Consider the following 57671-nt stretch of genomic DNA (forward strand, 5'->3'; position numbering starts at 1 on the left):
CCCCGACAGAGTCGGTTCGACAAACTGTATTTGTTAACGTTTTGCTGTTCAGTTTTCAAGGTTCATATCGTTACTGTGTTTTCAGCAGCAACTCTTATATCATATCAAGTTGTCTTCTTTATGTCAACAACTTTTTTGAATTTCTTTTTCAAGCAAACCATTTGTCTCTCAGGCGTTTTGTTTAACTCCCTCAGCGACGTTTACTATGTTAGCATGGTTCGTATTCTACTGTCAACAAAAATATTGGAACGATTTTTAAAATCGCTCCAATACCGCGTCCCCATCACTCTACTCTGTAATCTCTATGGAAGATGAACTCGTTTTTCGAGTCGCTTTGCACCACTTTAATGATTCCTTTTTCAATTAAAAATTCGATAAACACTTCAAGATCGATTGAATATAATCTTGCCTCTTCATGCTCATGTAGCTCTTGGATGGTCCATTGCTCTTTTTCAGCTAGCACATCCATCAAGTGGCGGGCTCCGTCAATCGTCCGATTATGGATGAAAAATTCACTGGCTAGAAATAATAGTTCCAATCTTTTTTCCAGTGGCTCTTCACTCATAATCAGTTCTTTGTACAATTTATAAATAGCCGGATCAATTTTCTTCACTTGGGACCATACTGTCACTTCCGGGACTAATCCGTTTTCAATGACTGCTAGTCTCGCTAAATGATGGAGGGATTTAACGACGTGGTGATATGCGTCCATGCCGTTTCCTTGTTCAAAAAAAGTTTTTCCTTCCATATAGTCTCTAACTAGCTGTGAAAACTCGAGCCCCATTTTAATATTTCGACCATGGAACGGATATTCTTGAAATTCCGTTTTCAACCGTTCCACGAATTCATTCCGATCGAAATAAACCTTACCGTAGAATAGCCAATCTACCACTTTCCGCTTCGACCCCTGCAATAACCATTTCCGCAATTGTTTTTCGCTAATGATGTGCATGGCGGCTTTTTCATTTCCGTCCGTGTAATGTTTTGTAAAGATAGGGGGATCTTCGTCGGCAGTAATAATAAGGAGGATTGCATCAAAAGTATCGGTTGTTGGATCCCCTTTTCCTCTCTTCTCTACAATGATAACTCCTAGCGTCTCTGGAAAACTTGCCCGTTCCTGATAAATCGGTCTTAAAACTTGTTCCACTACCACACCTCCATGCCGTTTCTTTTCGACAAAGCTATCAAATTATCCTTTATTCAAAGTGAGTAAATAGTGACGGTTTGAAATATATGCTATAGTAATTGTAGCTTAAGGAGGTACGCTAGATGAAACCCTATAAAAATAAGATAAACCGAATACGTTCGTTTGCCCTTTCTTTAATCTTCATCGGGGTTGTCATTATGTATATCGGCATTTTCTTCAGGAATAACGAGATTGTCATGCTCAGCTTCATGGTGCTTGGTGTTCTTGCCATCATTGCCAGTACGGTTGTGTATGCTTGGATCGGTTCACTTTCCACACGGGCTGTGCAGATTCAATGTCCAAGCTGCGGAAGACATACAAAGATGCTTGGGCGTGTCGATATGTGCGGGCATTGTCGTGAGCCACTTACACTTGACCCTTCCCTAGAAGGCAAGGAGTTCGACGAAGCTTATAATCGCCCAAAAGCAAAATCAACAAAGACACAAAAAGAAGCTAAATAATAAAAGCGCCTGGACCCTTTTCATAGGAAAGGATTCCAGACGCTTTTTTCAATTCGTACTGGCAACGCGTGAAGCACATTCAGGACATGTTCCGTATACTTCCAAACGGTGTGAGTTCACTTTAAATCCGGTCACATGAGAAGCTAAATGTTCCACTTCCTCGAGACCAGGATGATGAAAATCAACAATCGTTCCACATTGATCACAAATAATATGATAGTGATCATGTGTCACAAAATCAAAACGGCTTGAGGAATCTCCGTACGTGAGCTCCTTGACAAGCCCGGCATTTCGAAAAACACGTAAGTTATTATATACTGTCGCAACGCTCATATTTGGAAAGTCATCTGCTAGTGCTTTATAGATCTCATCAGCCGTTGGATGTGTGTCAGAAGATATCAGAAATTCTAATATCGCATGCCTTTGTGGTGTAATTCTTACGCCACTTGTTTTCAATGCGTCCAGCGCGTCTTTTAATTGGACTTCAGACATCGCTCATGCACCCCAATTCGAAAAGATTCTTTCTTTATAATCATTACAATTAGTTTACTGAATAGGGGTGCTATTGTCAACAGATGTGCTGTCTTCCCCACGAAAGACGTGTTTATATGTAAGTATTATTCTCAATAACCTTTCTGCACGTCGACCAGATTATCAAGTGTATGGTCAGCTTTCAACCATTTCTCCAGGTTTCCTTCAAATATGATAAGAGACCTCTCAACATATTTGCCGGAAAGGCTGGATACATGGGGAGATACCGTACAGTTCGGCAAGGCCCATAATTCATTTTCCACCGGGAGCGGTTCGTTTTCAAAGACATCCAGTACCGCATGACCGATCATTTCATTTTTCAACGCCTCGATCAGAACCGATTCAGCAACTAGATCGCCCCGACCAAAGTTCATGAAAACACTCGTTTCTTTCATCGCTTGGAAATGTTCTTCCGTCAGCAACCCTCTTGTCTCTTGCGTACTCGGCAAGACCGATATGACGTAGTCCACTTCGGGCAAGCGATCGAGCAGCCCATCAAATCGGATCATTTCATCCATAGATGGATTCGCATTCCCGGAACGGTTGCACCCGATCGTCCGAACACCGAAAGCTTGGAGTAATCTACCGATTTCAGAACCGATCGCGCCAGGCCCTAGAATCAGTGCCTTTGACCCCTTCAACTCCGACGAACGAACACGTCGGTTCCATTCTTTCGCTTCCTGATTTTTGTACATGAACGGCAAGGATCGCTTTAACGCCAAGATATGTGCCAGCACCGATTCAGCCATCGGTGTCTTATGGATGCCACGAACATTCGTGACCATAATGTTCTTGTCCGCAATTTCCGCTAGCGGCATTTTATCGATACCTGCGGAGGCAACCATAAGCCACTTTAACGACTTCGCCTTTTCCAGCAGAGCGACATTGATGTTGCTGCCATAACTGACGATGGCAGCTGCTGTTTCAATCTCTTTGTCGTCCGCTGATTTATCGAAATGAAAGGTTACATCCGGAAATTTTGTCACCAGTCTTTCCTCTTGATACGGTTTTAATTTAATCGTGAACAGTACTTCCATTCTCTTTTCCCCCAGACCCCTTATGATTGCGTCAGTTGTTCCAGTGTAGCAAGCGCTTCTTCGATATGGCCTTTCACTTTCACCTTGCGCCATTCCTTCACAACCGTCCCCGTCGGATCAATGAGGAATGTGGACCTTTCAATACCCATATATTCTTTCCCGAACATCTTTTTCAGTTTCCATACGTCATATTTTTCTGCAACGGTGTGATCTGCATCAACCAGCAAGGAAAAAGGTAAACCGTGTTTACCAATAAACTTTTCGTGTGAGACTTCACTATCTGGGCTTACCCCTAGTACAACGGCATTCAGTTTACTAAAATCTTCATATGCATCACGGAAATCGCATGCCTGCGTTGTACATCCCGGTGTCGAATCTTTCGGATAAAAATAAAGAACGACATATTTTTCACCTGCAAAGTCTTTTAGTGAGACCGTTTCCCCTTTTTCGTTTGGCAATGAAAATTCTGGTGCTTGCAATCCTTCCAGCTTTGTCATGTTCCATTCCTCCAATATCTTTTTGTCCAGACTCCGGCTGACCAGAGCTTTTCCTTTCTTCATCGTACCGAACAAGCTGGACACTTTCAATTTCTTTGGCGTAATGGGCGTGTTTTGTTTAGAATAGAAGATGTAAAGAAGGGAACGGAGGAATTATTTATGAACAGAACAAATTCAGAACAGATCTATGCGCAGGCTTGCGAGCATATAGTAGGTGGGGTTAATAGCCCTTCACGCGGTTATCGTGCAGTTGGCGGCGGTGCACCTACCGTCATGGAAAGGGCAGAAGGCGCCTACTTTTGGGATGTCGATGGCAATAAATACATCGATTATCTAGCCGCATATGGTCCGATCATTACCGGACATGCGCATCCACATATTACTGAAGCCATCGTGCAAGCTGCACAAACAGGTGTCCTCTACGGCACACCGACAAAACATGAAGTGAAATTCGCGAAAATGTTGAAAGAAGCCATGCCAGGCATGGATAAAGTCCGCTTTGTCAATTCTGGAACGGAAGCGGTCATGACAACAATCCGTGTCGCGCGCGCGTTCACTGGCCGTACGAAAATCATGAAATTTGCCGGCTGTTATCACGGTCATTCGGATCTTGTACTCGTTGCAGCCGGATCGGGTCCTGCTACGCTTGGCACCCCGGATTCTGCTGGCGTCCCTAAAACGATTGCAGAGGAAGTCATCACGATTCCATTCAACGACCCGAAAGCTTATGAAGAAGCGATTGCTAAATGGGGAGACGAAATTGCCTGTGTCCTTGTCGAGCCGATTGTCGGCAATTTCGGTATCGTCGAGCCGAACGAAGGCTTCCTACCGCTTGTCCATGAGCTGGCAGCTGAAAAAGGGGCATTGATCGTATACGATGAAGTCATTACAGCGTTCCGCTTCCACTATGGCGGCGCACAGAACTTACTCGGCTTGACTCCCGACCTCACTGCATTTGGGAAAATTATCGGCGGCGGCTTACCAATCGGGGCTTACGGCGGCAAGAAGGAAATCATGGAACAAGTCGCTCCACTCGGCCCGGCTTATCAAGCGGGGACAATGGCAGGAAATCCGGCATCTATGCTGGCGGGAATCGCTTGTTTGGAAGTGCTCCAACAACCGGGTATCTATGAAGAAATGGATCGCCTAGGCGAGTTATTGGAAGATGGTATTTTAAAATCTGCAAAAGAACATGGCATTACGTTGACAACCAATCGATTAGGCGGTGCTCTTACGCTCTTTTTCACCGATATAAAAGTGGAAAATTATGCGCAAGCGGAAGCGACAGACGGAGAAGTATTTGCGAAGTTTTTTAAACTGATGCTCAAAAACGGTATCAATCTTGCGCCTTCCAAATATGAAGCATGGTTTTTAACGACTGCCCATACTGAAAAAGATATTGAAGATACTTTGGTCGCCGTCGATAAATCCTTCAAGGAACTCGCTACGCTCCTCAAGGATTAACTCTATTTTCTAGTGACGTAAAAACAGCAATATAAGAAAGGAATTAGCGCATGAAACTTGGTGCCCGCATCTTTAAAACGGGCATTGCAATTGTATTCGCATTGTTCCTGGCAGACATTTTGCAATTGCCCCATCCTGTATTTGCAGGAATCGCAGCGATCTTCGCCATCCAACCTTCCATCTATCGATCTTATTTGACGATCGTGGAACAGATTCAAGGGAATGTCATCGGTGCGGTGATCGGGATTTCGTTTGTCCTTCTATTCGGTCATCAGTTAGTGGTCATTGGGTTGGCAGCCGTCATCATCATTTTAATCATGCTAAAATTAGGCCTTGAAAAATCCATCTCTTTAGCACTCGTCATGATGATTGCCATTATGGAGATTAAAGGGGACGATTTCCTCTCCTATGCATTGCTCCGTTTCCTGACACTCATCATCGGTGTACTGGCGGCATTTTCAGTGAATTTACTGTTCGTGCCTCCCAAATATGAAACGAAGCTGTTTCAGTCGATCCATTCCGCCCAAGATGAAATCATCCGGTGGACTCGGCTCGCCGGCAGACAGGCATCCGAACATGTGGCCACGAAAAAATCGCTGAACAAATTGAAAGAACGGCTTTCACAGGTCGATCAATTGTATAGCCTCTTTAAAGAAGAACGGAGCTATTTCAAAAAGAGCTCCCGTGCCAAAACGAGAAAACTTGTCATTTATCGGCAAATGATCGCTACGTCAAGAAGCAGCTACGACGTGTTGAAACGGCTTCACCAATTCGAAAATGAGCTGATCAATCTGCCTGAGCATTTTCGGATGATGGTGCAGGAACGCCTGGATTCCCTGCTCAATTATCACGAACAGCTCCACCTGAAGTTTACCGGCCAACTGAAATCCGACAAAGAGACAATGAATGCCAACGAGGATTATATCCAGCGTCATGAAGTGATGGAAATTTTCGCGAAGGAAATTGCTTTGACAAAGGAAGAAGAGGAGTTTTCCGCCTACCACCTTCTACACATCCTATCAGCCATCTTGAATTACGAAGAACAGCTTGAACATCTCGACAAGCTCATCGTATCGTTTCAAAAACATCACAACAATGAAGTGAACGCAGAGCTAAAAGAAGAAATCTATTAAAAGAAGCCTGAAAGTCATCATGACTTTCAGGCTTTTCTTTATCGTCTTCAGCTTTTCATCCGGGGATCGAGTGCGTCGCGCAAGCCATCTCCCATTAAGTTAAATCCAAGGACTGTTAGCATAATCGCCAGTCCTGGGAAAATCATCGTCCATGGAGCGGACTGCAAATAGTTTTTCGAATCGGCGAGCATTTTCCCCCATTCAGGCGCCGGTGCTTGCGCTCCCAAACCTAGGAAACCAAGTGCCGCCGCTTCCAAGATCGCCGTCGCAATTGCTAACGTTCCTTGTACGATGACGGGAGCCATGGAATTGGGCAAAATATGTGAGAATAGTATACGGGCATCCCGCATTCCGATCCCTTTCGCAGCCATGATATACTCATCTTCTTTAATGCTCAGCACTTTCGATCGAATCAACCTTCCGAAGTTCGGCACATTGATGATCGCAATCGCAATCAGTGCATTCATCAAATTCGGACCAAGTACGGAAACAATCGCGATCGCCAATAAAATCGATGGGAACGCAAGCATAATATCAAAAATCCGAGAAATGACCGTATCGATCCAGCGGCCATAATAACCTGCAATGATGCCTAACATACTTCCCACTACAACAGATCCAATGACGGAGAAAAAGCCAACCTTAAGGGAAATCTGCGCACCATGAATGATTCTTGAGAAGATGTCTCTTCCAAGGTCATCTGTTCCAAGCCAATACTCACTGGAAGGAGGAAGCAGACGGTCCGCCAACACTTGCTCATTGATCCCTTCCGGTGCAAAACGTGGACCGAAAATCGCCAATAGGATAAAGAATAGTACAATCCCCGCACCAACAACGGCTACTTTGTTCTTACTGAACCCTCTCCAAGCTTCTAGCCAAGGGCCCGCTTCTTTTTCAACCTTCTTATTTTCATTTCCTTTTGACACTAATTCAGACATTTGGACTTCCTCCTTCCTTAATCGTATTTAATCCGCGGATCGATGAGACCATATAACAGGTCGACAAGCAAGTTGATCATGACAAAGATGAATGCCACAATGAGGATACCGGATTGGATAACCGGATAATCCCTCGCTCCGATCGCTTCGTAAATATAGCGGCCAATCCCCGGCCATGCAAAAATCGACTCCGTCAAAATGGCTCCGCCAAGCAGCATTCCCATTTGCAAACCAATGATCGTCAATACTGGGATGATGGCGTTTTTCAGCGCATGCTTATACACAACCCAGAACATTTTTTGACCCTTCGCCCGTGCAGTGCGAACATAATCGGAACGCATTACTTCCAGCATGCTAGAACGTGTCATCCGAGCGATGATCGCCATCGGAATCGTCGCCAATGCTAATCCCGGTAAAACGAGATGACGCAACACTTGCCAAAGCTGATCAAAACGCCCTTGCAAAATTGTATCGAGTACGTACAAATTCGTAATGGCATTGACCGGATCCCGCACTTGTTCCCTTCCCGTTGTCGGCAACCAACCAAGTTCCAATGCGAATGCCCACTGCCCCATCAGACCGAGCCAGAAAATCGGCATCGATACGCCAACTAGCGCCAAAATCATTGCCGTATAATCAAACCAGGAATTTTGGAACCATGCCGAAATGATACCTGCATTGATACCGATGACAACAGCGATAATAATAGCAAAAAGGGCCAATTCGAACGTCGCCGCCAAATAAGGCCATATTTCATCCGCAACCGGGGTCCGTGTACGCATGGATTCACCCAGATCGCCCTTAAAGAGGCCACCTAAATACTTAAAATATTGGATATACCACGGGTTATCGAGCCCTAACTTCACTGTCAACGCTTCGACCGCTTCTTTCGTCGCTTGTTGCCCCAAAATGATTTGCGCCGGGTTTCCCGGTATCGCGCGAATAATCATAAATACGATAAACGTCATTCCAAGAAGGACAGGAATGAGCTGCAGCAACCTTTTCCCAATATAGCTGAGCATAATTTTTCACCTCTCCAACTTTCAAATCCATTTCTATGTACATAGCATTTCAAAGGGGAAAAAGGAGAAATCCGGTAGACCTCTCCCTTTCCGTTTATGTCCCTCTTTTATTCCGCAGATTCTTCCTCTACTGCTGTAAATTCCACGTTAGAAAGCAAGTCCGATCCCGTTGGATGCGGAAGGAAACCTTTCAGTTCCTTCACTCCTCCAAGAAGAGGTGTGGAGTGGGCAATTGGTACCCACGGTGCTTCTTCGTGAATAATTTCCTGTGCTTTTTTGTATAGTTCATTTCGTTTCTCTTCGTCAACTTCGGTTTGCGCTTCAATCAAGAGTGCATGAAGCTCATCATTTTTGTAGTACGTGTAGTTATTGCTTCCGATATTATCTTCATCTAGAAGCACATAAATGAAGTTATCCGCATCTCCGTTATCTCCAGTCCAGCCGAGCATGAATGCATCCGCATCCCCTTTGCTTGCTAGATCCAAATATGTTCCCCATTCATGCGAAACGATTTTAGCTGTAATGCCAACATCTGCTAGGTTTTTCTGGATAACTTCAGCAACTTTTGCGCCGTCCGGCATATATGGACGTGGTACTGGCATTGCCCATAGATCCATTTCAAAACCGTCAGCAAGACCCGCTGCTGCTAGCAACTCTTTCGCTTTTTCAGGATCATATGGGTAACCTTCGATCTCGTCATTGTATCCTGAAATGGACGGCGGCATAGGGTTTTTCGCGATATTTGCACGCCCTTCGAAGAACGAATCGATGATGGCTTGCTTATCGATCGCATAGTTGATCGCCTGACGCACTTCCTTTTTATCGAATGGCGGACGTGTGACCGTCATGCCAAGGTATCCAATATTCATGGAAGGACGTTCAAATAACTGTAGATTCTCATTTCCTTCAATTGTTGTGCCGTCAGACGGATTGATGCCATCTGCAAGATCGATGTCACCCGCCAACAATGCATTCAGACGCGCAGAGTTATCCGGAATTGAACGGAAAATGACTTTTTTCAGTTTCGGCAGTCCTTCTTGCCAGTACTCGTCGAATTTTTCAATTGTGATTGTTTCATTCGGCTTCCACTCTACAAATTGGAACGGCCCTGTACCGACAGGATTTCGTTCGAATTCGTCGTCCCCTTTTTCAAATGCAGTAGGGCTTGCAATCGCGAACATGTCCATCGCGAGGTTTTTCAAGAACGGTGCTTGCGGGCGCGTCAATTTGATAATGACCGTATGATCGCCATCAGCAGTCACCGATTCGATGACATGCCCTTCGTCACCTTTGAAACCGCCAAACATGGAGTTATAATACGGGAATTTTTCTGCATTTCCATTGGCCCAACGCTCAAAGTTTTTGACAACCGCGTCAGCATTAAAGTCCGTGCCGTCATGGAATTTGACGCCTTCTTGTAATTTGAAAGTATACGTTAACCCATCTTCACTTGGCTCCCATTCTTTCGCTAGTCCAGGAACAACCGTCGTATCCTGTTCGCTGAAATTCAAAAGCGTCTCAAACAGATTCTTCGTCACTTTGAACGTTTCGCCTTCTGTCGATCTAGATGGATCAAGTGAAGTCGAATCCCCACCACGTCCAAATACTAATGTATCTTGTACAGTTCCTTCGTTACCTTCCTTCTTACCGTCGCTCGAGCCCGACGAACAAGCCGCAAGCACTGTTGACAGAACAAGAAGCAGTAGCAAAGCGAATGACCAAGCCTTTCTTTTTCTCATACTGACCCCTCCAACTGTTTTATATCATTGCTGACCTACCTCATTATACAAATGGCAGGCAACAGAATGACCCGATTGATGTTCTACAAGTTTTGGTACGATTTTCGTACATACATCCATTTTAAATGGACAGCGAGTATGAAATGTACATCCTGAAGGAGGATTTGCCGGATTCGGAATATCCCCTTCCAGAATAATCTGTTCTTTTTCGAAATCCGGATCTGGTACAGGAACTGCGGATAACAGCGCCTGTGTATATGGATGAAGCGCTTCCAAATATAATTGTTCACTTTCCGCAATTTCTACCATTTTCCCTAGATACATCACGCCGACACGATCACTGATATGTCGGACCACTCCCAAATCATGGGCGATAAATATATAAGTAAGCTTGAAATCCTTTTGCAAATCTTGCATGAGATTCAACACTTGCGACTGAATGGAAACATCCAATGCCGAAACAGGCTCGTCCGCAATGATCAGCTTCGGATTTGTCATAAGCGCTCGGGCAATCCCGATCCGTTGTCGTTGCCCACCACTGAACTGATGCGGATAACGTTTTGCGTGATAGGCACTCAGCCCCACGATTTCAAGAAATTCATGCACTTTCTTTTTCCGTTCTTTCGGATTTTTCACCCCGTGGACAATAAGTGGTTCTTCCAATATTTTCTCAATTGTATGACGTGGATTTAATGAGGCATATGGATCTTGGAAGACCATTTGGATATCGCGTCGCGTCTTGCGCATTTCATCGGCGGACAAATCCGTCAAGTCTTTGCCATCGAACTCGACTTTCCCTTCAGTCGGTTCCAAAAGCCTCATGAGCATACGTCCCGTTGTCGATTTCCCACAACCGGATTCTCCCACAATGCCGAGTGTTTCGCCTTCATTCACCGTAAAAGATACATCATCCACCGCCTTGACATGTCCAACGGTTTTACCAAGCATTCCTTTTTTGACCGGGAAATACTTTTTTAAACCTTCAACTTTCAATAAGGGCTTTGTTGTCATGCTTGTCCACCCTTTCTTCATCGTATAAGAAGCATCGTGTCTGATGGACATCAGATGTTTCATAGAGCGCAGGATTTTCTTTCAAGCAACGATCGAACGCAAATTCACATCTAGCCGCAAATCTGCAACCGTGCCGGATCGAACCCGGTTTTGGTACATTCCCGGGAATGGAATAGAGCCGCTCTTTTTTGTAGCGCATATCCGGTACGGATTGGATCAACCCTTTTGTATAAGGATGTTGTGGATCCTCGAAAATCTGTTTTGCCGGAGCCTCTTCGATAATTTGGCCGGCATACATGACAATCACACGTTCACACGTTTCTGCTACGACACCGAGGTCATGCGTGATGAGGAGAACAGATGTATTCAACCTCGTATTCAGCTCTTTCATCAGCTTCAAAATTTGCGCTTGAATCGTCACATCGAGCGCGGTCGTCGGTTCATCGGCAATGAGCACTTTCGGATCACAAACGAGAGCCATCGCAATCATGACACGCTGCCGCATTCCGCCTGACAATTGATGAGGATATTCTTTCAATAATTCATCCGCGCGGGGCATACCGACCAGTTTCAACATTTCGACAGCACGGGCTTCCGCCTTCTTTTTCGACCAATTTTTCTTATGTATACGAATCGCTTCGGTCATTTGATTACCGATTGTAAATAAAGGATTCAGCGATGTCATCGGCTCTTGGAAAATCATTGCAATGTCATTTCCCCGAATTTGTCGCATTTGCCTTTCCGTCATACGGAGCAAATCTTTATCTTGAAAAAGTATTTCGCCTCCAACAATTTTGCCGGGAGGTTTCGGGACAAGCCCCATAATCGAAAGGGATGTCACACTTTTCCCGCAGCCCGATTCCCCTACAATCCCTAGAATTTCTCCCTCTTTTACATGAAAATCAATGTGATCAACTGCTGGAATTTCTCCTGAATCCGTAAAAAAGGTCGTCTGCAAATCTTTCACTTGGAGGACTGTTTTCCTCTCACCCATCAGATCACCCTTTTCTTGTCGTACTTTACTTTGAATTCTAAAGGTATTCACTATTATACGATTTTTCATAATTAAATCAATACTATTTTCATATATTTAAATTAAAATAAAAATTAAAACAAATGGCACCTTACAGAATAATCCGCAAGGTGCCGCATGCCTTTCTATTATGTTCCGAGCATTTGGACTTGAAACAGTCCGTAATAGATGCCCTGCTGTTTCATCAGCTGTTCATGTGTCCCCATTTCCTTCAATTCTCCGGCGTCGATGACAACAATTTTATCCGCATGAGTAATGGTGGAAAGTCGATGTGCAACGATAAAGGTTGTTCGATTGGACGCCAACCGGACAAGCGATTCCTGAATGAGCGCTTCGCTTTCGAGATCAAGCGCAGACGTCGCTTCATCCAAAACGAGAAGCGGCGGATTCTTCAGAAAGACACGGGCGATGGCAATCCGCTGTTTCTGTCCGCCCGATAACTTCACACCTCGCTCTCCGACTTTCGTATCGTAACCTTGGGGTAATGACTCGATGAAGTCGTGTGCGTTCGCAGCTTTGGCCGCAGCGACCACTTCTTCATCTGTTGCATCGGGTTTCCCCATCAGGATATTACTTTTGACAGAATCGCTGAACAGAATATTATCCTGCAAAACCATTCCGATCTGACTCCGTAAAGATTTCACTTGCACATCCCGCAAATCATAACCGTCAATCCGGACGCTGCCTTCTGTGACATCATGAAACCTCGGAATAAGGCTGACGATCGTCGATTTCCCCCCACCGCTCATCCCGACAAAAGCGACAGTCTCTCCAGGCTTCACAGTCAAATCGATTCCATCCAGGACCAATTCTCCTTCTTTCTCATAAGCAAAGCTGACGTTTTCGAACTCGACTTCGCCACGAATGACCGGAAGTGCAATTGCATGTTGCTTATCCGTAATCTCATACTGTTCCTCCATCAAATCAAAGACACGATCCATCGAGGCAAATGATTGTGTAAGCGAAGTCGATGCATTGACAAGACGGCGAAGCGGATTGTACAAACGTTCAATATACGCAATGAACGCAACCATCGTTCCGACTGATAAATGCTCATGGATGACTTGGTAGCCAGCATAGGCTAACACAAGAAGCGGCGCGACGTCCGTAATCGTATTGACGACAGCAAACGCTTTCGCATTCCAACGAGTATGATCAAGAGCCTTGTCTAAAAAATTTCCATTTGTCTTTTCAAAAAGGCGTTGCTCCTTCTCTTCCAGCGCAAAACTTTTAATAACGCTGACGCCCGCCACCCGTTCGTGTAAATAACTTTGGACGTCCGCTAACGCTTGTGAACGCTTCCTTGTCAACTCACGCAACTTCCCGAAAAAATGTTTGACACTATACGCATAAAACGGAAAAGCGAGCAGCGTAACAAGCGTCAATGGAACGTCCATCGTCATCATGATGATGACCGCAATGATAATTGTAGCCAAATCCAGCCAAACGTTCATCAAGCCGATCATCACGAAGTTTTTTGTTTGTTCCACATCATTGATGACACGCGAAATGATTTCCCCTGCACGTGTATTCGAGTAATAGCGAAGACTCAACTTTTGCAAATGCGCATACAATGCATCACGTATATCATACAAAACCTTATTGCTGACGTACTGTGCATAGTACTGCCTGTAATATTCTACTGGCGGTCTTATGATGAAAAAAATCAGGACCGTGCCGCCTAGCCAATAAAATAATTGCCGGGTCATTTCTTCTTTCGTCAGCACATCCGAGCTGATGATATCGTCAATGACAATTTTCATAAGAAGCGGAATGAATAACGGAATCGCAAATTTCACGATGCCGATTAAAATCGTCAGGATAATTTGCCAAGTATACGGTTTGACAAATTGTAAATACCGCTTCATGCTATCTCCCATCTGCTAGTCCTCCCAGATATCAAAAAACCTGCCGCAATCATTTGGCGGTCAGGTTTTCCCACTAATTTTTCACCTTATTTATAGAATTCATACCTAGACGTCCATACATCGATGAAGTCTGGAGCAAAAGGACCTCTTCGTTGCTTGATCCATCCGAGCAGCGTATCCAAATTCCTGTGCAAAATCTGATCGATCACTTCGGGATATCCCATTTGTTTTTTATGTTCGGCATATTCATCCTCATCTAAAATCATATAACTCATATCGGGAAACACTTTCACATCGAGGTCATAATCGATATATTTCAGTGACTGATTGTCATAGACAAATGGGGAGCTCATATTAATGTAATAATAAACGCCGTCTTCCCTCAACATGCATATAATGTTGAACCAATGTTCTGCATGAAAATAACAAATGGAAGGTTCGCGCGTAAGCCAAGTACGCCCATCCGCTTCTGTCACAAGTGTCCGCTCATTCGCTCCGATCACAATATTGCGGGTTCCTTTCAACACCACCGTTTCCTGCCAGACACGGTGGATGCTCCCATCATGCTTGTAGCTATGTATCTGAATCCTTTCGCCTTCTGTAGCAATCGCCATACGTACACCTACCTTTTATTTGCCGGAAAATTTGGAAGCCAATATTATTTCCCTATTATACCAAGAACCCACTCGGATTTGAAACGTTTCAAGTTCACTCATCTGTTTTCGTCCTAAATGCAAATGGTTCCATTTGAATAGGAAGACAATTAGCAAAAGCGAAGGACGCCTGCTTAGACGCGACAGGCATAAGGCGAGTCGACGGCGTGGCGTACTTTGCCGCAGAGTAGAATTGACTATCAAGGAACGCAGTCTAAGATCGCCGCGTCCTGAAAGTGCCTTAATTTCTACAAAGAACGCAGAAATACGGAAAATCGAACCCTTTGCTGTTCGATTGGCAACCACTGCGCAACTCACATCCTGTGAGCCTCCGAGCGTCTGGCGTCAGGAGTCTAGACGTAAAAAAACCGGCAGAAGTTCATTCCTCTGCCGGCCGGTGATGTCCATCCACTTATTTGGTCCCGTTTTCGTAACGATTCGCGCGCGGACCGGAAGCATTGTTTTTGTTTGCTTCAGATTGTTGGTTTTGTTGTCTTACTTCGTTCACGTCCGTTTCAGATCCGAACTCTTCAGTCATACCTTGCTGAGAAAGTTGGTTCTGTTGACGAACTTGCTTCGCGTTTGTTTTACTTGGGTCGCTGTTTTTATTAGCCATGGATTTTCACCTCCGTGCTAATTATCATGTCCACTGTTACAAAATTTATGCCACTGGAAAATTTTTAGTGAAATATTTACAATTACTGTAAAAAATCATGCATTTCCTTTGATTTCATTCCAAATTTTAATAACAGGCACGGGTTTCGGCAATGCTTCCACTTCTTCCTCCGTAAAGAATTGCGCATCATCGGGAATCGTAGTCATTGATGACAGCTCTGCCAAATAACTTTGCAGTTCCCATGTAATATGGGAAAAAACATGTTTAAAGTTGATTAACGCCTTGCAATGATGCAGTTCAATTCCATATTGCGCACGCATTTTGTCATGTAGTGGTTCGTCATCTGTCAATTCGATCATTGGGAACTCCCATAAGTTTGCCAAGAGCCCTTTGGCAGGACGTTGACGCAGCAACCATTGACCTTGCTCATTCCGGATCACAACAGAGGCGACAGGGGTAATTTTCATCTTCGTCTTCTTTGTTTTCACCGGCAATTCTTCTTGGCGACCTTCCAAAAACGCCGCGCAAAAATCGCGCACTGGGCAAAGCAGACATCTCGGCTTCGGCGTACAAATCGTAGCGCCCAGTTCCATCAGGCCTTGATTGAAAGAAGACGGATCTTCTTTGTCAATCAAGTCCATAACCACTTTTTCGAATATCTTTTTCGTCCGGGGAATTGCAATATCTTCTTCTATAATTAATAAACGCGATAGAACACGCATGACATTACCATCGACAGCATGCTCCGGAATGCCGTATGCAATGCTGAGCACCGCCCCAGCCGTATAGGGACCGACACCTTTCAACGCAGAAATTTCTTTGCGGTTTGCGGGCACGCTGCCGCCATAATTCTCCACCACTTCACGGACACCCGCTTGTAAATTCCTCGCGCGGGAATAATAGCCAAGCCCTTCCCACTGTTTCAATAGTTCCTCTTCCTCCGCCTCGGCAAGTGCCGACATCGTAGGAAACTTTTCGACAAAACGCTCATAGTAAGGGATGACCGTGTCGACTCTTGTCTGTTGGAGCATCACTTCTGAAATCCAAATATAGTATGGGTTCGAAGTTCGTCTCCATGGCAGATCCCTTTTTTCTCGTCGGTACCAAGATAGGAGGGATTCGCGGAATTCGTCTTGATGTTCTAAAATTTGCATGTTTTCCTCCTTATCACATATGCTTATTATTGATCGAAAACGGGTATAGGAAAGTGATTATAGAGTTTTCCAATGCCTCGATTGAATTTCTGGCTTAAGGAGTGATTGTTTGGATACTGGAACACATATTGTCATGGGGATTGCACTCGGCGGTCTGGCCATGGTGGATCCGGTTGTCGCATCCGAGCCGGCAACAATGAGCACAGTCGTTGCCGGTGTTATTGTCGGATCCCTTATCCCGGACATCGATACCATTCTAAAACTGAGGAATAATGCGGTCTACATCAGACATCATCGAGGTATTACCCATTCGGTTCCCGCGGTATTACTATGGCCGCTACTCATTACGCTTTTCTTTTCGCTCATTGCTACCGAGGCGAATTTCATCCATTTATGGGCATGGACATTTCTTGCCGTTTTCCTACACGTGTTTGTTGATATTTTCAATTCATACGGGACACAGGCGCTTCGTCCTTTTTCCAACAAATGGGTCGCTATCGGGGTTATCAATACGTTCGACCCTGTTATTTTCATATTGCATGCGATTGCGTTGATCATCTGGGGTATCGGTGCTGACCCTGTCTATACAATTATCACTTTGTACATCGTCATATTCTTTTACTATGTACTCCGTTTTATCATTAAAGCGGCCGTGAAAAAAGCGGTCCATTTTACAATACCCGAGGCAACCGAAATTATTATCGCTCCGACGATACGCTTTTTCCAATGGCGGATTGCCGCTTCTTCGGAAAATTGTCATTATGTAGGACGTGCCTATGGTCGTTCCGTCAATATTTACGACCGCTTCGAACGGGAGCCGATGCCGACATCCCCTCAGATCGAAGTAGCGATGAGTGACCATAATATACAAGCATTCACATCTTTTTCCCCGATTTACAGATGGTCCATTTCGTATATCGGTGACTTATGCGAAGTGCGCCTCATCGACCTACGCTACCGAAGTAAGGGCTATTATCCGTTTGTTGCCGTCGCCCACGTGGATAAGGACTTGAATATTCTCAATTCCTACACAGGCTGGATTTTTTCCGAAGACAAGCTACGGAAAAAATTGAAATTCATGCCGAATTCATAACAAAAGCGGAAGCGCCTGTCTATTAAAGGAACGGAGTCTAAGTGCGCCGCGTCCTCAAAGTGCCTTAATTTCTGCAAAGGGCGCAGAAATTAAGGCAAATCGAACCCTTCGCTGTTCCTGAAAGTGCCTTAATTTTTGCAAAGGACGCAGAAATACGGCAAATCGAACCCTTCGCTGTTCCTGAAAGTGCCTTAATTTCTGCAAAGGGCGCAGAAATACGGCAAATCGAACCCTTCGCTGTTCCTGAAAGTGCCTTAATTTCTGCAAAGGGCGCAGAAATACGGCAAATCGAACCCTTCGCTGTTCCTGAATGTGCCTTAATTTCTGCAAAGGGCGCAGAAATACGGCAAATCGAACCCTTCGCTGTTCCTGAAAGTGCCTTAATTTCTGCAAAGGGCGCAGAAATACGGCAAATCGAACCCTTCGCTGTTCCTGAAAGTGCCTTAATTTCTGCAAAGGACGCAGAAATACGGCAAATTGAACCCTTCGCTGTTCCTGAATGTGCCTTAATTTCTGCAAAGGACGCAGAAATACGGCAAATCGAACCCTTCGCTGTTCCTGAATGTGCCTTAATTTCTGCAAAGGACGCAGAAATACGGCAAATCGAACCCTTCGCTGTTCCTGAAAGTGCCTTAATTTCTGCAAAGGACGCAGAAATACGGCAAATCGAACCCTTCGCTGTTCGATTGGCTATGGGCAAGAATCAACGTCCGTAGCCTCAACCATCGTTGGTTTATTTCCCTGTTTTCACCGATTTGAGCATCGCGATCGGCAATGCTTCTTCGGCGCGCTCGCCGCCAAGTCGGTAGCCCCATGCAAAGCGCCCTTTCAAATAATCGACGTGGAAAAAGACACCTTCATCCCCATCGATCCGGTAAATTTCACCCGGCTCAATCGTTTTCGGATCGACTAAAAACGACTGCGCCATGACCGCTTTCCGCTGATAGACCGCATACTCATTGACGATGCCGAGCTGCTCTGCCTTCCGTGCCTTTTCCATCAGTCTGCCGATTTCAGTACGTAGTTCATGTTCAGTCATTTCACTATATTTTTTCTCAATCTCCATCTTCTTCATTCTCCTTCTTTTCAATAAACGCATCAATCCGGTCAAACGGGATACCCTTTTGATACATCGCCTGTTTCACACGATTATTCAAATTCCGACCACTGAATTTCGAGCTATAGCGACGCCAAGCCTTCTCTCCGACTGAGTCGGTTATGCCGGCCCATTCATCTTCTTCTCGATCAAAGTCAATGCCTTCAAGCGCTTGTTTAATAATATCAAATGAATACCCTTTTCGGAGCAACGCATTTTGGATTTTCTGTTTCAGTTGCGCAGGGGCAATAGCGCGGTTCGCATTGGCCGCTTTCTCCGCCAGTTTTGTAGCAATTTGAAGCTGTTCATCTTCCGAATAAGATTCGAGCACTTGGGCTTGCAGCTCCTTCCCGATCCCTTTTTTTTGCAATTCTTGACGAATCGCTCTTGGACCTTTACTAGATGCATTTTTCTGCGTTTGAAGAAGGGCTTCCGAAAATGTCTCATCATTTAAGAAACCGAGATTTCTCAATTTCACAATCGCTTCCCGTACAACCGCTTCTCCATACCCGGCATCCAGCAGCTTTTTCTTCACCTCATGCTCGCTTCGCATTCTGAATCCTAGGTAATGCAGAGCGCGATTGAATGCTTTTCGGATCTCATCCTCATAGACCATGTCATCGATCGACCAGTCGTCCAACGTCATCCCTTTGGTGAGTCCAAATTTCACGAGGATCGCTTCATCTACACTGAAAGCATATTTTTCATCCAAAAAAATATTGTATCGTTCGCTATCTTTTTTCTGTTGTGTTATTTTCGTAATGACAGGCAATTCTCACAAAACCTCCCTGCTTCTTCTATTCAGTATACATGTTCCATCCATCACATTCAGCTATATCGTTCAGGCTATCAGAGGGAAATCTATTGGAGGTGGAAACTATGAAAATCGTTATAGCAGGCGGTTCCGGTTTCGTTGGACAGGCGTTAACCAAATTATTAGCGGAAGAAGGACACGAACTTATCATTTTAAGTAGGGATGCATCCAAAAGAGTTCACAACATTTCCTATGTCCAATGGCTTCAAACGGGGGCAGCTCCTGAAAAAGCAATCCAGTCTGCAGATGTATTTATCAATCTTGCCGGCATTTCCATCAATGCTGGTCGCTGGAATCGTGAGCATCAACAGCAAATTTACGACAGCCGGATGGCAGCGACTGAGGAATTATTACGGATCATCGCTACTTTGGAAACGAAGCCGTCTGTCCTTATCAATGCCAGTGCGATCGGGATTTATCCCGCTTCGGATGATACCGTCTATACGGAGGATTCGATTGATTTCGCTACGGATTTTCTTGCGAAGACAGTGGCGGACTGGGAAAAGAAAGCAGCGCAAGCGCAAAACGATTCTGTTAGAACGGCCTTTATGCGATTCGGTGTCATTCTCGGGAAAGATGCCGGTGCTCTTCCACCCATGATCCTGCCGTATAAATTATTTGCAGGCGGAACAGTCGGAACAGGCCAACAATGGATTTCATGGGTCCATATTCAAGATGTGGCACGTGCCATTTCGTTTGTCATTCAAAATGAGAACGTACAAGGTCCCGTCAATGTGACAGCTCCTTTTCCAAAAAGGATGGCGTATTTTGGCAAGACGATCGGTACGGTACTACATCGTCCACATTGGCTCCCCGTTCCTTCCCTTATGATGAAAATAGCTCTTGGTAAAAAAAGTGCTCTTGTTCTCGAAGGACAGCATGTAGTGCCTCAAAAATTGCTCGACAACGGTTTCGAATTTCAATATCCGACACTGGAAGTCGCCTTAAAAAATTTATTGTAACCTTTGCATAGTGTAACCATTTTGACGCATCCTACGAGTAAAAAGAAGGGTGCGTTTTGGATGTTCAAACAACATGTTTCCGGCATTGTATTGGCTTTTTCCATCATACTGGCTGGTTTCCTATTCAATCCTTTCACTGCGGGAGCGGAGGAATTCCATTGGGGCTTCAAAAAGGCGACAAAAGGCGTCCCACCGGATGCGGGAGCTGCCTTGAATACATTACTGGATGATTATGGGGCGATCTATAAAGGAAAACCCGATGAAAAAATTGTGTACTTAACCTTTGATAATGGTTACGAAAATGGCTATACGGAAAGCATTTTAGATACACTGAAAAAAGAGGACGTCCCAGCAACTTTTTTCCTAACCGGCCATTACTTGAAAAGCGCCACTCCCCTTGTCAAACGAATGATTAAAGAAGGGCACGGCATCGGGAACCATACGCTTGATCATCCGAATTTGACGACCATTTCCGTGAAGCGAATGGAAGAAGAATGGACAAATTTCGATAAATTATTAAATGAGCTAACCGGCATCAAACGAACCGTCTACACAAGACCGCCTGAGGGCGTTTTCAATGAAAAAGTACTCGCTAAAGGAAATGAGCTCGGATACCGGCATATTTTTTGGTCCATCGCTTTCATCGACTGGCACAAAGATAAACCACGCGGCCGGGATTATGCCTATAACGAATTGATGACTCAGCTCCATCCTGGGGCAGTCATTTTAATGCATACTGTCTCACCCGATAATGCACAAGCTTTACCTTCCTTTATCCAAGACGCAAAAAAAGCCGGCTATGCATTCCATACACTGGATGATCTTGTAATGGAACACGAAAATATCCATTCTTTTTTTAGATAATGAAAAGGCCCAGTCCATATCTGATTGTCAGAATACGGCTGGGCCTTTACGTATGTGCGCTATCTTCATTTTCCATTTTCATTTGCATAATTCGTAGTCGTTTCCAAGCATAAGGCTATCGAACGTTTACGGATCCCCTCCTTCAACATCAGGATTCGATACGTCTTTCACTACGCCCTCCTTTTCGTTTAATTATTTGTATCTTATCACATTATCAACCTATTGTAAAGATTCTGTTAATAATTATTTACAATTCGTACGAAAGTCCTGTCACACTTCATTGATAATTTCTGTTTTTTCGTTTACGATAACGTAGGATGAAAGAAGGAAGGTGTACAGATGGATAAACCACAAACAAACAGCACGATTGAAAGTTTGAAGTCAAGATTGCATCAATTCCTTGAGACATTGGATTCGATTGAACCAGAAACAGCTGACCTACAAGACATCGATCATCTCATCAGCATGATCGATGAGCTCGAAGAACAAATGGATAAAATGAAAACAGATAACTAAACTATTGGGGGAAATTTGGGAATGTACATAGAACAAATTGAAAAAAGCCTTTATGAACTCATTTGCGAAACCTCAACAAATCTTCCTAAAGATGTACGGCGGAAAATCCGGGCGGCCAAAGAGCAAGAAGATGCTGGTACGCGTGCGGCAATGAGCTTGGATACCATTGCACGCAATATCAATATGGCGGACGAGAAAATCTCTCCGATTTGTCAAGATACGGGTCTACCGACATTTAAAATCAAAACCCCAGTAGGCGTCAACCAACTGGAAATTAAAGCAGCAATCAAACGAGCCATCGTACAGGCGACAAAAGATGCCAAACTTCGCCCTAACTCCGTCGATTCATTAACTGGCGATAATAGCGGGGACAATCTTGGAGAAGGAGTACCTGTTGTTAAATTTGAACAATGGGAACAAGATCATATCGAAGTCAAATTGATTTTAAAAGGCGGCGGCTGCGAAAACAAAAATATCCAATACAGCTTGCCAACTGAACTCGAAGGCCTCGGACGCGCCGGCCGTGACCTCGATGGCATCCGTAAATGTATTTTGCATTCCGTCTATCAAGCACAAGGCCAAGGCTGCTCGGCAGGTTTCATCGGTGTAGGAATCGGCGGCGACCGCGCTTCCGGTTATGATCTGGCAAAAGAGCAGCTCTTCCGTGAAGTGGATGATGTCAATCCGAACGCACAACTGGCGGAGCTGGAAGACTATATTTTAGATACGGCGAACAAACTTGGCATTGGAACGATGGGCTTCGGCGGCGAAGCGACTCTCCTCGGCTGTAAAGTTGGAGTCATGTACCGCATTCCGGCAAGTTTCTATGTATCCGTAGCGTACAATTGCTGGGCATACCGTCGGATGGCCGTAGATATTGATGCAAAAACTGGCGAAATTACAAACTGGCATTATAATGACGGCGAAAAAATCGCCTTCGCAGAGCAAGCTGAACAACAGGATGAAAAGAAGTCAACATCCCGCACAGTGGAATTGACGGCTCCTATTACAGAAGAGCAAATCCGTGACCTGAAAGTCGGCGATGTCGTCAAAATTAGCGGGCGGATTTACACAGGCCGGGATGCGATCCATAAGCACTTAATGGAAAATGAATCACCAGTGGACTTGGACGGACAAATCATCTACCATTGCGGTCCTGTTGTTGCGAAAGACGAAGACGGCAATTACGAAATCAAAGCCGCCGGTCCAACAACATCCGCTCGGGAAGAGCCGTACCAAGGAGACATTATGAAGAAATTCGGTGTCCGCGCTGTCATCGGAAAAGGCGGGATGGGACCGAAAACACTTGCGGCACTTGAAGAACACGGTGGAGTCTATTTGAACGCAATCGGCGGCGCAGCTCAATATTATGCCGACTGTATCAAAGCCGTCGAAGGTGTTGATCTGCTCGAATTCGGAATCCCTGAAGCGATGTGGCATTTGCGCGTAGAAGATTTCACAGCAGTCGTCACAATGGACTCGCATGGCAACAGCCTTCACGCAGATGTCGACAAATCTTCGCTAGAGAAATTGGCACAATTCAAAGAAAAGGTATATAGCTAATACTACAAATAGTCTTGGATTCGGTTGAAAGCCGAACCCAAGGCTTTTTTATTCCTCCATATTAAGCCACTATGATTCCTCTCCTATCCTCGCGACACTTTTTCAAGCAAACTAGTGTCATTTTGTTTTCCTAGTTGATATACTATAAATTATAATTATTATTATTAAGTAATCAATATTAAAAATTGGGTAAAAGCTAGATAAAGCATGTGAAAATTTGTTTAAGTAATAATAAATGAATGAAAATAATTCTCAATTAGGAGGTACTTCTATGACTACTATTACTGAAAAACAACCAATGACTCAATTCTGGGGATGGAAACATTTGGAATTGGGCGCTGCGCTTCTTTCCGGTATCCTTATCGCTGCGGCATGGCTCATTGGAAGGGATGAAAATAGCACACTGACAGTCACTCTTTATATCATCGCTTTCCTCATTGGCGGGTTTGCCAAAGCGAAAGAGGGGATCGAGGAAACGATTAATAACAGGCAGTTAAATGTTGAAATGCTTATGATTTTTGCTGCCATCGGTTCGGCCATCATCGGTTACTGGGCAGAAGGGGCGATTCTGATTTTCATTTTTGCAATCAGTGGTGCACTTGAAACGTACACACTCAATAAAAGCCACCGGGAAATTTCTTCCCTTATGGAATTACAGCCTGAAGAAGCTTGGCTGATCCATGAAGATGGGACGGAAACCAAAGTGCCCACAGCTTCTTTACCGGTCGGTTCACGTCTTCTTGTGAGACCGGGAGAAAGAATACCGGTCGACGGACAAATCATTTATGGCCACTCTACTATAGACATGTCCGCCATTAACGGCGAATCGATCCCTGTTTCCAAAGGTGTAGGGGATGAGCTGTTTGCAGGTACCGTCAATTTAAACGGTGTCATCCATATCGAAATGACAAAACCGAGCTCCGAAACGCTTTTCCAAAAAATCATCACACTTGTCCAAAGCGCACAAAGTGAAAAGTCTCCTTCTCAGCAATTCATCGAAAAGTTTGAAGGGACTTATGTCAAAGCTGTCATCATTACTGTCCTTGTTATGATGGTTCTGCCCCATTACTTGTTCGGCTGGGACTGGACGACGACACTCTATCGCGCCATCGTGCTACTTGTTGTCGCGTCTCCTTGTGCCCTCGTCGCGTCCATCATGCCTGCAACACTTGCGACCATTTCCCAGGCGGCAAAACATGGAATTTTAGTTAAAGGCGGGGTCCATCTTGAACATCTGGCTTCCATCCAAGCGATCGCCTTCGACAAAACCGGAACGTTGACAAACGGCAAACCGATCGTCACGGATTTCCTTGTCCGTGACGAAGCGAATCCTCTCGAAACATTGACCTTACTAGCAGGAATCGAAGCGCATTCGAATCACCCGCTTGCTGTAGCGATCGTGACATATGCAAAAGGCGAAGGGATTCCAGTTAAACCAACAGGCCATCTCGAAGACGTACCCGGTTATGGAGTCCGCGCATTTTCGACTGACGCCGAATGGCTCGTCGGCAATCCTCGCTTTGTCGGGCAAGTGGAAGCAGAACATTTTAAAAACGGCTTAGCCTTCAAACTGATAGAAGACGGGAAAACAGTTATTTTCCTAAAGGACGAAAAAGGTATTTTAGCTGCAGTCGCGCTACAAGATACATTGCGGGACGAAGCGGTACAGACCATCCGCCAATTGAAACGTGCAAACATCCAGACAATGATGCTGACTGGTGATAACGAAAAAACAGCCGCAGCCATCGCCGGTGCAGCCGGACTGGATGCCTATGTGGCTGAATGTACACCTAAAACTAAAGTAGACCGATTAAAACACCTATTGGCCACAAAACGGACAGTCGGGATGGTCGGGGATGGTGTCAATGATGCACCCGCCCTTGCTACTGCAACATCCGGCATCGCTATGGGAGAAGGAACAGATGTCGCACTCGAAACAGCGGATATCGTACTCATGAAAAATGATCTATCCCGCCTCCCTTATGCGATTAAACTATCACGGAAAATGCAACGGATCGTCAAACAGAATGTCATCTTTTCCATCACTGTCATCATCATTCTCGTCCTGTCGAACTTCATGCAAGTCGTCGATCTGCCACTCGGCGTCATCGGCCATGAAGGAAGCACCATTCTCGTCATCTTAAACGGCTTACGAATGCTGAACCCGATTAAATAACTGTATAATAAAAAGCAATGCGGTCATTTACATGACCGCATTGCTTCTTCGTTTGGCTTTTTTTGCTTCGGCTCTTTCCGTCATGACCGCATTCAGTTGGCCGCCAAGCATCAAGATAATCGCCGAAAAATAAAGCCACATCATTAGAACGATAATCGTTCCAATACTTCCATATGTCTTTGAATAGTTGGCAAAACTACTAACATAAAATGAGAATCCAAGAGATGTCACAATCCAACCGATTGTCGCAAACACTGCTCCCGGCAGTGCGCTTTTTAATCGGATTTTCAAATCGGGAACAATCCAGTAAATAACTGTAAAAACGCAGAAAATTAAAATTGGCGGTATCGTCCAGCGCAATTTATTCCATAAAGTTAGGAAATCATCTTCCATTCCAAAAGCTGAAAATGCAATAATCCCTATTTGCTGCCCGAATATCGGTAAAACGAGCGCAACGATGAACACCGCAATCAGCATAATAGTAAAGACGACTGACATTCCCCGTGCCACTACGAAAGAACGTGTCTCTTCTGTAAAATAAGACCGGTTCAAAGCTTTCGTCAATGCATTCATCCCTTTGGAAGCGGACCAGATTGTCGCCACGACACCGATGGATAATAAGCCTCCATTTCGATTCTCCAACACTTCCCCTAATGTCTCTTCAATGAGGATCCCGACACTTTCAGGAGCATAATCGCGTATGAAGAGAAAAATCTGCGCCTGATCTAAATTCAAAAATGGTAACAGTGTCATGATGAAGATTAGTAGAGGGAATAAGGACAAAAGGAAAAAGAAGGCGAGTTGAGAGGCAAGCCCCGTAACATCGACTTTCTTAATCCGGACAAGCAGTTCTTTTCCAAAACCGTGCACCGTCGTCACATCAAATTGTTCCAAATCCCCATCCTTTACATCGTCGATAAATTTCGTAATGGAGGTATTGTGCAAAACCCCCTTTTTTTCATCTTCTCGCTTTTTATTGATGGATGTTTCTTCCGTATCTATCCATGTTGGAGTTGGTCGATCATTTCTCACATTCGCTTCACTCCTTTCATAGCCATTTACTTTTTTGTTTCGCTGTCCTGTGGTTCTGCGGTCTCATTAACGATCGATTTGTATTCGTCCTTGGATTCGACAAAGGCATCCTTTGTATTCACAACAAGCTCCTTCACTTGAGGGGTCAATGTTTTTAACTCCTCCACTTGCTGTTTAATGTATGTAACGTCTTCCGTTAGTTGATCATAAACGGATTGATATTTTTCTTTCTTCTCTTTCAATTTCCATTTTAAAATATCCGGATTTTTGGAATAAAAACCGATTTCCGATAAAATTGCATTGGATTTTCTGCTTACTTGTTCACGTGTATGGCGATCAAAGAAACTGACTGCAGCACCTAATAGTGCTCCAAAAAGGACATATTTTCCGAATTTGTTTTCACCCATTTTAAAACCTCCAAATGATATCGAATTTGCATTTACCATTATACCCTCAACAATGGGAACGCAAACAATCTAACCAATTTATAAAATAACACTTGACGCGGGGCATTAATTTTCGGAATATTAATATTAACAAAAAATATACTAGAGAAATAGGAAAGAGGTGACTCATCGCTAAATAAGACTAATCTACTATTCAAAGCGACTTGATATTAACAAAGGGGGTAAGGGAAATGGACGCGATTTCAAATTTTTTGGATAAAATAGGTGGCGTTATCTGGGGACCGCCGCTTCTCGTTCTTCTTGTCGGTACTGGTATTTTTTTAACGGCTAGACTTGCATTTATTCAAGTACGATTATTACCGTATTCTTTAAAACAAGTTTTTTCACGAAAGCATGACAAAAAAGTGGATGGCGATATTTCACAATTCCAAGCACTGATGACCGCAATGGCGGCCACTGTCGGGGTAGGCAATATTGTCGGGGTTGCAACGGCGGTTTACATGGGAGGACCTGGGGCGGTGTTTTGGATGTGGATGGCAGGTTTCTTCGGAATGGCCACAAAATATGGAGAAGCCATCCTCGCTGTTAAATATCGCGTCAAAGACTCCAATGGTCAAATGGCAGGCGGACCGATGTATTATCTTGAACATGGTTTGAAACAACGTTGGCTCGGCGTCCTGTTCGCCATCTTCGGTGCTTTTGCGGCGTTCGGCATCGGAAATGGAACACAATCGAAAGCCGTTGCCGATGTCGTCCATAACACATTTGGTGTTTCACACTGGATTACGGGAATTGCACTTGTCATTTTCGGTGCATTGGTCATCCTAGGCGGTATCAAATCAATCGGTCGAGTGACGGCTTTCTTCGTACCGATCATGGCCTTATTCTATTTCATTGCCGGCCTTATCGTAATGGTCACGAATATTGGTCTAATTCCAGAAGCTTTTAAGACAATCTTTACATTCGCCTTCACTGGAGAAGCGGCGGTCGGCGGAGCAATCGGGGCTGCCATCCGTTTCGGGGTCGCTCGTGGTCTATTCTCCAATGAAGCAGGGCTTGGTTCCGCTCCGATTGCTGCAGCAGCAGCCAGAACGGATATGCCTGGACGTCAAGCATTGATCTCGATGACCCAGGTGTTATTCGATACACTTATCATCTGTTCGATTACAGGCGTGACAATCGTCATGTCCGGTCAATGGCATAACAAAGACATTGACGCGGGTGCACTGACCGCTGAAGCATTTGGAACATTCCTTGGTTCAGCGGGTCCGATTGTCGTGGCCATCGGTTTGATCTTCTTTGCCACGTCAACAATTTTAGGATGGAGCTATTACGGTGAGAAATGTTTCCAATACTTGTTCCCGAATCGTAACGCAGTCCTTGGATATCGCGTGATTTTCGTCGGTTTCATTTTCGTCGGTGCAATCGCTTCACTCGACGTTGTTTGGGCTCTTGCTGACGTGTTGAATGGTTTGATGGCCATTCCGAACTTGATTGGTCTTCTCGGTCTATCCGGTGTCATCGTCTATGAAACGAAGCGATTCCAAAAGAAAATCGATGAGGAAAAGGCAGCCGCCAAAGCCGGGAAACTTGCAGATCCGGTTGACAGTAAGCTAGATTAATGAAATGATAAAGTGAAACTTCAATCAGTGGGGGTTTTTCCCATCCCCCCTCTGATTGTTAGTTGAACCAATCGGGCTTTTATCTTCTTTTAACGGATGTCCAAACTATTTGCTGAAGGAAGGCAACTTAAGTTCGTGGCGTCCTGTAAGTGCCTTAATTTCTGCAAAGAGCGCAGAAATACGGCAAATCGAACCCTTCGCTGTTCGATTGGCAGTTGATCTCCCACCTATCCTTATCGTTTTACTTAAGTCTTGAGGTGGGAGTCTTACTGCCCGTTAATGCGGGATAAAGTCCGAAGCTAACGAAAGGCGGATAAGACTCATGGATCTATCAACCCCTACACCGGAAAATGTCACCTACATGATTGAGCAGATTAAAGAAAAACTCCGCATGGTCAACGTAGACGCATTGAAAGCAGAAAATTTCAATACATCGCAATACGAAGACCTGCACTATATGTACAATATGGTGATGAAACGTGAAACAATCACACCGAATGAAATGCAAGCGATCGTCGCCGAACTCGGCTCACTCAGAAATTAACGGCGCCAGTATCCAAATAAAAAGATTCACGGGATCAATTCCCGTGAATCTTTTTATTTGCCTAAAATCGATTTCATTCGAATGCTCTGCCGTCTTCCAGTACAAGCGGTTGGACCAACACTTCTACCCGCCGGTTTTTACTTCGGCCTTCTGCTGTATCATTCGATGCAATCGGCTGGAATTCACCATATCCTTTCGCACTGAACAATAACGGATCGATCCCTTCGTTGTCGACAAGGATCGTTAAAAAGTTCACAGCTCGTTTGACGCTCAGCTCCCAATTGGAAGCAAATTGGGCGGTGTGAATTGGAATATTATCCGTATGGCCCGTCACCACAACTTGACGTGGCGGATCAAATTTTAACAGTTCAGCAATATCTGATGCAAACCCTTCATATTGAGGAGCGATTTCTGCGCTTCCTGTATTGAAAAGAATGCTGTCCCGAATCGTAATGAGCAATCCTTCATCCGTCAGCTTCGTTTCGAACTGATTTTCCAACTCATGCACCGCTATATATTCATCCACCCGATCTTGGATTTCACCAAGTGAGCGACGGTCTTCTAAAAACGATGAGTTTTCACTCTCCGTTCCAACCGAATCTTTTGGTACCGGAACAGCAGTAGGGGACGAGTTGTCCATGATGCCGTGTCCCCCATCGAAAATTTCACTGAAGACAGACGATATCTGACTGAATTTCGCCTCGTCAAGTGAACTTGATGCAAACAGTACAATGAACACCGCCAACAACAAAGTAAGGAGGTCTGCATACGGTAACAGCCAAGATTCATTCACTTCATGTTCTTCTTTTTTCCGCTTACGTCTCTTCGGCAAGCTGTCCCGCCTCCTTATCATCCCTGTTTTTAACGGCTAGTTTTCGTCGTTCTTCTACAGATAGATAGGATGACAGTTTCTGTTCAATCACTCGTGGTGCTTCCCCTTCCAAGACGGAAAGAATTCCTTCAATCATCATTTTTTTCTGTCTGACTTCCTCATTGGATTTCCGTTTCAATTTATTAGCAAAAGGATGCCATAGTACATATCCCGTAAAAATCCCAAGGAGTGTCGCAATGAATGCTGCGGAAATTGCTGTTCCTAAAGCATTGATATCATTCATGTCCTTGAGGGCTGCAACGAGACCAACGACCGCACCGAGAACGCCCAATGTCGGAGCATACGTACCAGCTTGTGAAAAAATCTGTGATCCAGCCGAGTGTCGCTCTTCCATCGCTTCTACTTCCTCTGTTAAAACATCTCGAATATAATCAGCATTTTGCCCATCAATTGCTAAACCAAGCCCATTTTTCAAAAATGGGTCTTCGATTTCATCCGCCTTTGCTTCCAGTGACAATAGCCCTTCACGTCTTGCAATATCCGCCCAATTGGAAAACATGCGGATAATGTCGGAATCAGCCGCCAGTTTCTGCTCTTTAAATAAAACGCCAAAAAGTTTTGGGACACGCTTTAACTCACTCATTGGAAAAGCGATGACGACAGCTGCAACTGTCCCAACAATGATAATCAGAATCGCTGCAAAGTTTAACAGGTTATCTGGTGTGACTCCCTTCATGGCCATTCCTACAAAAAGAGCGACAAACCCAAGAACAAGCCCGAACACTGTTGATAAATCCATAGGTTGAACCTCCAAATATTCCATACTTCTTCTTATTTCGGCATTTATCTCAAATTCTTTAGATGCTCCATCTGAATAAACTGCTGTTATTTTTCAAATTAGGCATATCCCTAATCGGTTCTACATTGCACCCATGGAGCTTAAATTGTTACTATGAAGAGGATTAGGAAAGGAGCAATGCTTTATGTCCACTTTCGAACAACAATTGGCTCATTATGCAGACCTTGCAGTACAAGTCGGGGTGAATATTCAACCGAACCAATACCTTTATATCAGCGCATCTACTGAAACGACGGAGTTTGTCCGTCTCGTTGTGGAAAAAGCGTATGATGCCGGTGCACGTCAAGTATTTGTCGATTGGAACGATGATGCCGTAACCCGGATCCGCTATGAAAAAGCCCCATCGGATTCATTTGCCGAATTTCCAGAATGGAAAGTGATGGAGCGTGAACAGCTGGCGGAAAAAGGTGCGGCTTTCATGAGCATTATTTCTCAAAGTCCCGACCTGTTAAAAGGAGTGGAGTCGTCACGGATTAGCGACTTCCAAAAAGCATCCGGCCAAGCGCTTGATAAATATCGCCAATATGTTCAATCCGATAAAATCAGCTGGACTGTCATTGCCGCTCCATCTGAAGCATGGGCCGCGAAAGTGTTCCCTGAACTTCCAGTTGAAGAGCGTATACCGGCTCTTTGGAACGCCATTTTCCAATCGGTCCGTGCAGATCAGGAAAACCCTGTACAAGAATGGATTGAGCATGACAACCGTTTGCATGAAAAAGTCGATTATTTAAATCAAAAACGTTATCGCAAACTCCATTACACGGCTCCTGGTACCGATCTTACGATTGAATTACCCGAAGGGCACTTATGGTGTGGTGCGGGGAGTGTCAACGAAAAAGGACATGCATTTATGGCGAATATGCCAACCGAAGAAGTGTTTACCGTACCTTTGAAAACAGGTGTCGATGGAGTCGTCTCCAGCACGAAACCGTTAAGCTACGGCGGGAATATCATCGATCACTTTACAATTACCTTCCAAGAAGGACGTGTCATTGATGTATCTGCCGAACAAGGGGAAGAAGTGTTGAAACAGTTGATTGATACGGATGAAGGGGCAAAATATTTAGGCGAAGTCGCGCTCGTACCACATACGTCACCGATTTCCCAATCAGGACTACTGTTCTACAATACGCTTTTTGACGAAAACGCCTCCAATCATCTTGCTCTTGGGAGTGCTTATGCATTTTGCATCGAAGGCGGGAAAACGATGTCTCGTGAGGAATTGGAACAACGTGGGCTCAATCAAAGTATTACACATGTCGACTTCATGATCGGTTCCGCCGAAATGGATATTGACGGTATACTGGATGACGGTTCTACAGAACCAATCTTCCGTAATGGCAACTGGGCATTCTAAGATATGTCACATTTGATAAAAACATTTCAAGTTCCTCTTAAATAATGAGATGGGATGCTGTATAATAGAGACAGTGTCAAACAACCATTGGAGAGAGGGGTCTTAAACATGGGCTTAATGTTTTCGACAGTCATTGGATATACAGTTTGCCTTGGTTTGGTAGGCGGATTTATCATGCATTACCTAGCAAAAGCTCTTCCTACTGCCGACTCGGTAAGAATTGATCCAAAACCAGAGAATAAGTTCTAAGAGTTGCCGACTGGCAACTCTTTTCTTTTTCCTTATTTTCCTGTATGATAAGTGGAAATTATTTGATGACAGGAGAGAGTCTATGACAATCTTATCTGAAATTCTTACGTTCAATGAAAACTTTGTACACGAAAAAGAGTATGAACAATATGCGACAACCAAATTTCCTAATAAGCGTATCGTCATCATAACGTGTATGGATACGAGATTGACCGAGTTATTGCCTAAAGCGATGAATTTGAAAAATGGGGATGCCAAAATTATTAAAAGTGCCGGAGCAGTTGTGACGCATCCTTTCGGCGGGATCATGAGAAGTATCCTTATCGCAATTTATGAACTCCAAGCTGACGAGGTATATATTGTCGGCCATCACGATTGTGGGATGAGTTCAATCGACACGGAGTCGATCATTGGAAAAATGGTGGAGCGCGGAATTGATAAGAGCCTGTTTAAAACGCTAAAATATTCCGGAGTAGATATGAGACAATGGCTTCATGGTTTTAACGATGTCACAAAAAGTGTCAAAGCGAGTGTCGATGCAGTTCGAAATCACCCGTTAATGGATCAAAACGTACCGATTCATGGTCTGGTCGTACACCCGGATACTGGAAAACTGGATGTCATTGTCGATGGCTATGTAAATGAGGAAATAATGCAATGACATATTTCCCGGGAAATAGACAAACGAAAAGCGTAGGGCGCCGCTTAGATGCGACAAGCGCTGGAAGACTTGAAGATAAAGGCGTTCTTTGCCTTTATCAGCAAGTCTGAAGCGACTCGAGCGTCTGGCGCCCGAAGTCTAGACAGAAGCCTATTCTCCTTTCATAGGAACCGGCTTCTTATTTTTGCAGTGAGTTTCCGCCATGCGGCCTTACCCTTTCAATATTCATCCTCCAACATGGTGTAGAGATAATGATCTTCCCACACACCATTGATGTACAATAATTTCCGCAATAATCCTTCTTGAGTATAACCGGCTTTCTCCAGCACTTTTACCGATCCCGTATTGCGCGGTGAGACATAGGCCTCTACTCTATGTAAGGACACTTTTTCAATCGCGAACTTCGTAACGAGGCGAACCACTTCTGTCGCCAGTCCCCTTCCTATTTCCCGTTCGTCAATCGAATACCCGATAAATCCACTCGAAAAAGGCAATCTTTTAATGCTGTAAAGTGAAATATGTCCGATTAGCCGGCTTGTGGCGGAATCAAAAACACCAAAATTATATTCCCGCCGATCCCTCATTTGATAGAGCGATTCCCTGATTTTTTCCCTTTGAACGGCTACGGTGAAATAACTATTTTCGTGTCGCGGTTCGAAAATAGACCAATATTCTTTATTAGCAATTAGCATTTCCGTAAAGATTGTCGCATCATCTTCTGTTAAGATGCGTAAATAACATGTTTGTCCTTCAAGCAAAATCAATGTCCATTCACCCTTTTTGCGCAATAAATTCTCACAGCTTCCCGATTACCATTCCATCATATCCTGCGATGTCCATCCAAGTAAAATCTTCCGCATCTTCGTGCCAACTGATCAGCCATGCAAGAAATACTCTTTGCCTAAGCATTTTAAATGTGCTGCACATCCCTTTTGGCACTCTCCTTTTCATAGTTCCAAATTTTCCAAAAACATGTATCCAGTATAGCATGAATATTCTACAGACGAAATATTGCAATTGTGACGGAAACTTCATATTTTCTTTCGCCTTCCTCATCTTTCCTCTGTATACTATTCAATAGGAGGATTTGAATATGTTTAGAATGATCATCATGACCCTTTCTCTCATTGCAGTCGTACTTATGAATGCAGTAGCAAATATACTGCCACTCAACGGTAAAACCACCGGTGAAATCGCTAACCAATTACCAGTCCTTTTCATCCCTGCTGGATATGTCTTTATCATTTGGGCTGTGATTTACGTATTACTCGCCTGCTGGTTATTTGGTTCTAATCGAAACCGCAACGATACCAATCGAGTGGTCCTCAATCTTAGAGGGATATTATTCAGCATCAGTTGCCTGTTCAATATCGCTTGGATTCTATTATGGCATTTCCGCTATTTCGATTGGACAATTATCATCATGATAAGTCTTCTGCTAACACTTCTTGCGCTTTACTTTACGTATCCGAAAAAAGATCAACAATTTTTGGGAAGATTACCGATCGCCGTCTACCTAGGATGGATTTTTGTGGCTACGATTGCGAACATCAGCTATGTCCTCACTTTGCATGAATGGTCTGGCTGGGGCTTAAGCGATCCGTTGTGGACAGTCCTTTATTTGACATTCGCAACCGCTATTGCACTCCACTTCCTTTACCATCATGCAGATATCGCCTTGAACCTTGTTTTCATGTGGACATTTATTGGTATTGCTGTAAAAAATGGAATAAATGAGTTATTTGTTTCATCCGCCGCCCTTTTCCTGACAGCTGTGATCGGAACCGGTTGCTTCCTCATAAGAAAAGCGAAAAACAAGCATCTATAAAAAAACGCCGTTCCTCCGAGGAGAACGGCGTTTTTTCATTTACGATCCAACAGACGTGGGGCCGATGTAAACAATATTGAGGCGACAACAGCTGATAAAATAATGGAAGGAACCATATAACTTCCGTTATACACAAGTGAATAAATCCATACAGGTTGCCCTTCTGGAGCGTAGGATCCGAAGAACACAATTCCGCCAATAAAATGGATTAAATAACGAAGTGCCCCACCAATCACTGTACCGATAACGATTGCAGTTACCATTGAGCCCTTTTGTCCTGTTTTCTTACTATACAGCAGCCAACCGAGTGTAACAGCCGCAACACCAACTAGCGTATAGGCAACAAAATAATCAAGGGCCGCTTGGATCGCATTGAATACATAGCCGCCCATTGCCAACTGTAACAGGCCGCTTACAAACCCTGTCAACATTCCACCAACCATCCCCCAGCGAAATGCCATGACGATAATCGGTAGCATCGACAGCGTAATCGATCCTCCCTGCGGCAACGAAAAGCCGATTTTATCAAGCACAAATGACACTGCACCTAAAATCGCCACTTCAAGTAATAGCTGAAGTTTTTGACGTTCCATATAAATTCCTCCCCACTATTAGCGGGGATGCGATAGAAGATAAGCGCGTTCCCGGACTTCCAGACAATAAAAAACGATCTCCCGGATAGAACGGGACATCGATTATGTCTGTTTCCATCCACATCCCTACGCAAGAATGATCTTACAGGTTCTAAGGGTCAGGACATCCCGTCCAATCTCAGCCAACTAGGCACCCCTTGTGGTTCCATTATTCAATTACAGTCCCATTGTATAAGACTGCCTCTATATAATCAAGATGAATAGTAGACGTTTAGTTTCCGATAGCGTCAGTGCCAACTGGAGGGATTATGATGACGAACCATAAACTATTAGCGGCCTTATGTTATTTCAGTGTCTTTTTTGCCCCTTTTTTACTTCCTGGGATTGTGTACTTCATTACCGACGATCGCGAAGTGAAACACCATGCAAAACGTTCGCTCGTGTCTCATCTCGTTCCTGTCATCCTGCTCATCGCCGGTTTCATCATCTATACCTTTTCCATGTTATCGATGTCATCCCCTATGGATGAATTGCTTCTGCACAATAACCGATTCAATTTTTGGCAATGGGCGCCCGTTCTATTTACGCTCATCTATGGCCTTCTTTTTCTAGTCATCGTTGTTTGGAATATCATTCAAGGTGTCAAACTAGTAAAATGAATGTTTACTACCGAAACTTACAGGGAAAAAAATCAATAAATGCTTGTCTTAGGAGAGGAATACAATGAAATTGGGTAAAGTAGTGAAAACAGCCATTAAATTAGCACCTATCGTTTATCCGATTGTCCGGAAAGTGATGGAGGAAAAAAAAGTAAGCAAAAAGACAGTTTCCCGAAAATGACAAAAAACCTGCAAACGCGCTAAAATGTTTGCAGGCTTTTTTTTGCCTTCATTATGATATAGTATGGTATGAAAAAGAATGAACGGAAGAAAGGATTTGTGCATTTATGATTGCAAAAACTGAGCAGGAAATCCAAGCTTTAAAAAAGATCGGTAAAATTGTTGCGGAAATTCGGGAAGCTTTGAAAGAGGCAACAGTCCCTGGAATTACAACGAAAGAAATCGATGAACTTGCCGGACGGCTTTTTGAGGAGAAAGATGCCGTTTCCGCTCCTATCGATCAATACGATTTTCCAGGCTATACATGCATTAGCGTTAACAATGAAGTAGCACACGGTATCCCGGGCTCCCGTGTCATCAAAGACGGCGATCTCGTGAACATTGACGTCTCCGGTTCACACGGCGGTTATTTTGCCGATACAGGCATTTCGTTCGTCGTTGGCACACCAGACCCTAAAAAACAGCAATTATGCGATGTCGCGAAAAGCGCATTTGATCGCGCCATGACTAAAGTGAAAGCCGGATCCAGCTTGAACCAAATCGGAAAAGCGGTCGAACGTGAAGCGAAAAGCCACGGACTCGCGGTCATTAAAAACTTAACGGGCCACGGAATTGGGACCTCTTTACACGAAGAGCCCCAGCATATTTTAAATTATTATGATGCTTGGGACAAAACGCTGTTAAAAGAAGGGATGGTCCTTGCTGTTGAGCCGTTCATCTCTGAAAAAGCAGAGCATATCATCGAATCCGGCGACGGTTGGACATTTATCACCCCGGATAATTCCCATGTTGCACAGATAGAACATACCATTATCGTGACAAAAGGCCAACCGATCATCTTGACGGAAATCTAATCGCTCGGTAAGAATCATCTTTCTTGAATGAGTTATTGGCGTTCGTTGATACTTTATTGGCGATTCATGACCTTACACCTATAAAAAAGACTACCCAGGAAATCCGAAGCATTTGGATTCCAGGATAGTCTTTTTCTTATTTTTTCTTATTTTTTCCGACCGTTTTTGAGTTTCCTTCCATTAGCTTGCCCTTATACCACATTTTTTGGATCGGTTTCATGCCCTTTGTCAGCTTGCGGTAATCGCGTTCTTCTGCATAGGACAATAAAGTGAGCACTTCACCGTCATTCCCCGCTCGTCCAGTTCTTCCTGAACGGTGTAAATACTGTTCGATTGTATGAGGCACGTCCACATGAATGACATGCGTCAACCCTTCGATATCGAGGCCACGAGCCGCTAAATCGGTAGCAATCAGAATTCGGGACTCCCCTTTGCGGAAGGCTTCCAACGTCTGTTGACGCTCAAACTTCTTCATGTCCGAATAAAGAACGGCTACCGGCGCTTCGTTATACTGCAATTTCATTTCCTTCATGCGAAGCTGATCGACGTTATTGATGAATGCTAATGCGCGAATCCCCTCCAAATGTGAAAGACCCCGTAGAAGATCTGTTTTATCCCGTACCTCTGTCTTCACATAAGAGTGGATCACTTTCCCGGATTTCGGTAACTCGTCCTGCGTCACCTGAATGCGAATCGGATCAATCATCAATCTTTTCGCAACAATTTCAATCTCATCCGTGATGGTAGCGGAAACGACCGTCACTTGTCTGTCTGGATTCGCTGCCTCTATCAAATTTTTGACGATGACTCGATGCTCGCGTGACAAGAGCTGATCGCCCTCATCCAGTACAACCTGTCGGATATCATGCATTTTTAATTTCTTCGACTTCACTAGCTCGGCAAGTCTCCCAGGAGTCCCAACAACAATGGTCGGCTTCTTTTTCAACCGTTCGATTTGCCGTTGCATATTAGCGCCGCCGATCAATTGCGTCACGGTGATGGACGTTCCTTCCACCCACTCACGAATCACATTGACGATCTGCATAGAAAGCTCTTGAGAAGGCGTCATAATGAGCGCTTGCGTCTGCATTTTATCCCCATCAACCAATTGTAAAATCGGCAAAACATAAGCTAAAGTCTTCCCAGAACCAGTCGGCGATTCCGCAACAATATCTTTTCCAGCCAACATTTCCGGAATCATCTTCGATTGAATCGGCATCTCCTGCTCGAATTTCCATTTATTTTTGAATACATCGTCCATCTTTTCCACAAAGGACATTGTCATCCCCACTTTCACTCAGTTGCCTCTATTTTAGCACAAGCCGCTTCTTTACACGTCATTTCAGACTAAACTGAATCAAATTGGATTAGGGGTTGAGCGCTTGGGGGTTGCTTTGAGCGCGGAGGGCAGCCTTTGAGCACTTGAATCACACTTTGAGCGCGAGGGGCAGCCTTTGATCACTTGGATAACGCTTTGAGCGCGAGGGGCTGGCTTTGAGCACTTAAAACACACTTTGAGCGCGAGCGACTGGCTTTGATTACTTGGAAAGCACTTTGAGCGCGAGAGATTATGAATCCCCTCGCGCGCGTAAAATTCAAGGTTTCTTTCTTGCTTTAACGTGTTGTTCGAATGCGTAGGCATAGCCGATTAACTGTGGCTCTGTGAATGCTTTTCCTGAGAACGTGATGCCGAATGGTTCGCCGGCTTTAGAATAGGCAGCAGGTACGGTGATGGAGGGGTACCCTGCCGCTGCGCCAAAGCTGCAGCCATGGTCTTGGGGAAACACGAGGGCGCTTACGTCATGCTTGTCCAAGGCTTCGCCGAGAGCGATAGTGCCGGCTAAATAGCGGTTCCGCAATAGCGCTTCGATATAAGCTCGTTCCGTCAAGTTTCCGCTTATCCTGTTCACTCTTTCCAACATGACTTGGCCATATTTCAACGTTTCTTCCGGAAGGGCATTGTTAAACGCAATGACATCGGACAACGTACGGATCGGATTGGTCATCGGTGTTTTCCCTAAATAGGCATTTAACGCCGATTTAAACTCATAAAGCAAGACACTATAACCAAGATCATTTTCCATCACACCAAGATCGATTGGATCTACAATGATCGCACCAACCTCTTGTAATTGTTCAAGCGCCTTATTGAAAAGCTCAATTCGTTCCGTCGATGCCTCCTTTTCAAATATCGATCGGGAGACGCCGAGTCGAGCTCCTTTCAAGGCATGTTTGTCAAGCGTTGCCAGCCAATCGATATCCTCCAACTCGGATGCCACTTCCGTCACCGGATCAGCACTGTCATAACCGATCAGCATGCCAAATGTCAGGGCGGCATCTTCCACCGTACGCGCCATCGGTCCCGCTGTATCTTGTGTATATGAAAGGGGAATGATCCCCGAACGGCTAATCGTCCCGACAGTCGGTTTGATGCCGACGATGGAGTTCTGGGCGGATGGATTTAAAATGGAACCCGTTGTTTCCGTGCCGATTGCCAGCGCAGCCATATTCATCGCCACCGCCACACCCGCGCCGGAGCTCGATCCCCCGACATCGAACAAGCCATACGGATGATTCACTTGTCCACCTCTAGAACTCCAGCCATTGGTCATATGTTCAGACATGAAGTTCGCCCATTCCGTCATATTCGTTTTCCCCAAAATAATGGCACCTGCTGCACGTAATTTCTTAACGAGAAAAGCATCTTCCTCGGCATAAAAATCCTTTAACGCAAGTGAGCCACAGCTCGTATGCATTTGATCTGCCGTGCCCATATTATCTTTTAATAAAATCGGGATGCCATGTAAAAACGACCGGATGCCTTGTTCACGACGTTCCACATCGAGCGCCTTGGCAATTTGCAAGGCTTGCGGATTCAGTTCCAGTATGGCGTTGACGTTTGGATTGCGTTCAGAAATCGTTGCCAAATACATGGATACTAATTCCTCCGCTGTCAACTCACCCGTTTCCATTTTATTTTGCATATCGAGAATGGTTGCTTCGTCTAACCACTCTTCCCGTAATCGCTTCAACCTCTCATCCAGCATTGCCATCCCCCCGCCATTATTCTCTCTGTTAGTGTACCTCATTTTCTTCCAATAAGACCAAAAATACCGGTGAAGGGCTTATCCCACACCGGTATTTGTTCCACCTAATCCATCCGTATCGTATAAGCTTTCATAAGGGAATAGAGAGGAAGTTCATAGAGCTGTTTTCCTTCGAGCTTATAGACCCCTTTATTAACGAGTTTCTGAATGATTTTTTCCTTTTTGACTTCCATTGGTGTTTCTTCTTGCTTTTTCATGATGAATGAAGAACCTCCTTGCTGCTGAATCCATGAACTATTTTTCCCGTATTCCACGGTTCCAAACATGTTCCAGCCTATTTGCATCGAAGGTATCATTCTTGGACAAGGAGATTCGGATCATTTGCCGGCCACTTCGAAAAATCCGTAATGATGCCATCCACCCCGTATTGATAGGACTTCGCAATGAGCAAATGGTCTTTTTTGGACCAAACAAGTACCTTCCCATCATACTTATGAACTTGATCTACAAGCCATTTATTTGTATAGGAGATGTTGAAATTTATATACGTAGCAAAAGATGTCAAATCCTCGATTTTCTTCGTGGATAGTAAAAGGGCGCTCGGTTTCATAAGGACCGCAATTTGGACATCCGGAAGAAGAGCATGCATCTTCCTCATCGATTCTACATCGAATGATTGGATGATAATATTGCTCAAGTCATCATATTTCTCTAATAACGTAACGACCTGCTCCTCGATTCCCGGATACAATTTCGGTTTCTTGATTTCAATAATCAGACCGATTTTTCCGTAAAACTCATCGAGAAATTCGTCCAAAGTAATGATTTTTTCCCCTTCAAAAGCGTCACCGAACTTGCGCCCCGCATCTAGCCTTTTCAATTCTTCAAGCGTCATATCCTTGATAAATCCTTTACCGTCCGTTGTCCGATCCACTGTCTCATCATGCATGATGATCAGCACGCCATCTTTAGATAGATGCACATCACATTCCAGAAAATCCGCTCCGAGATCTAACCCTTTCCGAAAAGCGGATCGTGTATTTTCAGGGGCATAACTGGAAGCCCCGCGATGTGCGATACTCATAATTCCATTCAGTTCAACTTGTTGCAGCCGTTGTCCATTGAACCCGACAAGCAAGACCAAGCAAGTCCCCACTAGACCAATCCACAGCCAATACCCTTTCGTTCTCCACTCCCCCATTTGTAAAACCCCTCAATTCTTTATATGAAACTCTTTCCCGTTAAGTTTTTCAACAATTATGTAAATAAAACATCTTACTTCTATAGTATGTCTACCATACTCTTGATAGCAAGACAAAATTCCCCTATGCAAGCTGCATAGGGGAATTTTATCTTCATTCAGCGGAAAAAAACATCAGCCGAGGCGTAATTGATTTTTACCATTGATTATTTTTATATTTACGATAGTAATTGATCTGGCGTGCAAATAGATAGAATTTCCGTTTGAAGTGGCGATCTTTTTTGTAGAATAATGGATTGCCATATTTGCCTGATCGTAGCAATTCTTTCACATCCCGAAGGACTTCAGGATTGTTGACAAATTTCTTCAACACGATTTTCGGAACGACGGTGAACAAGAATTTTTCATTCAGCAAGGTGAGCGGTTTTTGTTCGCCGTATACAAGATCATCCACAAAGTACTTCGCCATATTATGTCCGCAAGACGTAATGTAATAGCTAGATCTGCCTTGACGAATATTCACTTCGAATACTTTGAATTTCCCGTCCCGTTCGTCATATTTCAAGTCGAAGTTAGCATAGCCTACATAATTCACCGCTTCAAGGAAACCTTTCAGCTTCATCATCATCTCTTCATTATACCTTGTGATGAGTGCTGTATAATTCCCGATGGCAGTAACCGTATGCTCTTGTAGCACAACTTGTGCAAATGTAATAAGTTCCGCTTTTCCATGGCTATTCATGTAGAATACGGAATCCCACATATATGTATCATCACCCGGTATAAAATCCTGAATGATCAATTCTTCTTGATAGCCGCTCGCTTTGATCGTTTCGATGACTTTGTGAATTTCTTCATACGAATCGACTTTATACACTTTTTGCATTCCTGGGAAGGGATTTTTATAATACACGACACCGTTACTCGGCTTAATGATGACTGGGAACATGACTTCTTCCTGGAACGGCTGGTCGTCTTTACACGAATAATAATAGGTTGCAGGTGTATCGATGCCATGTTCCGCACATAGCTTATAGAAGTTCGATTTGACGAGCAGATTGTTCATGAGCTCTTCGGAAATATAATTGAAGACGTAATGGCTTTTTAACGCGTCTGCATTTTCAATGATCATCCGGACGTAAAGATCGTTCGTCCCGATTAACAACATCTTTTTCCCGGACTGGGCGTACTTTTCTGCAATCTCTTTTAAAAAGCTGACAAACACTTGCTTGTCCGGAAGATTAGGATTCAATTCTATCGTTTCGGTTATGCTGCTTAAAGTGGTAAAGGATAGTGGTTCTTTTCCGACTAATATTGGTTTGATCCCATACTGTTCGTGGAATGAAATAGCCATATTATAGGCGTTCATATCTGTTCCGACAATGATGGGGATGAATGGATGATTTGTCATATGTTCCTCCAACTGTTTTACTAACGTTAAGTGTAGGGTACCGCTTTTTCATTGTCAAGAAAGCGGAGCAACGCCTCTCTGAAGATAGGTGTGATTTCCTAGACTTCTATCCAATCGACAGGCTTTCAAAGGTCTTCTTTATTAGTGAATGAGGTTTTCCTTTTCTCCATACAATGGAGCATAAGTGAAAGGAGCTGTAAAACATGGCCACAAAACCACCTCGTTTGCAGCCGGGGGATACGGTCGGAATTGTGACATTGGGCAGTCCTTTGGCGGCAAGCCGAATCGATGAAGGAATCGCCACTTTACGCAATATGGGCTATAACGTTCTTGTTGGCGAACATGTCTATTCCGCGAACGGCTTTCTTGCTGCGACGCCTCAGCAAATGGCATCGGATTTGATGAAGATGTTTCAAAATAAGGAAGTGAAATGGATTTTGCCGACAAGAGGAGGCGTCGGCGTTGCCAGTATTCTTCCCTTTCTCGACTTTTCCATTATTGCGGCGAACCCTAAAATCGTTTCCGGTTATAGCGATATCACCATTTTACTGAATACACTTTATGAGTATGCAGACCTGATTACGTTCCAAAGCCTTCTCCTACTCGATTTCAATGCACAGACGCCACCGTATAATTTCAATCAGTTTTTCACAGCCACCTCCACGGTAACCGCTCCTTGGGAAATCCGAAACCCAGCCGGCATGCCGCTTGTTAGTTTAGTTCAAGGGGATGTAACAGGCCGGGTAGTTGGTGGCAATCTCACTTCATTTGTCGGATCGTTAGGCACCTCTTTTGAAATTAATACAGAAGATAAAATCATCGTCTTAGAAGAAACCCACGAACCGATCAATACCGTCTATAGATATTTGAACCACCTCTATTTAGCGAAAAAGTTTGAGGTCTGTAGCGGGATCATCATGGGCGAATGTACAAATTGTGTAGCGGCTTATGGAAAAACGTACGAAGACGTCATCCGAGAATTTCTAGTCCCCTTAGGAAAACCGCTCATGACGAATCTTGCCACCGCACACGGTATATATAAAGCAACGATTCCGATTGGTGCGACGTTGAATATGAATACGTTCAATCAAACGCTCACTGTAACGGAGACTGTCGTCAGCTCGTTATAAATCGAACAGCGAAGGGTTCGATTTGCCTTAATTTCTGCGTTTTTTGCAGAAATTAAGGCACATTCAGTACAAAACATTTGTTAAATCAACTCAGAAAAGATTCCATGGATATTCGTTGGGCGGTTGTGAGTGGATTTCCACAGGCTCTTTCGTTGTCGGATGCGGGAATTCAAGCGCATGCGCCCATAAGGCAATTTGCTGTCCCGGCTGATTCACGTGCTGACCATATTTTTGATCGCCATAGAGGGGCCATCCGGATGCGGACAGTTGAACACGGATTTGGTGAGAGCGACCGGTGTGAAGACGAACGGATAGAAGGCTCAACTGTTCGGAACTGCTTATCACTTCATATTCAAGCACCGCTTTTTTAGCTTGCGCATGATTGGCTGACACTGTATGCACTTTATTTTTTTTCGTATCTTTGTAGAGATAATGCTCCAATAAACCCTTCTTCTTTTCAGGTATTCCTCTCACGACTGCCAAATACGTCCGGTCCATTTCCCTTCTGCGCAGGACATCCGATAAGCGGGAAGCGGCTTTGGACGTTTTGGCAAATACCATGACGCCGCCGACGGGCCGATCCAATCGATGAACAAGCCCCAAATAGACGTTCCCAGGCTTCTGATAACGGATTTTTAAATCTTCTTTTAAAATTGAAAGCATATCACGATCCCGACTATCATCTTCTTGCACAGGGATATTGACAGGTTTTTCAACGACTAATAAATGATTGTCTTCGAATAATAGAGGGATTTCCATATGTAAAATTACTCCTTTAATATTGTAGTATTTTTCCGTCCATTAATGACGGGGTGCCCATAGGATGATTGATAACTGTTACAGCAAATCTCCTTCAAAAACTCGAAGAAGAACATTTATTTTTCAATGAAAGTCATCCTCTCTTCCACGCTTGCCAAGAGGCTCTCCATATCCGCATGACCAAAGTAACGTACATAGATGACGCCTTTTCCTTTTACAGCAAAGATTTCTTTTAATTCATCGATTTCACGGATGGTAAGGGCATCGAAGCCTTTGCGGTCCAACACTGTAAAATGTTCATCCCTGGAATCTCGTCTATCATAGTTAAATAACAAGTCATTCATCAGATGCTTCGCCATAAAGGAGAATTGGACTTTGTATGCCTGTATGTAAATGCTTGGAGAATAGGGACCACTGCCATCTTCCCATTCTTCCTCAGTGACAATTCCCTGTTCCGTGGATTCGTATTGTTGAGGCGCGAAAAAACTGGTTTTCTTTGTGTAATGATTATTCCAGTCAAATTGCTGGTCATCCACCTGCTCATCGCGTTCTAAATGGGGTGTCTGTTCAATATCTGCAAGCGCTACAAGCGGGAGCTCTGTATGTTCCATTGGCAAATTCACCGTCTTCTGACTCACCATTTGTATCCAAGTCGACGAGGCTAATGGTACGGTTATCATGATGGTTAAAATGACAATCGCTAGATTGATGGAACGTGATTTCCGCCAAGGGACATGATAGTCAGTCGCCTGCCCTTCAGACAACCTTTTTTGCGTTTTACGTATCAAAACCATTGACCGGATCGTAACTATGATAAAAGTCAGTTGGATAAACAATAGAGTGATTTGCGAAATTGCATCCCCCTCAACGAGTTCTAGCATCGGTGTCTGCTCATTGGACCAGAGCATTGAATAGAATATGATGGATAGCAACAACAACACCGATATGAGTATGACACTTAGTCGCATTTTTTTATAATTACTTCTTAGTGTCTTAGCTTGTTCCGAGGGATTCGCATAGAGCTCGGGTGCCTGACATTCAACAGGTGAAGCAAACACATTGAATTCTCCGAAGCGCGTAATATGGTTCCAGCCAGCTTCCTTGTACTCTAGCTTTTCCTCTGATGACATATTCTTATTAGATGACGTCGCAATCCTGTATCGTGTGTCTAATGGTTCGCCTTGTTGAAAACGTGCGAAAAGCTTGCCGACTTTTTGTAAATGCCAACCATCCTTCGCCATCTCGGCAAACCAACTTTCATATTCTCCAATGCGCCAAAAATCATTCAGCAGCATTTTACGTTTTATCTTCGTCATTTGAAGCACCTTCTTTCAATGCTTGCCAATCCTTTATACTGGAAACTTCCTCTACCATCGTGAGGGAGGTAAAGTAGGTTGTCAATTCTTTTTATACGAATCTCCTATATTCGTAAATATTTCACTTGAAACTCGATGCATGCGATTCTTGACAAACTTGATGGCATCGCCTAAAGTGAGGGCAATAACGAAGTAACAGAAACTTATTTTTCATTTGCGTATTATCCCGATTAAGTAGATTCGAATTATATTACATAGCTTGTTAGAAATGATTCTAATATGGGGTGAGAGGTATGATCGATTTATTTGTCAAAACAGAGGTTCAAAAATCTTGGCTAAAAAAACTACGTGAAAAGGGGGCAACCTTTGCACAGTCATCCGCAAGAATTGATGAGGAAGCCCTTTTTCCGATGGACAATATCCAAACGTTAGTGAAAATGGGCTATACAAGTGTTGCACTGCCGACCGCGTATGGTGGTGAAGGTTTACAAGTGTATGAAATGGTCCTTTTCCAAGAGACACTGGCTCGTTTTGACGCCAACACGGCACTTTCCATCGGCTGGAATTTCGGCGTTATCGGAGAACTTTTTGAAAAGAAATTGTGGACGAATGAAAACTTGGATTTTTTTGCGAAAGAAGTGTTAAATGGCGCCTTGGTCAACCGCTCGGCGAGTGAAGCACAAACAGGGAGCCCGACACGAGGCGGCCGGCCTGGCACGACTGCGGTGAAAAAGGGCGACTCTTGGGTGCTGACGGGCCGGAAAACGTTCACGACCGCTTCTCCTGCCCTCACTTATTTCCTGACCTCGGCGTGGGTCGAGGAACAGCAAAGAATCGGTTTCTTCCTATTGCATAAGGATTTGGATGGACTATCGATCGATGAAACATGGGATGTCGTTTCAATGCGAGGAACAGCAAGCCATGACCTCGTTCTCGATAACGTCACGGTCGATGCTTCCAAACTCGTTGAACTTCCTGACAAACCGCGCGGATCGGCATCCTTCAGTGGATGGCTACTGCATATCCCTGCCTGCTATCTCGGAGTCGCCCAAGCCGCAAGGGATTACGCCGTCCATTTTGCCAATACGCATACACCTAACAGCCTGAACGGACCGATTAGCCAATTGCCGAATATCCAACAATTACTGGGAGAGATCGACTTGGCCCTCATACAGGCAAGACATCTCATCTATAGCGTTGCAGAAATGTATGACGATGAATCCCGGAGAGCCCTGCTGACGAATGAAGTTGCAGTCGTCAAACATACCGTAACCAACTCCGCCATAGCAATTGTCGACAAAGCGATGCGGATCGTTGGCGCCAAAAGTCTCCAACGCGGCAATCCATTGCAAAGATACTACCGCGACGTTCGAGCGGGCTTGCATAATCCCCCGATGGATGACATGACCATCAAAAGGCTGGCCTTCGCTGCAATTGAGGAAGAAAAGTCTAACAGCAAATAAACGATGACATTTTACTATTGTTTATAGCCGAAAATAGAAAGTGCCATGGATCGGATCCTATGAAAAGGATTCTGAAACATGGCACTTTTTTCTATATGGTTATTTCCGTCTAGACTCCGGGCATCTAAGCAGGCGCCCTTTGCTTTTGGTTCGTCTAGACTCCGGGCGCCTGCTTTTGGTTATTTCAAATTCCGGTTCAAAAATGCTTTCGTTCGTTCGTGTTGAGGGTTGGTCAATACCTCAACCGGATTACCCGATTCAACGATTTCCCCTTTGTCCATGAAGATGACCCGGTTGGCGACTTCTTGGGCAAAGCCCATTTCATGTGTCACAACAATCATGGTCATATGTTCTTCAGCCAGGTCCTTCATCACGGCTAATACTTCCCCCGTCAACTCAGGGTCCAAGGCGGATGTCGGCTCATCGAACAAGAGGATTTCCGGGTTCATCATCAGCGCGCGTGCAATCGCTACCCGTTGCTTTTGACCGCCGGAAAGTTTAGATGGATAAACATTTGCTTTATCCGACAGCCCGACTTTTTCCAGTAGCTCCGCACTTCGACGCCGTATTGCATCAGTCGGCTCTCGCTTTGTCATTTTAGGGGCCAATTCCAAGTTTTCTTTGACCGTCAAGTGAGGGAAGAGTTCAAAGTGTTGGAACACCATGCCCATTCTAGACGTCACTTGCTTGATCTCCTGAGTCTTTGGATAGACACCGTCCTTGACGAGGTAGTCCCCGGATATCCGGACGCTGCCCCCGTTGATTTCCTCCAGATGGACAAGGCTGCGGAGCATGGTACTTTTCCCTGATCCAGATGGACCGATGATCGCTACAACATCGTTTTTTTGAACGTCAAATGTAATTTGTTTCAGCACTTCAAGATCGCCAAATGACTTTTTCAGTTCGGATACTTCAATGATTGCCACATTCTCCACTCCTTCTTAGTCAAATTTGAATCGCCGTTCGAGCCACTTAAAGAAGAAGGTCATGACTAGCGTGATTAGTAAATAAATGATCCCAGCGAAAAAGAATGGAACAATTGTAAAATCACGGTTGACTGCCGTTTGCGCAAAATGCAACAGTTCCGGCACAGCTACGGCATAGAGAAGCGCCGTATCCTTGACCAATGTCACGGACTCGTTCGCGACCGCAGGAAGCGCAATGCGGAACATTTGCGGCAAAACGACCCGTGTCATCGTTTGCCAACGATTCAAGCCAAGCACTTGTGCTGCTTCATATTGCCCTTTATCGATCGCCAACAAGCCGCCACGGAAAATTTCCGCAAAATATGCGGCATAATTCAAGATAAAACCGATACAAGCCGCCACAAATCGGTCTAACACCAGATATTCTCCGACGACAGGAAGTAAAGGCAACCCGAAAACGATAACGAGGAGTTGCAATAAGAGCGGTGTGCCGCGCATCAAATAAATATAAGCGTTGGCTAACCAGGATAACGGTTTGAATTTGCTTCTGACAGCAAGCGTCAGAACAAAACCAAGCGGAATCGATACAACAATCGCAATGATAAACAGGAGGACTGTTATTTGTGCCCCTTCCAACATCGGTTTTAGTATAGAAATGATATAGTCTAAAGACATGAAAGGATTCCTCCAAAAACAAAACAGGGTTTCACAAGTGAAATCCTGTTTTGTCACCTATTTGTTCAGTCTACTTATTTTAACACTTTATCTTCGCCAAACCACTTTTTAGAAATTTCAGCAGCCGTACCATCTTCGTTCATTTCATCAAGTGCTGCTTGAAGTTTCTCCAACAATTCCTCATTGCCTTTTTTCACACCGATACCGTATTCTTCAGGTGCCAGTGATTCATCCAGCACTTTAAATGTGCCTTCGTCTTTGGACATGTAATAATCGATAACAACCTCATCAATGACTACGGCATCGAGACGACCTGTTTTCAAGTCTGTTAACGCAAGGACATTATCGGCAAACTCCGTGATCGTTTTAATTTTCGATTCGACCGGATTAGCGCCTAAAGCATCCGCTGCCGAAGATAGGGCCTGCAGTCCAACTACTTTACCCTCTAAATCATCAAGACTCGAAATTTCCGAATCAGCCAAAGTGGCCACAACTTGAGCATTACTTAAGTAAGGCTTCGTGAATAGAACCTTTTCTTTACGCTCATCTGTAATCGTATAGCCGTTCCAAATTAGATCGATCCGACCACTGCTCAGCTCGGTTTCTTTCGTTTTCCAGTCGATCGGTTGGAATTTCGGTGTCATGCCCATTTTTTCAGCAGCCGCTCTAGCTAAATCAATGTCAAAGCCGACAATTTCGTTTTTTTCATCCCGGAAGCCTAGCGGTGCAAATTTGTCATCGATCCCGATGACTACTTCTGAGTTGGTTTCTGTATGATCAGTAGATGCATTATTATTTTCCCCATCTGTTGCTGCATTATTATTCTGTTTCCCTGATGTGCCGCATCCCACTAGAAGTGCAACTAGCGCAGCCATCATAAGGAAAATCGTTGCGAAACGTTTCATGTTATCTCTATCCCCTTTCAATCCTTCATAAACTTTAATACTTTAGCGTGCTAACGTATTAATACTATAGCATGATTGTAACAGATTGAAAACCCCTAAATATCATTTGGATAGGATTGGCATATGGCTAAACCAAGTGAAACGTCGCTTATTGTGGGATGATTATAACTTGAATTGACGAACTAAGCTATTCAACTGATCCGCTAATTTAGCGAGGTTTTCAGCTCCGCCTGCAACTTCTTCCATCGAGCTGCTCGATTGTTGGCTTGTTGCCGCTGTTTCTTCGATGCCAGCCGCCGACTCTTGGGAAATTGCGGCAATCTCGCCGATCGAATGATTCAATGTCTGACTGTTTGTCGCAAGATCTGTGAGATTGTCGGCAATCCCGTTAATCGTTTCAACCATTCCTGTAACAGCCTCATCAATGCTATTGAAAGTGGCACTTGTTGTTTGGATATGATGCGTCCCTTGTTCAACTTCCTTATAGCCATTTTGCAGGGATTCAGTCACATCGGTTGACTCCATTTGAATATCGCTAACAATTCCTGTGATATCTGTAACGGAGCTCGATACTTGTTCCGCGAGTTTCCTTACTTCATCTGCCACTACGGCAAAACCTTTCCCTGCTTCACCAGCTTTTGCAGCTTCAATCGCTGCATTCAATGCCAAAAGATTCGTTTGCGTGGCAATTGCTTCGATCACTGAAACGAGCTTGGAAATTTCTTGCGTCTGCCTATTGAAATTCGCCATCTTTTCGACTGCCTCTTGCACAATTCCATCGATCTTCATCATCTGTTGCGCTGAGGAATCCATTAATTGCTTTCCTTCCGCGGTCATCGTCAGTACAGCTATTGAAGAACGTTGAATTTGTTCGCCTCTCTCACTGGTGTCATGAACTTTTGTATCAAACATTCCCATCGTATGTGCTAGTTCACTCGCATTATCCGCTTGTTTTTCTGTTCCGAACGCGATTTCCTCCATGGTCATGGCGATTTGTTCAGAACCGGATTTTACTTCATTTGCAGATTGTGACAATTCCTCACTTTGCAACATCACACTAGAAGAAGCTTCCGCTACCTTTTCCATCGTGTCATGCAACGTATCTTTCATCTTTTGCATCGCATTGGTCAATTGGCCAACTTCATCTTTCCGATCGCTACCTTCTAACGAGATGGATAAATCACCTTTTGCGAGCTCTCCCATCCCCTCAGCAATCATGTGAATCGGCTTAGCTATTTTTCTACTGAATAGAATGGATACAAGAAGGACAACAACTACTGTTGCACTAGCGAGGAGTAAAACAATATGAATAATCTGCTGTTTCGTCCCTTGGATGACCGATAGATCTTGATGAATACCAATTGTTCCGATAATTTCACTGTGAGTCGGATCATACATGGGGATATAGGATGCTAAACTTTCTCCGTTACGATTGGATAAGGTTTCCCCGTTCTGAATGGCGGATAAAATCGATTGGTTTTCAAATGCTTCTCCGATCTTTGTTTCATCTGAAGATACGACGATTGTTCCGTCTTGGTCGTACAAATCGATGACCACATTTTGCAGCATATCGCTCAATTCCTTTAAAAAGGTATCATCGACACCTGTCTGCAACGTACCGATCACTTCATGATCAGAAGTTATCGGAGCAAACGCACGCACTGAAAGACCACTTGCCCCGAATTCAAAACCAGAAATCGCATTCCCGTCCAGGGCGGATTGAATTGCTGGCAATCCACTTTTATCATCACCATGCTGCTGCGGATTATGCCCACGTAGCATAACTAATCCTGCCGCGTTTCCAAATTCAAGCACACCAATTTGATGTTCCGCTTGGAGACGTGGGTAGAGTTGCGCCACTTGTTGCGTTAACGCATCCCGATTTTCCGATTCAAATGCTTCAATCAATTCAGGATCCTCTGCATACCTTTTTGTAATGGCAAGCAGCTGTTCAGATACTTTGTTGAACTGTGTTTGTACGGTATGCTCCATTTCCTCTTGCTGATTCGTGATCAACTTCGTAAACCCTTGCTCCATTGCATAAAAGATCGTAAGCGCGGTAAGTATCAGTGGAATGATTGTCATTGTCAGAAATAGGGCCAACAGTTTTTTGTTTAAACTGTTCCAATTAAAGATGTTTTTCAATTCAAAAATCCTTTCACGTAGTTTATGAGATTAGTAGAATAGACCCTCTCATCTTACCACGCTAATGTTCCAAAAAAACTTTTCAGATTAGCTTAACAAAAGCTAAATTTAATACGGTTCAATTTAAAATGCCAAGCATCCGAACAACAATTCGTTGTTTGGACACTTGACACGCTTTATTTTTAATCCCCTTTTGTTCAAACCTTATCACGCTAATACTTTAGCTTTTCAGAACCTCTGCAACCGCTCCCCCATGCTTTGCTTTCGCTTCAATGCGGCGCTTGTGTAAAATCGGTTCTGTGTAGCCGTTTGGCTGGTCTTTCCCTTTGAAAACCAGGTCACAGGCAGCTGCAAACGCGACCGAATCGTCAAAATCAGGTGCCATCGGTCGGTAGTTTGCATCCCCTGCATTTTGTCTGTCAACGACTTTTGCCATTCGCTTCATCGTTTCTTCTACTTGCTCTTCTGTACAAACACCTTGGTGTAACCAGTTCGCAATATGTTGACTGGAAATCCGTAATGTCGCACGGTCCTCCATCAGACCAATGTTGTTAATGTCCAGCACTTTCGAACAACCTACCCCTTGGTCAATCCAACGGACAACATAGCCTATAATTCCTTGTGCATTATTATCCAGTTCATTTTGAATTTCTTCCGCAGTCCAGTTCGGCGTTTCGGTGATGGGCACTTGCAATATAGCATCTTGAAGATCCTGCGAACCGGAAATCCTTTTTTGAATGTCGCTTACATCCACTTGATGGTAATGGAGCGCATGTAAGGTCGCTGCCGTTGGCGATGGTACCCACGCCGTATTTGCCCCCGATTGAGGGTGTGCGATTTTTTGTGCCAACATCGCCGACATTTGATCCGGCATCGCCCACATCCCTTTACCAATCTGCGCATGCCCCGGCAATCCACAATCGATTCCAACCGCTACGTTTGACGTTTCATATGCTTGTAACCAAGGCGTCTTTTTCATATCATTTTTACGGATCATCACACCAGCTTCCATGGACGTGTGGATTTCGTCACCTGTACGATCTAGGAATCCTGTATTGATGAAACCGATTCTTTCTTTCACTTCGCGAATACAAGCTTTCAAGTTGAGTGATGTGCGACGCTCTTCGTCCATCACACCAATTTTCAAGGTATAACGTTGTAAGCCTAATAGATCTTCCACACGATCAAGCAACTTATTCGCAAAGGCTACTTCTTTCGATCCATGCATTTTCGGTTTAACAATGTAGACAGATCCATGATCGGAATTTTTAAAACCGTTATCCGTCAATAAATTATGTTTTGCAATTAACGCTGTGATGACGCCATCAAGGATCCCTTCCGGAACCTCTTCTCCCGCTTTATCCAAAACTGCACTGTTCGTCATTAAATGCCCCACGTTCCGGACGAACATGAGTGAGCGACCTGGCAAAGTAAGCGTTTCGCCATTTGTAGACGTATATGTACGGTCAGGATTTAGAGTACGTGTAACCATTTTACCGCCTTTTTCAAAGGTTTCGGATAGATCTCCTTTCATAAGACCTAACCAGTTGCGGTAAACGAGCACTTTATCTTCCGCATCCACGGCAGCGATTGAATCCTCGCAGTCCATAATGGTCGACAGTGCTGATTCCAAGTACACATCTTTCACACCGGCGCTGTCCGTTTTCCCAATTGGATGTAGGCGGTCGATTTGCACTTCGATATGCATTCCATTATTGACAAACAAGATCGCAGTCGGCTCTTGGGCTTTTCCTCGGAAGCCGACCCATTTTCCTGTGTCTTTTAGTTCTGCTGTTTGCCCGTTATTCAATGTTGCGATGAATTGACCGTCAACGATGGCATATTTCTGTACTTCCGTATGCATTGCTCCATCTAAAGCAATCGTCTCGTCTAAGAATCGTTTCGCGAAGGCGACCACTTTTTCACCTCGCACCGGATTATAGCCTTCTCCCATTTCCGCTCCATTGTCCTCACTGATGGCATCTGTTCCGTAAAGCGCATCATACAGGCTTCCCCATCTTGCATTGGCGGCATTCAACGCATAGCGGGCATTATTCACTGGTACGACTAACTGCGGTCCGGCCTGTGAAGCAACTTCAGCATCCACGCCTTCCGTAGACACTTTAAAATCTTCCACTTTTGGTTCGAGATAGCCGATCTCTTTTAAAAACGATTTATATTCATCAAAGTCGAATCTCTCTTTATGTTCTTTATGCCACTGATGAATAGCTTCTTGTAAGCGAGCCCGCTCTGTTAATAGTTGCTGATTTTCCGGGGTCAGTTCATGGATAATCTCATCGATGCCCGCCCAGAATTTCTCTTGTTCCACTTCAGTTCCCGGAAGTGCTTCCGTATTAATGAAATCATATAGACATTGGGAGACTTGAATGTTCCCTATCTTTACGTAGTTCGCCATTTCTTCCATCCTCCTAAAATGTTGATCGTTACTGCCGATAAAAAAGTAAATTCCTTGGGTCTCAGACGGTAAGAAGGTGTAGGACATCTACTGATAGCCCTACTTGCCCCTCGACCGACAACTGCCTCATCGCTAAATTAAATTACTTACATAGAAGTTTCTTCTAATATCTTGTTATATCCATTGGCAATGTTCCGGCAGCAAAGCCGACAAACATGAATCTGCCTTTCCCTGTGTTGCGCATGCCATGAATTTGATTTGGCTTTGCCAACAATACCATTCCCTGTCGAATGGGAATTTCGTTCTCCAGATCCGGGAAATACGTCCCTTCCCCCTCGATGCATACCCACATATCATCGACGTCTGAATGGGAGTGTATATAGACATCCTGCCCGGGTTCTAGGCACCAAATTGCGCCTACCGTTTTATCCGTTTCATAGAAATAGTTCTTTTGAGGTTCATCCGGGTCAAATTTGGCAATCTTATCAATCTCGAAAACTCTTTCCTTCATAATCTCCTCAATGTTTGTACACGTCACTTTCTTCACCATTCCTAAACACCCCTTTTAGTTTTGGAATTTCCGCTTTTCGATTCATCCTCACATAACTAGTACAGCGATTTAAATTTAAAACTGTACCACTACACATTTTATTGTAGGTGTTTTCTGTCTATTAGTCATTATCGTAATTGAACAAAAATTATATTATTTTTTATGCAATATAAACAATTTCTTCTTTCAACTTCTTCCTTAAGAGAATGACAAAAAGGACTGGAAGAAATATTCTCCACAGTCCTTTGTTTTTAATTTACTGAACGGCTACCTCGCCGCTACCTTCTGCAACATTTGTTTTGACTGAATGACCTTTCTTTGGCTTTTCATTGATCGTCAATGCAATAATAGCCGCTATGACGAGCGCCACAATCATCATCACGAAAGAAGTGTCAAACGAGCCACTTGTTTGAATCATATATCCCATGAGGAATGGAGAAATAAAACCTGCAATGGAACCAAAACAGTTAACGGTCGCTGAACCAGATGCCATAATTTTGGCTGGAAGGGTAGCGACAACCAATCCCCAGAAAGCACCTTGCGCAAAGAACATAAAGAACGCTGCAAGACATTGCCAGATGATCACCATCGTTAAAGAAGATGTTTGGAACATAAAGAATAACGCGACGCCGCCGGCTATTGAACCAGGAATAAACGCCCATTTACGATTCCCCTTGATTTTATCCGACACAAACCCTCCGAAGACAATGGCTATAGTACCCACTAAATAAGGCAATGCACTGAAAATACCTGTATTCATAAGGGAAAGACCTTTTTCTTTAATCAGATAAGAAGGCAGCCATGATGTAAAACCCCAAAATGTAATGTCAAAGAAAAACCAAATAAGTGCCATTTGCCATAAAATAGGTTTCTTTAAAAGTTCTTTGAACCCTCCACCGGATTGTTTCTTATCAGAAGCGCTTTCCTTCTCGTCTTCCTCTAATTCCGCAAGTTCCTCTTTCGTGATTTTCGGGTGATCTTTTGGGTTATCCTTAAATTTAAACCAGATGTAAAGCCCGATTGCGATTCCAGGTATCCCCATGACAATGAAAACCACACGCCATCCATATAAGCCGATAATGGCAGCTGCGACAACTGCAGCGATAGCCGGTCCAAGTGTGTTTACTGTCGATTGAATCCCTGTTGCTGTCCCGCGTTGCTTAGTAGGAAAGTAGGTAGCGATTGCTTTGTAGGACCCACCTGGCAAAGCGGCTTCTCCAATCCCAAAGACAAAACGAAGCAATAACATTAGTGGATAAGAGAAAATCATTCCCGTTACACTTGTGAAAATTGACCACCAAATGATTGCAATACTGACGACACGACGAAAACCGAACTTATCCGATAACATGCCTCCCGGAATCTGGAACAGTGCATAACCGGCAAAGAAAATACTTAAGAGTAATCCTTGAGCCGTTGCATCCAATGCAAGATCTTCCCCGATAAATGGCAGGGCGATGGTAATTACCATGCGATCCAGGAAAGAAAATAACCAAGCCAACCATAACACAGCTAAAACAGAGTAACGAACTTTCCACTTCTTCTTTTTTGATAACGACTGTGATTGATTATTCATATCCGTACCCCCTTGAATTCCATTTTAAAGTAATTGAAAATTACAAATATTCAACACAAACTAGCCGTTAAGCAATTTAACGCTTATTATAAATTAGTTCATCTTCCTACATTAGCTTGTGATTGCTTGTCTATTTGTAACTTTCAATACTAAGCGTTACCAGCTGTTAACAATTATCATTATACAAGCTTTTTTCGCTGGAGTCGTTAGGCCGAGTAGCTAAAAGTTTTCAGGCTAATTGTTAATGACGGCTAATAAGATTTTTTGTTTTGTCACAAACGTACAACTAGTTGTGCATCATTACCATCGAACCCATGAAATTCCACTTCATTTTCCAAACAACAAAAACTGACTCTTCTAGATCACTTTTCATGAGCTAGAAGAATCAGCCTCTCCCATCTATCTATTCTTTACTTACTGGAAAGAGAAGCCGCTTTCCCTACATATACATCCAGTGCTGCTTGAAGTGCTTCACCTGCATGGGCCTGTCAACCATGGCGACGGCCAGAAGCTTCCAATTCTCTCAAATATCATCCATTATAAATATAATCTTTTGGAATGCACTCACCCTGTATATTGGATCATCTGGGCAATCACCAATGTGACAACCCCGATTCCTGAAAATACAAGGAATACCGGCATATAGAAACGAATCCATTTTTGCCAAGACACGCCAGCGATCACGAGTGCAGCCATAAAGTAACCCGAAGTCGGGAATAGAATATGAGCAAATCCATCTCCGAACTGGAACGCAAGCACAGCCGTCTGTCTGGTAACGCCGATAATATCTGCAAGCGGTCCCATTATCGGCATTGTTACTAAGGCCTGTCCACTTCCGGATGGAATAATGAAGTTAATGGTCAGCTGTACGAGATACATCCCTACAGCACCGAGAACAGGTGGCAATTCTCCTACTAGTGAGCCCAAACTATAAACGATCGTATCCATAATTTGGCCGTCTTCAAGTACAACTGCGACCGACCGAGCTAACCCGATAATAATCGCTCCCATGAGCACGTCACGGAATCCTTCTGTAAAAGCATTAGA

General features: G+C 44.2%; 57 protein-coding genes and 1 riboswitch (1 of these 58 running past the window's edge). Of the genes, 19 read left to right on the top strand and 38 right to left on the bottom strand.

All coding sequences use genetic code 11. The annotated features are described in order from the left end of the window. Positions 1-283: 283 nt before the first annotated feature. Positions 284-1147 carry a nucleotidyltransferase-like protein gene (locus ACFPRA_RS23755; RefSeq protein WP_239391828.1) on the bottom strand — a complete coding sequence of 288 codons (864 nt, stop codon included), beginning with the start codon at positions 1145-1147 and terminating at the stop codon, positions 284-286. Between the two features lie 122 nt (positions 1148-1269). On the opposite strand from ACFPRA_RS23755, the gene ACFPRA_RS23760 reads away from it, so the two are divergent. Further along, the gene (locus ACFPRA_RS23760; RefSeq protein ID WP_381440304.1) at positions 1270-1647 is read left to right on the top strand and encodes a YgzB family protein; all 378 of its coding nucleotides are present in this window, start codon (positions 1270-1272) and stop codon (positions 1645-1647) included. Between the two features lie 48 nt (positions 1648-1695). On the opposite strand, the gene perR is transcribed toward ACFPRA_RS23760, so the two are convergent. The 3 genes from perR to bcp form a co-directional block, all read right to left on the bottom strand. Continuing rightward, entirely contained in the window at positions 1696-2139 is a 444-nt protein-coding gene (gene perR / locus ACFPRA_RS23765; RefSeq protein WP_381440307.1) for a peroxide-responsive transcriptional repressor PerR, read from the bottom strand. A gap of 131 nt (positions 2140-2270) precedes the next feature. After that, positions 2271-3215 carry a D-2-hydroxyacid dehydrogenase gene (locus ACFPRA_RS23770; protein WP_381440310.1) on the bottom strand — a complete coding sequence of 315 codons (945 nt, stop codon included), beginning with the start codon at positions 3213-3215 and terminating at the stop codon, positions 2271-2273. Positions 3216-3235: 20 nt separating this feature from the next. Next, positions 3236-3712, bottom strand: a complete 477-nt coding sequence (gene bcp / locus ACFPRA_RS23775) for a thioredoxin-dependent thiol peroxidase (protein ID WP_381440313.1) — start codon at positions 3710-3712, stop codon at positions 3236-3238. A gap of 159 nt (positions 3713-3871) precedes the next feature. Between bcp and ACFPRA_RS23780 the strand changes: the two genes are divergently transcribed. Together ACFPRA_RS23780 and ACFPRA_RS23785 are read left to right on the top strand one after the other, a co-directional pair. Then, positions 3872-5176, top strand: a complete 1305-nt coding sequence (locus ACFPRA_RS23780; RefSeq protein ID WP_381440315.1) for a glutamate-1-semialdehyde 2,1-aminomutase — start codon at positions 3872-3874, stop codon at positions 5174-5176. Between the two features lie 50 nt (positions 5177-5226). Further along, the gene (locus ACFPRA_RS23785) at positions 5227-6309 is read left to right on the top strand and encodes an FUSC family protein (RefSeq protein ID WP_381440317.1); all 1083 of its coding nucleotides are present in this window, start codon (positions 5227-5229) and stop codon (positions 6307-6309) included. A gap of 47 nt (positions 6310-6356) precedes the next feature. On the opposite strand, the gene nikC is transcribed toward ACFPRA_RS23785, so the two are convergent. The 9 genes from nikC to mutY form a co-directional block, all read right to left on the bottom strand. Then, the gene (gene nikC, locus ACFPRA_RS23790) at positions 6357-7247 is read right to left on the bottom strand and encodes a nickel transporter permease (RefSeq protein ID WP_381440320.1); all 891 of its coding nucleotides are present in this window, start codon (positions 7245-7247) and stop codon (positions 6357-6359) included. 17 nt (positions 7248-7264) lie between these two features. Further along, positions 7265-8269: an ABC transporter permease gene (locus ACFPRA_RS23795; protein WP_381440322.1), complete on the bottom strand. Its 1005-nt coding sequence runs from the start codon at positions 8267-8269 to the stop codon at positions 7265-7267. 107 nt (positions 8270-8376) lie between these two features. Then, the gene (locus tag ACFPRA_RS23800; protein ID WP_381440324.1) at positions 8377-10008 is read right to left on the bottom strand and encodes an ABC transporter substrate-binding protein; all 1632 of its coding nucleotides are present in this window, start codon (positions 10006-10008) and stop codon (positions 8377-8379) included. Between the two features lie 24 nt (positions 10009-10032). Continuing rightward, positions 10033-11019 carry an ABC transporter ATP-binding protein gene (locus ACFPRA_RS23805; protein WP_381440327.1) on the bottom strand — a complete coding sequence of 329 codons (987 nt, stop codon included), beginning with the start codon at positions 11017-11019 and terminating at the stop codon, positions 10033-10035. Beyond that, the gene (locus ACFPRA_RS23810; protein ID WP_381440329.1) at positions 10991-12013 is read right to left on the bottom strand and encodes an ABC transporter ATP-binding protein; all 1023 of its coding nucleotides are present in this window, start codon (positions 12011-12013) and stop codon (positions 10991-10993) included. Before ACFPRA_RS23810 ends, ACFPRA_RS23805 begins: the two co-directional genes overlap by 29 nt. Before the next feature lie 167 nt (positions 12014-12180). After that, entirely contained in the window at positions 12181-13932 is a 1752-nt protein-coding gene (locus ACFPRA_RS23815; protein ID WP_381440331.1) for an ABC transporter ATP-binding protein, read from the bottom strand. Between the two features lie 74 nt (positions 13933-14006). After that, positions 14007-14534 (bottom strand): nucleoside tri-diphosphate phosphatase, encoded by a 528-nt coding sequence (gene ntdP / locus ACFPRA_RS23820; RefSeq protein WP_381440335.1) that lies wholly within the window; start codon positions 14532-14534, stop codon positions 14007-14009. A 451-nt stretch (positions 14535-14985) separates the two neighbouring features. Next, complete coding sequence (locus ACFPRA_RS23825) at positions 14986-15189, bottom strand: gamma-type small acid-soluble spore protein (RefSeq protein WP_381440337.1); 204 nt, start codon at positions 15187-15189, stop codon at positions 14986-14988. A gap of 95 nt (positions 15190-15284) precedes the next feature. Next, on the bottom strand, positions 15285-16343 hold the full coding sequence (gene mutY, locus ACFPRA_RS23830; RefSeq protein ID WP_381440340.1) for an A/G-specific adenine glycosylase: 1059 nt from the start codon (positions 16341-16343) through the stop codon (positions 15285-15287). A gap of 109 nt (positions 16344-16452) precedes the next feature. Between mutY and ACFPRA_RS23835 the strand changes: the two genes are divergently transcribed. Then, positions 16453-17436, top strand: coding sequence for a metal-dependent hydrolase (locus ACFPRA_RS23835; RefSeq protein ID WP_381440344.1), 984 nt, complete (start codon positions 16453-16455; stop codon positions 17434-17436). Between the two features lie 64 nt (positions 17437-17500). Here ACFPRA_RS23835 and ACFPRA_RS23840 read toward each other — a convergent pair whose 3' ends face one another. From ACFPRA_RS23840 to recX, 3 genes are read right to left on the bottom strand one after another with little or no spacing between them, the layout of a single operon-like run. Then, positions 17501-18136, bottom strand: a complete 636-nt coding sequence (locus ACFPRA_RS23840) for a hypothetical protein (protein ID WP_381440346.1) — start codon at positions 18134-18136, stop codon at positions 17501-17503. Positions 18137-18169: 33 nt separating this feature from the next. Next, positions 18170-18502 (bottom strand): YfhH family protein, encoded by a 333-nt coding sequence (locus tag ACFPRA_RS23845; RefSeq protein ID WP_239391839.1) that lies wholly within the window; start codon positions 18500-18502, stop codon positions 18170-18172. Then, a complete protein-coding gene (gene recX, locus ACFPRA_RS23850) occupies positions 18492-19304 on the bottom strand; it encodes a recombination regulator RecX (RefSeq protein WP_381440349.1) in 813 nt (270 codons plus the stop codon). The genes ACFPRA_RS23845 and recX overlap by 11 nt, the downstream gene beginning before the upstream one ends. A gap of 107 nt (positions 19305-19411) precedes the next feature. Between recX and ACFPRA_RS23855 the strand changes: the two genes are divergently transcribed. The 5 genes from ACFPRA_RS23855 to ACFPRA_RS23875 all read left to right on the top strand — a co-directional run bounded on the left by ACFPRA_RS23855 (position 19412) and on the right by ACFPRA_RS23875 (position 25427). Continuing rightward, positions 19412-20308, top strand: a complete 897-nt coding sequence (locus tag ACFPRA_RS23855) for a TIGR01777 family oxidoreductase (protein WP_381440351.1) — start codon at positions 19412-19414, stop codon at positions 20306-20308. Positions 20309-20368: 60 nt separating this feature from the next. Continuing rightward, on the top strand, positions 20369-21172 hold the full coding sequence (locus ACFPRA_RS23860) for a polysaccharide deacetylase family protein (protein ID WP_381440353.1): 804 nt from the start codon (positions 20369-20371) through the stop codon (positions 21170-21172). Between the two features lie 339 nt (positions 21173-21511). Continuing rightward, entirely contained in the window at positions 21512-21688 is a 177-nt protein-coding gene (locus ACFPRA_RS23865; protein ID WP_381440356.1) for an SE1561 family protein, read from the top strand. Between the two features lie 21 nt (positions 21689-21709). Beyond that, a complete protein-coding gene (locus tag ACFPRA_RS23870; protein ID WP_381440358.1) occupies positions 21710-23251 on the top strand; it encodes a fumarate hydratase in 1542 nt (513 codons plus the stop codon). A 271-nt stretch (positions 23252-23522) separates the two neighbouring features. Then, complete coding sequence (locus ACFPRA_RS23875; RefSeq protein ID WP_381440360.1) at positions 23523-25427, top strand: heavy metal translocating P-type ATPase; 1905 nt, start codon at positions 23523-23525, stop codon at positions 25425-25427. 27 nt (positions 25428-25454) lie between these two features. Here the strand turns inward: ACFPRA_RS23875 and ACFPRA_RS23880 are convergent, their stop codons facing one another. Both ACFPRA_RS23880 and ACFPRA_RS23885 read right to left on the bottom strand, forming a co-directional pair. Then, positions 25455-26372 carry a YihY/virulence factor BrkB family protein gene (locus ACFPRA_RS23880; protein ID WP_381440770.1) on the bottom strand — a complete coding sequence of 306 codons (918 nt, stop codon included), beginning with the start codon at positions 26370-26372 and terminating at the stop codon, positions 25455-25457. A gap of 113 nt (positions 26373-26485) precedes the next feature. Beyond that, positions 26486-26866 (bottom strand): YtxH domain-containing protein, encoded by a 381-nt coding sequence (locus ACFPRA_RS23885; RefSeq protein WP_381440362.1) that lies wholly within the window; start codon positions 26864-26866, stop codon positions 26486-26488. Between the two features lie 230 nt (positions 26867-27096). On the opposite strand from ACFPRA_RS23885, the gene ACFPRA_RS23890 reads away from it, so the two are divergent. Both ACFPRA_RS23890 and ACFPRA_RS23895 read left to right on the top strand, forming a co-directional pair. After that, complete coding sequence (locus ACFPRA_RS23890) at positions 27097-28488, top strand: alanine/glycine:cation symporter family protein (protein WP_381440364.1); 1392 nt, start codon at positions 27097-27099, stop codon at positions 28486-28488. A gap of 322 nt (positions 28489-28810) precedes the next feature. Then, positions 28811-29032, top strand: a complete 222-nt coding sequence (locus tag ACFPRA_RS23895) for a DUF1128 domain-containing protein (RefSeq protein WP_381440366.1) — start codon at positions 28811-28813, stop codon at positions 29030-29032. A 73-nt stretch (positions 29033-29105) separates the two neighbouring features. On the opposite strand, the gene motB is transcribed toward ACFPRA_RS23895, so the two are convergent. Then, entirely contained in the window at positions 29106-29864 is a 759-nt protein-coding gene (gene motB, locus ACFPRA_RS23900; protein ID WP_381440368.1) for a flagellar motor protein MotB, read from the bottom strand. Beyond that, a complete protein-coding gene (gene motA, locus ACFPRA_RS23905) occupies positions 29848-30663 on the bottom strand; it encodes a flagellar motor stator protein MotA (RefSeq protein WP_239391849.1) in 816 nt (271 codons plus the stop codon). The genes motB and motA overlap by 17 nt, the downstream gene beginning before the upstream one ends. A 184-nt stretch (positions 30664-30847) precedes the next feature. Here motA and ACFPRA_RS23910 point away from each other — a divergent pair, with 184 nt between their 5' ends. Together ACFPRA_RS23910 and ACFPRA_RS23915 are read left to right on the top strand one after the other, a co-directional pair. Then, positions 30848-32080: an aminopeptidase gene (locus ACFPRA_RS23910; RefSeq protein WP_381440371.1), complete on the top strand. Its 1233-nt coding sequence runs from the start codon at positions 30848-30850 to the stop codon at positions 32078-32080. Positions 32081-32411: 331 nt separating this feature from the next. Further along, complete coding sequence (locus ACFPRA_RS23915) at positions 32412-32990, top strand: beta-class carbonic anhydrase (RefSeq protein ID WP_381440374.1); 579 nt, start codon at positions 32412-32414, stop codon at positions 32988-32990. A gap of 218 nt (positions 32991-33208) precedes the next feature. Here ACFPRA_RS23915 and ACFPRA_RS23920 read toward each other — a convergent pair whose 3' ends face one another. Together ACFPRA_RS23920 and ACFPRA_RS23925 are read right to left on the bottom strand one after the other, a co-directional pair. Then, the gene (locus ACFPRA_RS23920; RefSeq protein ID WP_381440376.1) at positions 33209-33754 is read right to left on the bottom strand and encodes a GNAT family N-acetyltransferase; all 546 of its coding nucleotides are present in this window, start codon (positions 33752-33754) and stop codon (positions 33209-33211) included. A gap of 31 nt (positions 33755-33785) precedes the next feature. Next, on the bottom strand, positions 33786-33941 hold the full coding sequence (locus ACFPRA_RS23925; RefSeq protein WP_381440379.1) for a hypothetical protein: 156 nt from the start codon (positions 33939-33941) through the stop codon (positions 33786-33788). A 142-nt stretch (positions 33942-34083) separates the two neighbouring features. On the opposite strand from ACFPRA_RS23925, the gene ACFPRA_RS23930 reads away from it, so the two are divergent. Continuing rightward, the gene (locus ACFPRA_RS23930) at positions 34084-34818 is read left to right on the top strand and encodes a tryptophan-rich sensory protein (protein WP_381440381.1); all 735 of its coding nucleotides are present in this window, start codon (positions 34084-34086) and stop codon (positions 34816-34818) included. Between the two features lie 35 nt (positions 34819-34853). On the opposite strand, the gene thiT is transcribed toward ACFPRA_RS23930, so the two are convergent. Continuing rightward, positions 34854-35411, bottom strand: a complete 558-nt coding sequence (thiT, locus tag ACFPRA_RS23935) for an energy-coupled thiamine transporter ThiT (protein WP_381440383.1) — start codon at positions 35409-35411, stop codon at positions 34854-34856. A gap of 106 nt (positions 35412-35517) precedes the next feature. Continuing rightward, positions 35518-35619: riboswitch (TPP riboswitch) on the bottom strand. Positions 35620-35722: 103 nt separating this feature from the next. On the opposite strand from thiT, the gene ACFPRA_RS23940 reads away from it, so the two are divergent. The 3 genes from ACFPRA_RS23940 (at position 35723) to map (ending at position 37104) form a co-directional block, all read left to right on the top strand. Beyond that, on the top strand, positions 35723-36070 hold the full coding sequence (locus ACFPRA_RS23940; protein WP_381440386.1) for a magnetosome magnetite crystal formation protein family: 348 nt from the start codon (positions 35723-35725) through the stop codon (positions 36068-36070). Positions 36071-36134: 64 nt separating this feature from the next. Further along, entirely contained in the window at positions 36135-36251 is a 117-nt protein-coding gene (locus ACFPRA_RS23945; protein ID WP_381440388.1) for a hypothetical protein, read from the top strand. 106 nt (positions 36252-36357) lie between these two features. Then, on the top strand, positions 36358-37104 hold the full coding sequence (map, locus tag ACFPRA_RS23950; RefSeq protein ID WP_381440391.1) for a type I methionyl aminopeptidase: 747 nt from the start codon (positions 36358-36360) through the stop codon (positions 37102-37104). 136 nt (positions 37105-37240) lie between these two features. Here map and ACFPRA_RS23955 read toward each other — a convergent pair whose 3' ends face one another. The 5 genes from ACFPRA_RS23955 to ACFPRA_RS23975 form a co-directional block, all read right to left on the bottom strand. Continuing rightward, positions 37241-38383 carry a DEAD/DEAH box helicase gene (locus tag ACFPRA_RS23955; RefSeq protein WP_381440772.1) on the bottom strand — a complete coding sequence of 381 codons (1143 nt, stop codon included), beginning with the start codon at positions 38381-38383 and terminating at the stop codon, positions 37241-37243. A 316-nt stretch (positions 38384-38699) separates the two neighbouring features. Next, positions 38700-40151 (bottom strand): amidase family protein, encoded by a 1452-nt coding sequence (locus ACFPRA_RS23960; RefSeq protein ID WP_381440393.1) that lies wholly within the window; start codon positions 40149-40151, stop codon positions 38700-38702. Between the two features lie 104 nt (positions 40152-40255). After that, on the bottom strand, positions 40256-40408 hold the full coding sequence (locus ACFPRA_RS23965) for a Fur-regulated basic protein FbpA (protein WP_381440396.1): 153 nt from the start codon (positions 40406-40408) through the stop codon (positions 40256-40258). Positions 40409-40503: 95 nt separating this feature from the next. Continuing rightward, the gene (locus tag ACFPRA_RS23970; protein WP_381440399.1) at positions 40504-41352 is read right to left on the bottom strand and encodes a glycerophosphodiester phosphodiesterase; all 849 of its coding nucleotides are present in this window, start codon (positions 41350-41352) and stop codon (positions 40504-40506) included. Positions 41353-41548: 196 nt separating this feature from the next. After that, entirely contained in the window at positions 41549-42763 is a 1215-nt protein-coding gene (locus ACFPRA_RS23975; RefSeq protein WP_381440401.1) for a carboxylate--amine ligase, read from the bottom strand. Between the two features lie 203 nt (positions 42764-42966). On the opposite strand from ACFPRA_RS23975, the gene ACFPRA_RS23980 reads away from it, so the two are divergent. Beyond that, a complete protein-coding gene (locus ACFPRA_RS23980) occupies positions 42967-43893 on the top strand; it encodes a S66 peptidase family protein (RefSeq protein ID WP_381440404.1) in 927 nt (308 codons plus the stop codon). A 90-nt stretch (positions 43894-43983) separates the two neighbouring features. Here the strand turns inward: ACFPRA_RS23980 and ACFPRA_RS23985 are convergent, their stop codons facing one another. Both ACFPRA_RS23985 and ACFPRA_RS23990 read right to left on the bottom strand, forming a co-directional pair. Beyond that, the gene (locus ACFPRA_RS23985) at positions 43984-44652 is read right to left on the bottom strand and encodes an RluA family pseudouridine synthase (protein ID WP_381440407.1); all 669 of its coding nucleotides are present in this window, start codon (positions 44650-44652) and stop codon (positions 43984-43986) included. Positions 44653-44768: 116 nt separating this feature from the next. Next, positions 44769-45968: a DUF2812 domain-containing protein gene (locus tag ACFPRA_RS23990; protein ID WP_381440410.1), complete on the bottom strand. Its 1200-nt coding sequence runs from the start codon at positions 45966-45968 to the stop codon at positions 44769-44771. Between the two features lie 293 nt (positions 45969-46261). Between ACFPRA_RS23990 and ACFPRA_RS23995 the strand changes: the two genes are divergently transcribed. Beyond that, positions 46262-47431, top strand: coding sequence for an acyl-CoA dehydrogenase family protein (locus ACFPRA_RS23995; RefSeq protein WP_381440412.1), 1170 nt, complete (start codon positions 46262-46264; stop codon positions 47429-47431). 179 nt (positions 47432-47610) lie between these two features. On the opposite strand, the gene ACFPRA_RS24000 is transcribed toward ACFPRA_RS23995, so the two are convergent. From ACFPRA_RS24000 to ACFPRA_RS24035, 8 genes are all read right to left on the bottom strand, one after another. Beyond that, positions 47611-48357, bottom strand: a complete 747-nt coding sequence (locus ACFPRA_RS24000; RefSeq protein ID WP_381440414.1) for an amino acid ABC transporter ATP-binding protein — start codon at positions 48355-48357, stop codon at positions 47611-47613. 15 nt (positions 48358-48372) lie between these two features. Beyond that, the gene (locus ACFPRA_RS24005) at positions 48373-49032 is read right to left on the bottom strand and encodes an amino acid ABC transporter permease (protein ID WP_381440417.1); all 660 of its coding nucleotides are present in this window, start codon (positions 49030-49032) and stop codon (positions 48373-48375) included. Between the two features lie 74 nt (positions 49033-49106). Further along, positions 49107-49937: an amino acid ABC transporter substrate-binding protein gene (locus ACFPRA_RS24010; RefSeq protein ID WP_381440419.1), complete on the bottom strand. Its 831-nt coding sequence runs from the start codon at positions 49935-49937 to the stop codon at positions 49107-49109. Positions 49938-50099: 162 nt separating this feature from the next. Beyond that, positions 50100-52082, bottom strand: a complete 1983-nt coding sequence (locus ACFPRA_RS24015; protein ID WP_381440422.1) for a methyl-accepting chemotaxis protein — start codon at positions 52080-52082, stop codon at positions 50100-50102. Positions 52083-52302: 220 nt separating this feature from the next. After that, complete coding sequence (locus ACFPRA_RS24020; RefSeq protein ID WP_381440424.1) at positions 52303-54498, bottom strand: malate synthase G; 2196 nt, start codon at positions 54496-54498, stop codon at positions 52303-52305. A 163-nt stretch (positions 54499-54661) separates the two neighbouring features. Then, positions 54662-55048 carry a cupin domain-containing protein gene (locus ACFPRA_RS24025; RefSeq protein ID WP_381440426.1) on the bottom strand — a complete coding sequence of 129 codons (387 nt, stop codon included), beginning with the start codon at positions 55046-55048 and terminating at the stop codon, positions 54662-54664. A 256-nt stretch (positions 55049-55304) separates the two neighbouring features. Then, positions 55305-56624 (bottom strand): MFS transporter, encoded by a 1320-nt coding sequence (locus tag ACFPRA_RS24030; RefSeq protein ID WP_381440429.1) that lies wholly within the window; start codon positions 56622-56624, stop codon positions 55305-55307. A gap of 564 nt (positions 56625-57188) precedes the next feature. Then, a protein-coding gene (locus ACFPRA_RS24035; protein ID WP_381440431.1) for a YfcC family protein crosses the window boundary here: on the bottom strand, positions 57189-57671 show its 3' portion. 933 nt of this gene lie beyond the right edge of the window; the window shows 483 of its 1416 coding nt (coding positions 934-1416); its start codon lies off the right edge, out of view; the stop codon is at positions 57189-57191.

Origin of the sequence: Sporosarcina soli (genome assembly GCF_042655805.1) — a bacterium.
Classification (GTDB): Bacteria; Bacillota; Bacilli; order Bacillales_A; family Planococcaceae; genus Sporosarcina; species Sporosarcina soli.

Coding starts and splice junctions, on each gene's coding strand:
- ACFPRA_RS24025 (WP_381440426.1), bottom strand. CDS start 55,048: ATGGTGAAGAAAGTGACGTGTACAAACATTGAGGAGATTATGAAGGAA.
- ACFPRA_RS23990 (WP_381440410.1), bottom strand. CDS start 45,968: ATGACGAAGATAAAACGTAAAATGCTGCTGAATGATTTTTGGCGCATT.
- ACFPRA_RS23870 (WP_381440358.1), top strand. CDS start 21,710: ATGTACATAGAACAAATTGAAAAAAGCCTTTATGAACTCATTTGCGAA.
- ACFPRA_RS23930 (WP_381440381.1), top strand. CDS start 34,084: ATGTTTAGAATGATCATCATGACCCTTTCTCTCATTGCAGTCGTACTT.
- ACFPRA_RS23865 (WP_381440356.1), top strand. CDS start 21,512: ATGGATAAACCACAAACAAACAGCACGATTGAAAGTTTGAAGTCAAGA.
- ACFPRA_RS24005 (WP_381440417.1), bottom strand. CDS start 49,032: ATGTCTTTAGACTATATCATTTCTATACTAAAACCGATGTTGGAAGGG.
- ACFPRA_RS23980 (WP_381440404.1), top strand. CDS start 42,967: ATGGCCACAAAACCACCTCGTTTGCAGCCGGGGGATACGGTCGGAATT.
- ACFPRA_RS24020 (WP_381440424.1), bottom strand. CDS start 54,498: ATGGCGAACTACGTAAAGATAGGGAACATTCAAGTCTCCCAATGTCTA.
- ACFPRA_RS23815 (WP_381440331.1), bottom strand. CDS start 13,932: ATGGGAGATAGCATGAAGCGGTATTTACAATTTGTCAAACCGTATACT.
- ACFPRA_RS23955 (WP_381440772.1), bottom strand. CDS start 38,383: ATGTCCTTTGTGGAAAAGATGGACGATGTATTCAAAAATAAATGGAAA.
- ACFPRA_RS23855 (WP_381440351.1), top strand. CDS start 19,412: ATGAAAATCGTTATAGCAGGCGGTTCCGGTTTCGTTGGACAGGCGTTA.
- ACFPRA_RS23800 (WP_381440324.1), bottom strand. CDS start 10,008: ATGAGAAAAAGAAAGGCTTGGTCATTCGCTTTGCTACTGCTTCTTGTT.
- ACFPRA_RS23885 (WP_381440362.1), bottom strand. CDS start 26,866: ATGGGTGAAAACAAATTCGGAAAATATGTCCTTTTTGGAGCACTATTA.
- ACFPRA_RS23780 (WP_381440315.1), top strand. CDS start 3,872: ATGAACAGAACAAATTCAGAACAGATCTATGCGCAGGCTTGCGAGCAT.
- ACFPRA_RS24010 (WP_381440419.1), bottom strand. CDS start 49,937: ATGAAACGTTTCGCAACGATTTTCCTTATGATGGCTGCGCTAGTTGCA.
- ACFPRA_RS23810 (WP_381440329.1), bottom strand. CDS start 12,013: ATGGGTGAGAGGAAAACAGTCCTCCAAGTGAAAGATTTGCAGACGACC.
- ACFPRA_RS23860 (WP_381440353.1), top strand. CDS start 20,369: ATGTTCAAACAACATGTTTCCGGCATTGTATTGGCTTTTTCCATCATA.
- bcp (WP_381440313.1), bottom strand. CDS start 3,712: ATGACAAAGCTGGAAGGATTGCAAGCACCAGAATTTTCATTGCCAAAC.
- ACFPRA_RS23760 (WP_381440304.1), top strand. CDS start 1,270: ATGAAACCCTATAAAAATAAGATAAACCGAATACGTTCGTTTGCCCTT.
- ACFPRA_RS23970 (WP_381440399.1), bottom strand. CDS start 41,352: ATGGGGGAGTGGAGAACGAAAGGGTATTGGCTGTGGATTGGTCTAGTG.
- map (WP_381440391.1), top strand. CDS start 36,358: ATGATTGCAAAAACTGAGCAGGAAATCCAAGCTTTAAAAAAGATCGGT.
- ACFPRA_RS23960 (WP_381440393.1), bottom strand. CDS start 40,151: ATGCTGGATGAGAGGTTGAAGCGATTACGGGAAGAGTGGTTAGACGAA.
- ACFPRA_RS23895 (WP_381440366.1), top strand. CDS start 28,811: ATGGATCTATCAACCCCTACACCGGAAAATGTCACCTACATGATTGAG.
- ACFPRA_RS23975 (WP_381440401.1), bottom strand. CDS start 42,763: ATGACAAATCATCCATTCATCCCCATCATTGTCGGAACAGATATGAAC.
- ACFPRA_RS23770 (WP_381440310.1), bottom strand. CDS start 3,215: ATGGAAGTACTGTTCACGATTAAATTAAAACCGTATCAAGAGGAAAGA.
- ACFPRA_RS23825 (WP_381440337.1), bottom strand. CDS start 15,189: ATGGCTAATAAAAACAGCGACCCAAGTAAAACAAACGCGAAGCAAGTT.
- ACFPRA_RS23910 (WP_381440371.1), top strand. CDS start 30,848: ATGTCCACTTTCGAACAACAATTGGCTCATTATGCAGACCTTGCAGTA.
- ACFPRA_RS24030 (WP_381440429.1), bottom strand. CDS start 56,624: ATGAATAATCAATCACAGTCGTTATCAAAAAAGAAGAAGTGGAAAGTT.
- ACFPRA_RS23890 (WP_381440364.1), top strand. CDS start 27,097: ATGGACGCGATTTCAAATTTTTTGGATAAAATAGGTGGCGTTATCTGG.
- motA (WP_239391849.1), bottom strand. CDS start 30,663: ATGGATTTATCAACAGTGTTCGGGCTTGTTCTTGGGTTTGTCGCTCTT.
- perR (WP_381440307.1), bottom strand. CDS start 2,139: ATGTCTGAAGTCCAATTAAAAGACGCGCTGGACGCATTGAAAACAAGT.
- ACFPRA_RS23785 (WP_381440317.1), top strand. CDS start 5,227: ATGAAACTTGGTGCCCGCATCTTTAAAACGGGCATTGCAATTGTATTC.
- ACFPRA_RS23875 (WP_381440360.1), top strand. CDS start 23,523: ATGACTACTATTACTGAAAAACAACCAATGACTCAATTCTGGGGATGG.
- ACFPRA_RS23995 (WP_381440412.1), top strand. CDS start 46,262: ATGATCGATTTATTTGTCAAAACAGAGGTTCAAAAATCTTGGCTAAAA.
- ACFPRA_RS23915 (WP_381440374.1), top strand. CDS start 32,412: ATGACAATCTTATCTGAAATTCTTACGTTCAATGAAAACTTTGTACAC.
- nikC (WP_381440320.1), bottom strand. CDS start 7,247: ATGTCTGAATTAGTGTCAAAAGGAAATGAAAATAAGAAGGTTGAAAAA.
- ntdP (WP_381440335.1), bottom strand. CDS start 14,534: ATGGCGATTGCTACAGAAGGCGAAAGGATTCAGATACATAGCTACAAG.
- thiT (WP_381440383.1), bottom strand. CDS start 35,411: ATGGAACGTCAAAAACTTCAGCTATTACTTGAAGTGGCGATTTTAGGT.
- ACFPRA_RS23805 (WP_381440327.1), bottom strand. CDS start 11,019: ATGACAACAAAGCCCTTATTGAAAGTTGAAGGTTTAAAAAAGTATTTC.
- ACFPRA_RS23795 (WP_381440322.1), bottom strand. CDS start 8,269: ATGCTCAGCTATATTGGGAAAAGGTTGCTGCAGCTCATTCCTGTCCTT.
- mutY (WP_381440340.1), bottom strand. CDS start 16,343: ATGCAAATTTTAGAACATCAAGACGAATTCCGCGAATCCCTCCTATCT.
- ACFPRA_RS23925 (WP_381440379.1), bottom strand. CDS start 33,941: ATGAAAAGGAGAGTGCCAAAAGGGATGTGCAGCACATTTAAAATGCTT.
- ACFPRA_RS23965 (WP_381440396.1), bottom strand. CDS start 40,408: ATGAAAAAGCAAGAAGAAACACCAATGGAAGTCAAAAAGGAAAAAATC.
- ACFPRA_RS23945 (WP_381440388.1), top strand. CDS start 36,135: ATGAAATTGGGTAAAGTAGTGAAAACAGCCATTAAATTAGCACCTATC.
- ACFPRA_RS23845 (WP_239391839.1), bottom strand. CDS start 18,502: ATGGAGATTGAGAAAAAATATAGTGAAATGACTGAACATGAACTACGT.
- ACFPRA_RS23985 (WP_381440407.1), bottom strand. CDS start 44,652: ATGGAAATCCCTCTATTATTCGAAGACAATCATTTATTAGTCGTTGAA.
- ACFPRA_RS23940 (WP_381440386.1), top strand. CDS start 35,723: ATGACGAACCATAAACTATTAGCGGCCTTATGTTATTTCAGTGTCTTT.